Here is a 56,270-nt window from a genome sequence, read left to right on the forward strand (position 1 = left end):
CAGCGTGGCGTACTCGTTCGCGACCAGGATCGCGGTCGTCTCCGGGTGCTCCTGCAGCAGCCGTTCGGCTGTCTCGCGTCCGGCCAGGGTGGTGTCCGAGGACGGTTCGACGACGGTGCGTAGGCCGTACTCCGCCACCACCCGCCGGTACGCCGCCTCTGATCGGACCCATGGCCCGTACTCGTGGAACCGGGGGTCGGCCAGGTCGCCCGAGATCAGCGCGAGCTCGCGGTGGCCGACCTCGTACAGATGGCCGACCGCGGCCTCGACGGTCGCGTCGAAGTCGATGTCCACGTGGGCCAGGCCGTCGAGCTCGGTCGTCCGGCCGATCAGGGCGAACGGCGTACCGGTCTCGCGCAGCACCTCGACGCGCGGATCGGCCAGTTGGACCTCCATCAGGACGACCCCGTCGACCAAACCTTGGCCGAGCAGCTCGCGCAGCTCGACGCCGTCGTTGCCGACCGGCCACAGCACCAGGTGGTACTCCTGTGCGCGGGCTCGCTCGGCGGCCGCGGTGAAGAACTCCGCGGTCGACATCCCGAAGCGGTGCTCGAGCGCGGGGTAGGCCATCGCGATGATGCGCGTCCGCCGGCTGGCGAGCGCCCGGGCGACCACGTTGCGCCGGTAGCCGAGCTCGGCCATCGCCTGCTCGATCCGGGCCCGGGTCGCCGGTGTCACCGGCTTGGTGTCGTTGAGCAGGAACGACACCGTCGCGATCGACACTCCCGCGCGTTCGGCGACGTCGCGCATCGTGACCATCGAGGCTTGCCCCCTTCTGAACTCTTGACACCACTGTGACCCAAGGAACATAGTCCTTGAACCTCGGAGTTAAGCGCTTTACCTGCGACTGTGCAAGGAGTCCGATGTGATCACCAGCAAGCGATCCACCGCTGTCCTGGCGGGGGCGGTGGCCCTGTCCCTCGCCCTGGCGGCCTGTGGCGGGAGCGACGGAAACGGCGGCGGCACGTCGTCCGGTGCGGTCACCAGCCTGACCGTCCTCGACTACTACAACAACGACCCCGACAAGGCGCTGGTCCAGAAGGGGCTGGACACGTGCGGGACCAAGCTCGGCGTCAGCATTCAGCGGGAGACGGTGCCTGGTGACACCTTGATCCAGAAGGTGCTGCAGCAGGCCTCGTCGAAGACCCTGCCCGACGTGCTGATGCTCGACAACCCCGATGTCCAGCAGATCGCCGCCACCGGTGCCCTGACGCCCCTGAACGACCTGGGTCTGAACGCGGACGGAGTCATTCAGGGCATGGTCGACGCGACGTCGTACCAAGGCAAGCTCTACGGACTGGCGCCGGTGACGAACACGATCGCGCTGTTCTACAACAAGGACATGCTGGCCGAAGCCGGCGTGCAGCCGCCGAAGACGTGGGACGAGCTGAAGGCCGCGGCCAAGAAGCTGACCAAGCCCGGCCGCTACGGCATCGCGTTCAACGCCAATGCGACGTACGAAGGTTCGTGGCAGTTCCTGCCGGCCATGTGGACCAATGGCGGCGACGAGACCGACCTGAAGAGCCCGCAGGTGGCGGAAGCCCTGCAGCTGTGGGTTGATCTCGTCCAGTCCGGCTCGGCGTCGAAGAGCGTGATCAACTGGACCCAGGGTGACGCCAAGGACCAGTTCGTGGCCGGCAAGGCCGCGATGATGGTGAACGGTCCCTGGCAGATTCCGGCGCTGCAGGAGAGCCCGAAGGTGAAGTGGGATGTCGTCACCTTCCCGCTGAACAAGCCGGATCAGACACCGGTCGCGCCGCTCGGTGGCGAGGCCTGGACGGTCCCGCTGAACAAGGACCCGGCCAAGCAGCAGAAGGCCGCCGATTTCGTGAAGTGCCTGAACTCCGACGAGAACGAGCTGGCCTGGGCGAAGGCCCGCTTCACCCTCCCGACCAAGGCCGCGCTGCTCGACCAGTACGCCAAGGAGGTGCCGTCGATGAAGGCGTTCGCCGAGCAGGTCAAGACCGCACGCTCGCGGACCGGCAAGCTCGGCGACAAGTGGCCGGACGCGGCGAAGGTGATCTACCAGGCGATCCAGCTCGCCCTGACCGGCAAGGCCTCGGCGCAGGATGCCTTCAAGCAGGCCTCGGGCGGCTGATATGGCGCAGGCGACACTGACCCGGACAGTCGCCGTACGGCGGGGGCGTGGCCGGCGTGGCGAGAGCCTGACCAAGGTCTTGTTCGTGCTGCCGGCTGTGCTCGCAATGGGCGCGCTGTTCGGGTACCCAGTGGTGAAGAACCTGGTGATGAGCCTGCAGGACTACGGCCTGCGCACGTTCTTCACCGGTCAGGCGCCGTTCGTCGGGCTGAAGAACTACTCGGCGATGGTGAGTGATCAGCTGTTCTCGCAGGCGATGGTGAACACCGCGCTGTTCACCATCGGCTCGATCGCCTTCCAGTTCGGCATCGGGCTGGCACTGGCGTTGTTCTTCCGGAGAAAATTTCCCCTCGGCGGTCTGCTGCGGTCGTTGCTGTTGCTGCCCTGGCTGCTGCCGCTGATCGTGTCGAGCGCGACCTGGCGCTCGATCCTCGAGCAGGACAACGGCATTCTCAACCGCACCCTCACCGGCCTGCACCTGATCGAGCAGCCGGTGCCGTGGCTGAACTCGCCGTCGGTCGCCCTGATCGCGGTGATCGGGGTGAACATCTGGATCGGTATCCCGTTCAACGTCACCCTGCTGTACTCCGGTCTGGCCGAGATCCCCGAGGAGTTGTACGAGGCCGGCCAGCTGGACGGGGCGACCGGCTGGCGCGCGTTCACGCACATCACCTGGCCGAACCTGCGCGCGGTGGCCGGCGTACTGCTGATGCTCGGGGTCGTTTACACCATCAAGGTGCTGGACATCATCCTCGGACTGACCGGCGGCGGCCCGGCCAACGCAACCCAGACGCTCGCGACCCAGTCGTACGAACGGTCCTTCGTCGACTTCAAGTTCGGTGAGGGCGCGGCGCTGAGCAATCTGCTGATCGCGCTCTCGTTCGTGTTCGCGATCTTCTACCTGCGCAGCACCCGCCGTGCGGTGGACGAGTGAGGAGGCGGCGATGACGGATTCGGCCACCCGCCGAGCGACGTACACGATGATCGGCATCGTGATCCTGGCCGTGCTGCTGTTCCCGGTCTACTGGATGGTGAACGCGTCGCTGCAACCGTCCGGGAACACCCTGACGGCCGGTTTCCTCCCGCTCGACCCGAGCTTCGCCGGTTACCGGCGGGCGCTCAGTGAGCAGGGCGGCAACCTGGTCACCAGCCTGATCATCGCGACCGGGACAGTCCTGCTGAGCCTGGCGATCGCAGCGCCCTGTGCGTACGCGCTGTCCCAGTTCCGGTCCCGCTGGGTGTCGATCGGCCTGCTGGCGATCCTGATCTCGCAGATGATCCCGGGGATCGTGATCGCGAACGCGCTCTACACGGCGTACGAACGGATCGGGTTGCTGAACTCGATCCCCGGGCTGATCGTGGCGAACTGCAGCAACGCGCTGCCGTTCGCGATCCTGATCCTCCGCTCGTTCATGCTCTCGCTGCCACCCTCGCTGGTGGAGGCCGCGCGGGTCGACGGCGCCGGACTGTTCCGGGCGTTCGTCGCGATCGTGCTGCCGATCAGCCGGAACTCGCTCATCACCGCGGGACTGTTCAGTTTCCTGTTCTCCTGGAGCGACTTCCTGTTCGCGCTGACGCTGACCACCAAGGGCGGCGTCCGGCCGGTGACCCTCGGCATCTACCAGTACCTGGGCACCCAGGTACAGAACTGGAACGCGGTGATGGCCACCGCGGTCCTGTCGGCGATCCCAGCTGTCGTGCTGCTGATCGTCGCCCAGAAGTACATCGCCGCCGGCGCCGTCGGCGGAGCGGTCAAGTAACTCCTGAAAAGGACATCTACAGATGACGATTCGCGTACTCGTCTGGGGCGAGAACCGGCACGAGCAGACCGAGCCGCATGTCGCCGAGATCTACCCCGACGGCATGCACAACACCATCGCCGCCGGTATCCGCGAGAACCTCGAGGCCGACGTTTCCAGCACGACTCTGGATGAGCCCGAGCACGGTCTGACCGAGGAGGTGCTGGCAGCCACCGATGTCCTCGTCTGGTGGGGGCACGCGGCGCATGGTGAGGTCGAGGACAAGGTGGTCGAGCGGGTCTACCAGCACGTGCTGGCCGGTATGGGGCTCATCGTCCTGCACTCCGGTCACTGGTCGAAGATCTTCGGCAAGCTGATGGGTACGTCGTGCACCCTGCGCTGGCGTAGTGAGCGCGACCGTGAGCTGGTCTGGACGGTGAGTCCGACGCACCCGATCGCGCAGGGGGTGCCGCACCCGATCGAGATCGAGCAGCAGGAGATGTACGGCGAGTTCTTCGACATTCCGGTGCCGGACGAGCTGATCTTCATCTCGACGTTCAGTGGTGGAGAGGCCTTCCGGTCCGGCTGCACGTTCCGCCGCGGGCACGGGAAGATCTTCTACTTCTCGCCTGGTGACCAGGACTACCCGGTCTACCACCACAAGGACATCCGCAAGGTGATCGCGAACGGCGTGGCCTGGGCGAAGTCCGATCGCCCGGAGCGCGGCGTACCGACGCTGCTGCGGTACGAAACCGGTGACTTCTTCAACGGTCACGGCTATGGCGGACCGATCGAGGAGGCGGCCGATGCCTGAGCCCCTGCGCATTCTGCAGGTCGGCGCCGGCGGGATGGGGCACGCGTGGCTCCGCACGATCGCTGCGAACCCGGACGTCAGGCTGGTCGGCCTGGTCGATCTCGACACCGGGCTGGCTCGGAGAGCGGCCGACGAGCATGGGTACGGCGACCTGCCCGTGGCCGCGGCGATCGACGAACTGGCGGCTTCGGCCGAGGCGGTCATCGACGTGACGGTTCCGGCGGCCCATCCGATCGTGAGCGCGACTGCACTGCGCTTCGGGTTGCCGGTGTTGTCGGAGAAGCCGCTGGCCGAGACTGTGCGCGAGGGGCTGCAGATGGTCGCCGCGGCTGAGCTCAGCGGCAAGCTGCTGATGGTGTCGCAGTCCCGGCGGTACTTCCGGGCCGGCAACGCCTTCGCTCGCCAGATCGCTCAGCTCGGACCGGTGGGCACGCTGGTGTGTGAGTTCTACAAGGCGCCGCACTTCGGTGGTTTCCGCGAGGTGATGGCTGAGCCTCTGCTGGTCGACATGGCGATCCACCAGTTCGACCTGGCCCGCAAACTGATCGGTTCCGCGCCGGTGTCGGTGTACTGCGACTCCTACAACCCGGCGTGGAGCTGGTTCGAGGGCAATGCAGCGGCCAATGCCGTGTTCACCTTCGCCAACGGGACCAGGTTCGCGTTCAACGGCAGTTGGTGTGCCCCGGGCCTGGAGACCTCGTGGAACGGTCGCTGGCGAGCCAGTGCGGCCGGCGGAACGGCGTACTGGGACGGCGACAACGCACCGGCCGCGGAGCTCACCTCTGGAGAGACCCTGGTCGCGGAGCTGCTGGAGGAGCCCGAGGAGATCGCAGGCTCGTTGGCTGAGTTCGTTGCGGCGGTCCGTTCGGGGACGGTGCCGCAGTCCGAGGTGCACTCCAACGTCATCAGCGTGGCCATGGTGGAGGCCGCCGTACAGTCCGCCGCTACTGGTGCGCCGGTCCGGATTGCCGACGTACTGACTGCTGCGCATGCGGAAGCGATCGCTACTGCGTCAGACACCGCTGTGCGAGCCTGCTTGGAGGGATGGCCGGACGTGCTGAAGACTCTGGAGCCATGACGACGAGCAGCACACCCCGCATGCGGTTGACGCCGATGCGCCCGCGGGACCCGCAGGAGCCCGGGCGCACGGCATCCACACTGGAGCTGTTCTTCGACCTGGTGTTCGTGGTGGCCGTGAGCGTTGCGGCCGCCCAGCTGCACCACGCGCTCAGTGAGGACCACATCGCCCACGGAGTGCTGTCGTTCGTGATCGTGTTCTTCGCGATCTGGTGGGCCTGGATGAACTTCACCTGGTTCGCCACGTCGTTCGCGACCGACGACTGGCTCTACCGGGTGCTGACGATCTTCCAGATGGGCGGCGTGCTGGTGCTCGCGGCCGGTATCGAGCGCGTCTTCGACAACGAGGACTTCCGGGTCGTCGTGGTCGGGTACGTCGTGATGCGGGTCTCGATGATCGCGCAGTGGCTGCGCGCCTCCACGTCGGCCCCGGAGACCCGCCGGCTCGCACTGACCTACGCCGGCGGCATCGCCGTCGTCCAAGTGCTCTGGATCGCGCTGACCTTCCTGCCGCACGAGATGACCCTGATCGGCTGGCTGATCCTCGCCATCGCCGAGATCTCCGTGCCGGTCGTGGCCGAGCGCCGAGGTGATCAGACCACGCCACGGCACCCGCACCACATCACCGAGCGGTACGGCCTGTTCACGCTCATCCTGCTCGGTGAGAGCCTGCTGGCGTCGGCCAACGCGATCATCGAGGCGGTGCACGAGGACGAGGGGCTGCCGCCGCTCATCACGATCTCGGTGCTCACCCTGCTCGTTACTGCTGCCATGTGGTGGATCTATTTCTGGCCACCGCACCACAATGCGATCACGTCGTTCCGCAGCTCACTGCGCTACGGCTATGTGCACTTCTTCGTGTTCGCTGCGGCGGGCGCGTTCTCGGCCGGCGTCGAGGCGCAGATCGATGTCATCACTCATCACAGCAAGCTCAGCGAGTTCGTCGCGTCGTTCACGATGACGGTTCCGATCGCGCTCTTCGTGCTCGGGATCTGGTGGATCGCTCTGCGCGCGAACGCCGATCGGGTGGTCAACATCGTCGTACCGCTGGGGGCTGTCCTGGTGCTTTTCGACCCGATTGTTCCGGTGCCGTTCATCGTTACCACCGTGCTGATGGTGGCGATTGTGGTGACGCTTGTTGTGCGACCTCCAGTAACTGTCGGTGGCGAGCAGTAGTTTGCCCTTGACCCACTGTGGCGGGGCTGTGGTTAACTTTCGCCATCGGGGGCTGCGCCTGTAAGTCACTTACTGTTGGGGGTCCGCCATGCCCGCCTTGCCCATTGTTCGCCGCCTCTGTCTGGCCGGGCTCGCCCTGGCCACCACTGTTGCGGGAGTGTCGATGACGGCCACCGCCAAACCCCCTGAACCCGAGGACCTGAGCCCCGCCGCGCAGGTCGGGCGGACCATCCAGCGGATGTCGCTGGAGGAGAAGGTCGGGCAGCTGTTCGTGCTGTTCGCCTACGGGCCGGACGCGCAGCAGCCGGACGCACGCAACACCAAGCTGTACGGCGTCGCCACGCCCGCCGAGGTGGTCGAGAAGTACAAACCGGGTGGCTGGATCTACTTCGACGGCCGCGGCAACGTGCAGAACCCGAGCCAGGTCGCGACGTTGTCCAACCAGCTCCAGCAGGCTGCGATCGGGACCGGGCTGCACGTCCCGCTGCTGATCGCCACCGACCAGGAGCAAGGGGTGGTGACGCGGATCGGTCCGCCGGCCACGCAGTTCGGCGGCAACATGGCGCTCGGCGCCACCCGCAGTACGGCGGACGCCCGGACAGCCGCCGCGATCACCGGCCGCGAGCTGAAGGCGATCGGGATCCGGCAGGACTACGCACCGGACGCCGACGTGAACGTCAACGCGCTCAACCCGGTGATCGGCACCCGCTCGTACTCCAGTGACCCGAAGCTGGTCTCCGACATGACGGCCGCGCAGGTACACGGCTTCCAGCGCGATGCCGGGATCACCGCGACCGCGAAGCACTTCCCCGGCCACGGTGACACGGTCGAGGACAGTCACAACGACCTGCCGACGATCAACCACACCTTGGAGCAGTGGAACACGATCGACGCGCCACCGTTCAAGGCGGCGATCAAGGCCGGGATCGACTCGATCATGACCGCGCACATCGTCGTACCGGCGCTGGATCCGTCCGGTGACCCGGCGACGCTGAGCAAGCCGATCCTGACCGGCGTGCTGCGGAAACAGCTCGGGTTCCGCGGGGTCATCGTGACCGATGGGCTGGAGATGGCCGCGGTGCGCCTGCAGTACGGCGACGCCGAGGTCGCGGTCCGGGCGATCGAGGCCGGGGTCGACCAGCTGCTGCTGCCGCCGGCGCCGGACGTGCAGTACAACGCGGTCCTCGATGCCGTCCGCTCCGGCCGGATCAGTGAGCGGCGGATCGACGAGAGCCTGCTGCGGATCCTGCTGCTCAAACTGAAGAACGGCGTCTTCTTCCAGCCGTACGTCGACGTTGCGAAGGTGCCCGCGGCGATGGGCCCGGCGGCCAGCCTGGCCACGGCCCAGAAGATCGTCGACAAGAGCATCACGCTGGTCAAGGACAACGCGAAGACGCTCCCGCTGAGCAACACCCCGCGGAAGATTCTCGTCACCGGTTGGGGCGTTTCAACCACGCAGAACCTTGCGAACAGCCTCGCCAAACGCGGGGCGGTCACCACCGTCGCCCAAACCGGCGCCGCGCCGACCGATGCCGCGATCGCGGGCTCGGTGGCGAAGGCCGCGGAGAACGACGTCACCGTCGTCCTGACGCGGAAGGCGTGGGACTCGAAGGTGACCGACCGGCTCGGCAAGCAACGGAAGCTGGTCAACGATCTGCTGGCCACCGGCAAACCGGTGATCGTCGTGGCGGTCCAGGATCCCTACGACATCGCCTACTACGAGGCCGCACCGACGTTCCTGGCCACCTACGGCTATGCCGCAGTGTCGATGGAGTCGCTGGCCAAGGCCCTGTACGGCGAGATCACGCCGACCGGCAAGTTGCCGGTCGACATCCCGGTCGCCGGTAAACCGGAGAAAGTCCTGTACCCCTTCGGCCACGGAATGAGCTGGTGACGATGAAACGACGCACTCTGTTTGCCGGCGCCGGTGTGATCGCCGCCGCGCCGCTGCTCGACGTACCGGCTGCGGTGGCGCATCCCGGAGGCGGCCGGAAGGTGATGACCGGGGCCGAGGTGCTGGCCAAGGACGACTGGAAGGCACTCGCCGGCCAGAAGGTCGGCGTGATCAGCAACCCGACCGGCATCCTGCCCGACTTCAACCACGTGGTCGACGTCATGCACGCCTCCGGGAAGGTCAACGTGGCCGCGGTCTTCGGGCCCGAGCACGGCTTCCGGGGTTCCGCGCAGGCCGGTGGGTCCGAGGGTGACCACGTCGATCCGCGGACCGGGATCATGGTCTACGACGCGTACGGCGCGAACGCGGACAAGCTGGTCAACCTCTACACGAAGTCCGGGGTGGAGACGGTCGTCTTCGACATCCAGGACGTCGGAGCCCGGTTCTACACCTACATCTGGACCATGTACGAGGCGATGCTGGCGGCGGTCCGCACCGGCGCGCGCTTCGTCGTACTGGACCGGCCGAATCCGACCGGTGGGTCGGCGCGTGGTCCGATGCTGAAGCCCGGGTACACGTCCGGCGTCGGCAAGCGCGAGATCATCCAGCAGCACGGCATGACGGTCGGCGAGCTGGCCCGGATCTTCAACGCGGAGTACCTGCCGATCGACACCAACGGTGCTCGGCTGAAGGAGCTGCAGGTCATCCAGGTGCGTGGCTGGACGCGCGACCAGCTGTACGATGACACCGGGCTGCCATGGGTGATGCCCAGCCCGAACATGCCGACACCGGACACCGCGCTGCTCTACCCCGGGACGTGCCTGTTCGAGGCGACCAACATGTCCGAGGGGCGTGGCACGACCAGGCCGTTCGAGCTGATCGGAGCGCCGTACGTCGACTATCGCTGGGCGCAGGCGTTGCAGGCGAAGAAGATTCCGGGGGTGGCGTTCCGGGAGGCCTACTTCACGCCGACGATCAGTAAGAACGCGAACGTGCTGTGCGGCGGGGTGCAGGTGCAGATCACTGATCCTTCGAAGGTGGAGGCGATCACGGCCGCCACCCATATGATCGTCGAGGCACGCAAGCTCTATCCGGGCTTCACCTGGCGGACCGAGAACCCACCCGGCCGCTGGATCGATCTGCTCACCGGATCCGACCGGTTCCGGACCATGCTGCTGGCCGATGCCAGTGCCGAGGAGATCGTGGCAGCCTGGAAGGCCGAGACCGACGCGTGGACCGCGCGCCGGGCCAAGTACCTGCTCTACAAGGGACCGAACCGGTGAAACGCACCCTTGCCCTCACGATAGCCTCTGCGGTGATGCTGACGATGACTTCCCCTGCGGTTGCCCATGGCAACAAGTCTGGCCGGTTCGACCGGCCCTATGACGGGTACGCCCCGAAGACCACCCTGCTCCGTGATTCGACTCCTGCTCGCGCGGGGCTGGATCCGGCCCCGATCGATGCCGCGCTGGCTCAGGTCGAGGCCTGGACCAAGCCGGCCGGTACGACGAAGCCGCTGTTCGCCGGGGCGGTGACGCTGCTCGGTCACGACGGTCGCGTGGTCACCCGGCAGGCGACCGGGCTGGCGCTGAAGTATGCCGATGGCAACGGGACCGAGCTGCCCGCCGACCAGCAGATCCCGATGCGGCCGGACACGATCTTCGACATGGCCTCGGTCTCGAAGCTGTTCACCTCGATCGTGGTGCTGCAGCAGGTCGAGAAGGGCAAGGTCGGGCTCGACGAGCCGATCGCGAAGTACGTGCCCGAGTTCGCCGAGAACGGCAAACAGGCGGTCACGGTGCGGCAGGCGCTCACGCACACCACCGGGCTGCCGTCGTGGCTGCCGCTGTGGAGCTCGAAGCCCACTCCGGCCGAGCGGCTGCAGATGGCACTGACCGCGAAGCCGACAGGCCCAGCTGGGAAGACCTACCTCTACAGCGACCTGAACCTGATCGCGCTCGGCGAGGTCGTGCACCGGGTGAGCGGCAAGTCGCTCGACAAGTTGGTTGCCGACGGCATCACGAAGCCGCTGCAGATGCGCGACACCGGCTACAACCCGGATGCCAAGAAGAAGCCGCGGATCGCCGCGACGGAGTATCAGACGGCACCGGCCCGCGGGATGGTCTGGGGTTCGGTGCACGACGAGAACGCCTGGTCGCTGGACGGCGTGGCCGGCCATGCGGGCGTCTTCAGTACGGCGGACGACATGGCCGTGCTGGCGCAGACCTTCCTGAACGGCGGCAGCTACCGCGGAGCCCGGATCCTCAAGGAATCCTCGGTGACCGCGATGATCACGAACTTCAACCAGGCCTACCCGGGCAACGATCACGGCCTCGGCTTCGAGCTGAACCAGCGCTGGTACATGGCCGGCCTGTCCGGGCCGCGGACCGCCGGGCACACCGGCTACACCGGTACGTCGCTGGTGATCGACTTCGACTCGCGGTCGTTCGCGATCCTGCTCACCAACCGCGTGCATCCGAGCCGCAGTTGGGGTTCGAACAACCCGGCCCGGCGGGCTGTTGCCCAAGGGCTCGCGCTGGCACTCGGGGTCGGTCCGCGCCACGGCAAGGACGCGTGGTTCTCCGGGACGACGGATGCCGCGACGACGACGCTCGCCACCTCGGTCGCCGTACCGGCTGCTGGGGCGAAGCTCGCGTTCGATTTGTTCGTGGACACCGAGGACTCGGATCTGTTGTATCTGGAGACGTCGACCGATGGGCAGACGTGGACCAAGGTGCCGTTCACGGTGCGGGACCGCGGTTCGGTGATCGACACCGACGGGACGATCAGCGGTTCCGGCGACCGGCACTGGCATCAGGTGACGGCCGAGCTGGCCGCTGGTGAGCGGTCGGTGCGCTGGCGGTACACGACCGATCCGCTGTACCAGGGCCGCGGTGTCTACGTGGATGGTGTGAAGATCACGAGCGGACGTGATGTTCTTCTCGACGGGGAACGCACGCCGGAGTCATTTACGGCAACAGGTTGGAGACTTTCGCGTCGGTGATCCCATCTGGTGCATAGTCGCCGTACCGTGGCAGTCATGAGCTCAACAACCTCTCCAGAACCCACGGGGCCGCTGCTGGTCCGAGTCCGCGCGGTGATGCCCGCGCTGGCGCCGGCCGAGCAGCGGGTGGCGAACGCGGTCCTCGCGGACCCGGGCGGAGTGGCTGCGATGACGATCTCCGAACTGGCCGAGGTGGCTTCCACCTCAGAGACCACGGTCATCCGGTTCTGCAAGCAGATCGGCGTCCCCGGCTATCCGCAGCTCCGCCTGCAGCTGGCGGCCCAGTCGGCCACGGAGAACCTCCGGCCCGAGGTCGGTGGCGACATCGAGCCTGGTGACTCGCTCGACGACGTGGTCCGCAAGGTCGCGTTCGCCGACGAGCGCGCCGTTCGCGAGACCGCGCAGCAGGTGGATATCGACGCCCTCGCCAAGGTGGTGACCGCGGTGGTGAACGCACCGCGCGTCGACATCTACGGCTTCGGTGCCAGTGCGTTCGTGGCCCTTGACCTGCAGCAGAAGCTGCACCGGATCCGCAGGGTCTCCTTCGCCTGGTCCGATGTCCACATGGCGCTGCCGTCGGCCGCCCTGCTCGGGGACGGCGATGTCGCGATCGGTATCTCGCACACAGGTGTGACCGTCGAGGTCGTCGAGGCGCTCGAGGAGGCCGCCAAGCACGGCGCCACCACGGTCGCCGTGACCAACTTCCCGCGCTCACCGCTGGCCCGGACCGCCGACCTGATGCTCACCACGGCCGCGCGGGAGACGACGTACCGGTCGGGGGCGATGTCCTCGCGGATCGCGCAGCTGACGGTGATCGACTGCCTGTTCATCGGCGTCGCCCAGCAGGTGCTGCCGGACGCTCGGAAGGCGCTGGAGCAGACGGCGACCTCGGTGCGCGGGCACCGGCTCAAGAGTTCGGAGTGAGACCGGTCGGGTACAGATCGTTACGTCAATCCTTTCTGTCAACGATGAACAGAATTGAAAATCCTTCAGTAGAAAACTAACATCGACACTGTGACGACACCGACGGAGCAGCGCAATCCCCGCACGCTCGCCATCGATGCGGTGGGTACGTCCGAGATCCTGCGCATGGTCAACGCCGAGGACGCCTCGGTCGCCGGTGCGGTCGCAGTTGTTCTCCCGCAGCTGGCCGAGGCCGTCGACCGCGCGGTCGAAGCGGTCCGGCGCGGTGGCCGGGTGCACTACTTCGGCGCCGGTACGTCGGGCCGCCTCGCGGTGCTGGATGCCGCCGAACTGCTTCCGACGTTCCACGTCCCTGACGGTCTGGTGGTCGCCCACCACGCCGGCGGGATGGAAGCACTCCTCCGCGCCGTCGAGAACGTCGAAGACTCCGAACAGGGCGGCGCCGACGATGCCGCCCTCGTCACCGCCCGCGACATCGCCATCGGCCTCGCCGCCTCAGGCAGCACGCCGTACGTCGCCGGTGCTCTGAAGGCCGCCCGCGCCGCCGGAGCCGCCACCGTCCTGATCACGTCGAACCCGGATGCCCCGCTGGCGCCCCTGGCCGACATCGTGATCGCCGCCGACACCGGCCCCGAGGTCATCGCCGGCTCGACCCGGTTGAAGGCCGGCACGGCGCAGAAGATGATCCTCAACGCGTTCTCCACCACGCTGATGATCAAACTCGGCCGCACCTGGTCCAATCTGATGGTCGACCTGGTCGCCACCAACCAGAAGCTCCGCAACCGCATGCTCCGCATCCTCGCCGAAGCCACCGGCGCCGACCCCGACGCCTGCGAATCAGCCCTGGCCGCCGCCGACGGCGAACTGAAACCAGCCCTAGTCCACCTCCTCACCGGCGCCCCCATCCCAGCCGCCCGAGACGCCCTCACCGCCGCCCACGGCCGCGTAGCCACCGCCCTGACCACCCTCAACACCCACGCCTGACCCCACAACCGACGGCCGGACCTGGCGGGCTTGAACAGGAACTGGTGGGGGTGGACAAGGTATTACCTGTTCACGGCCCCAACGGGGTGTGCGTACCCCCGATACTCGGCCGTTGTGCGCCGCGCTGTCGGCACGGTCCCGCCAGTCGAGGTGGACTGCCTGGTGTGGCGCGGCGAGTGAACCCACTGTGCGGATTGCGGTCCCGGTCGGCGGATAGCGGACCGCCAGCACTGTCTAACTGCGCGCGGGTGGCCTGGTTCACGCTCAGTGGGTCCTGTCTGGGCGGCCCAGCAGCGGCTTGCTCAGTGGCACAGGTCCGCCCGCCCCGCCCGGTGTGAGGGGAGGACTGTGACACGGTGGGGGTCTAGGGGTGGGGTGGGTGTGGTGGTGGACGATAGGGCGGGGCGTTTGCTGGCTCGGTCGAATCTTTCGTATCGGCGGCCGGCTTTGTACGACGCGATGATGGGCGATGACGGTGTCGTGCCGGCCGTGGTGCGGTTGGTTGGTGGGTCGCCTGCGGGGATTCTGGATCTTGGGTGTGGGACGGGGCGGCATCTTGCGGCGCTTCGGGACGAGTTCGGGGCTGCGGCGGTCGGGGTTGATCTGCAGAGGCAGATGGTCGATTACGGCCGGCAGCGGCATGGGGTGGATCTGCGGTGCGGTGACCTGCGGTCGGTTCGGCTCGGGCGGCGGTTCGAGCTGGTGACCTGTCTGGGCAACAGCCTGTCGTATCTGCGGACCGACGACGATCTGCGCGCGGCCGCGGAGACTCTGCGGGTGCATGTCGAGGACCGGGGGATCGTCGTGATCTCGACGTTGACGACTCCTCGGACCGAGTCGGTCAAGCAGACGGTTCGGGTCGAGACCGAGCTCGTCGCGGCGAGTGTCGAGGTGATGTCTGCCTGGGATGCGGAGCGACGGCTGCAGCTGACGCATCGGACCTGGCGGCACGACGACGGCACCACGGATGTGGACGTGCTGCGCCGGCGCGTCATCAGTGTCGGTGAGCTCGACCAGGTGTTGCGGCGCGCTGGGTTCACTGGGATTCGGTGGGTGGGGACGGGGATGGTTGTGGCGACCTTAGGCTTCGACGGTGGATGAGGAACTGAGCGGTGGGCGGTTCTCGAAGCCGGTGCGGCGTGGAGAGACCGTCGTACGACGGCGTGGTTCGGCGAACTCGCAGGCCTTGCTGCGGCATTTGGAGCAGGCGGGGTTCGACTTGGCGCCTCGGGTGGTCGAGGTGGGTGACGAGACCGAGACGTTGACGTACGTTGAGGGCGTGGCTGGGTATCCGCCGTTGTCGGAGGAGATTCGCTCTGATGAGGCGTTGGTGAGTGTGGCGCGTGCGGTACGGCGGTTGCATGACGCGACAGCTGGGTTTGTCGCGGTTGACGGGGAGTGGCACGACCTGGAGGTGGCCGCGCCGGTGCAGATCGATTGCATCGGGCATCATGATCTGGCGCCGTGGAACCTGGTGTTCGACGGGTCCGAGGTGGTCGGGATCATCGACTGGGACACGATCCGGCCGTCGAACCGGCGCTGGGATCTCGCGTACGCCGCGCACCAGTTCGTGCCGTTTCATCCGCCGGCGTGGTTGGCGCCGTTCGGCTGGGACGAGGAGCCGGATCGCGCTCGGCGGTTGCGGTTGTTCTGCGATTCGTACGGCCTGGGCGTCGAGCCGGCCGAGCTGGTGGACCTGATCGGCCTGCGGCTACTGGGCCACGCGGCAAACATCGAGCACCAGGTGAAGGCCGGCAACCCGGCATTCGACGTACATCGCGACGAGGACCACGCCGGTGGGTATCGCGCAGCAGTCGCCTACATTCTGGCGAACCGCGCGACGCTCCTCACGGCGTGATGGTGTAGTTGCGTTTGGCTCGGAGGCGGCGGAGCTGGGCTCGGGGGAAGTCGTGGGAGCCGCCGAAGTGGGCGCCGTTCAGGTAGAGGTCGCGGTGGAGTTCCTCGCCGGAGGCGGACTCGTAGACCTTCTCGTAGTAGCGGCCTTCGAGGTAGACGTCGAGTTCCTCGAGGAGGTCGTCGACGGTCTCCAGTTTGGTCTCGTCGTCGTAGGCGGTCTGGTAGCTGGAGTAGCACGTACTCAGTTTCAGGACGAAGACTTCCGTGCTGTCCTGCATGACGACCGCGGCGGGCCGGTGGCCGTCGATGGTGAGCCGGATGTCCCCGTCGTCGAGGCGGGTGACGGCGGCCTGTGGCAGGCGCGCGGCGTAGGCGGCCAGCTTGTTCGCCACGGCGTCCCGGAGGTCGGCAACTTCTCGTTCGCTCACCGCATCAAAGTAGATCAGTGGCGGCTCATCGGTGGCCGGTGCACTCCCGCGGGGTACCGGGCAAAAAAGTTTCGATGTCCTTTGGATGCGATCCGTGGATGCGTGCGGGGAACCCTTCGGCGGCGCGCAAAGGTAGTCCATTTCTAACCCTTCGCGGAATTCTTCCCGGTTTGTTTTTCGGGGGTTGGAACGTTTGTTTTGAGGGGTTGCTTCGCGTGATGGGATCACTACTTCTGGTCCATAGCGCGGCTGTGTGATCGTGTCGTATCGTCCAGTCATCGCCAGGCCTTGGTGGGGGTGCTGGCCTTCGAATCCTTTGTGTGCAACGGCTTTGGAGCTCGGATGGCCATGGACGAGTCTGTCGTCGTGCCCGCAGGCATGCTGGGTGCCGGCTGGGTCGACGACGTACTGCTGGCGGGACCGGCGGCTGACGTCTGTTTACGCCTGCCGGAAGTGATCGACCGCGGGAAACTGCGCACGCTGGTGCAGCAACGGCAAAATGAACTGGCGCAGGCCGGTTTTCGCGCCGGTGGTGCGGTGGCTTTACGGTTACCACCGTCGGTGGCTTTTGTGGCGCATTTGCTGGCGGTTTGGCGCAGTGGTGGGCAGGCGATCCTGCTGGACCACCGGCTGACCGACTACGAGGTGCGGCGGGCGATCGAGCGGCTGGTGCCGCAGGTGGTGGTGTCGGCGGATCAGCCGGTGCCGGCCGGGTTGCGGACGTTCCACGACGTGGGTGCCGATCTGGCCAGCTACTCGGGTCATCCGGCCAATACGGCGCATGCGGTCGTGCAGCTGAGTTCGGGGTCGACCGGGCCGTCCAAGGTGATCGGCCGGACCGCCGAGGATCTGGTCGAGGAAATCAACAGGTACACGCAGATCGACGGCGTACCCACTAAGAACGAACGGCTGATTCTGCTGCCCTCGATGGTGCATGTGCTCGGTCTGGTCGGCGGCCTTTTGTACGGCCTGCACGCCGGAGTCGAGCTCGTACCGCCCGCCCGCCTCACCGGCGATGCCATCGTGCACGCGATCGCGGCCGGGACCACACCGGCCACGGTGCTCGGAGTCCCGTTCCACATCGGCTTGCTGGCCTCGGTTCAGCAGCCACCCTGGTTGCCGCAGTTCAAACGCATGACGACCGGCGGCGAGCTCGTGCCGCAATCCGTGTCGGATGCGTTCGAGCAGAAGTACGGCGTTCCGCTCGGGAACATGTACGGGATGACCGAGGTCGGTGTCATCGGCACCGATCTGTTCGGCCGCCATCGCCCCGCGATCCGGCCCGCGCCCGGGATCGACGTACGGGTGGTCGACGGGGAACTGCAGATCGCCCGCAAGGAGTCGCCGTACCTCGGTCTGTCCGATCCGGCGCGCTGGTCGGACGGCTGGCTGCGGACGCGTGATGCCGGGATCGTCGACCCGGAGAGCGGGCTGGTCAGTATCAAGGGCCGGCTGGACTCGCAGGTCTCGGTCGGTGGGCTGAAGGTCGACCTGACCGAGGTCGAGTACACGCTCGGAACGTTGCGAGGCGTCGAGGCCGCGGTCGTCGTCTTCGACGGCTCGATCACGGCCTACCTGCAACTCCACGAACGCCGCGAGACCGCCCGACTGGAGGCCGAGCTGTCCCAGCGGCTGGCGTCGTACAAGCGGCCGCGGACGCTGCACGTACTCGATCAGTTGCCGCGGACAACGACCGGGAAGCTGGTCCGCGACCTCACCGTGCTGCGCAAGGCGGTGCCGTGATGCTCGGTCAGCACGATCGCAGGAGGCGGTTCGTCGAGCGCCACCGCCAGTACGGCGCTCTCGAGCGGCAGGCGGACGACGTACAGGCCGGGGACCGAGTCGACCGGCCCGTCGCCGAACGGGACGCGTCGCCGCAGGCCCGAGTTCCGCAGGCCGACGCCGAGCGCTTTGCCGACGGCTTCCTTGGCGGTCCACAGCTGCAGGAACGCGTGCAGGTCACCGGCCATCCACTCCAGCTCATCAGGTTCGAACCAGCGTTGGGCGAGTCCGCTCACCGAGCGCGGATACACGTCCTCGAGGTCGATCCCGATCGAGCCGGTACGGCGTGCGGTCACCGCGACGAGCGAGCGGCTGTGGCTGAGGCTCACCGTCAGCCCGGCGATCTCCGGCCGGCCGTTCGCAGCGTGCTGCAGCACCGGGTCGGTGACCAGGGTGCCGGCCAGCGAGAGCAGCAAGGCGTGGGCAGTGGCGCGGGAGTCGTCACCGGCCGGCGCAGTCCACACATCAACAGCATCATCCACAGAGGGAAGGTAACCCGATGAAGGACGAGGTTCGCGATTTCGTCATCGCGCAACTGCAGGACATGAACTACGACGTCGACGGGATCGACGACGACACCACGCTCGGCCCGGCCGGGGTCGACCTCGAGTCGCTCGCGCTGGCCGACCTGTCGGTCCGGGTCGAGGACAAGTACGGCGTCCGCTTCTCCGACGACGAGTCCGAGCAGCTGGCGTTGATGACGGTCGGCGAGTTCACCACCGAGGTGGCCGGCCGGGTCGCACAGCAGGTCTGATGACCACCCAGCCCCCGCCCGGGCGGGTAGAGATCATCGACTGGCTGTCCGGCCTCGGCCAGCGTCCACCAGGTACTGAGCGGATCGACTCGATGGAACTGGCCTGGCTGGTTCATCAGGTCGAGCAGCGGTACGGCGTGGAGCTGCCGGACGAACAGCTCGAGCGGATCACCACGATCGACGCGGCGGTCGCCGTACTGGCTGAGGTGCTGGCCAGTCATGTCTGAACGCCGCCCGGTCGCCGTGACCGGACTCTCCATCCTGACTGCCCTCGGACGTGGTCCCGAGGCGCAGCTCTCCGGTGTGCCCGCGTTTGCCGAGGTACAGCGGTTCGACACCAGCGCACTGCGGGTCCGGTACGCCGCCTTGGCCGCGGAGACCGGGCCTCTGGACGAGGAGCTGGACCTGGCGATCGCCACGGCGTGCGCGCAGGCCGGTGTGGATCGCAGTACGACGCCGTTGTTGCTGGCGATGCATGCGCCGCCGGTGTGTGAGTTCGGTGCGGCCCGGATCTATACGAGCGCTTGTGTGTCCGGCAGTACGGCGTTGGCCGACGCGGCAGCGTTGATCAGGAGTGGGCGGGCGGAGCGGATCGTCGTGGCGGGTGCGTATCTGGTGGAGCCGTATCAGTTCGCACTGTTCGATGCGGGACGTGCGCTGGCCTCGGACAACGTCGTGCGGCCGTTCAGCGCGGAGCGTCGTGGGACTCTGCTCGGTGACGGGGTTGCAGCCGTGGTGCTCGAGGCTGGCGTCGGACTGGCCCGGCTGGCCGGCTGGGGTCGTGCGGGAGACGCTCACCATCCCTGTCAGCCCGCACCGGACGGACGTGGGCTCATTGCTGCGCTGCGACGGGCGCTGCAGCGTGCCGGGGTGTCGCCGGAGCAGGTGGGTTATGTGAACGCCAATGCGACCGGCACGGTCTTCAGCGACCGGGCCGAGGCGGCGGCGCTCGGTGCGGTGTTCCGGAGCAGCCCGCCAGTGAGCTCTACCAAGGGACTGCACGGGCATGCGCTGGAGGCGTCCGGGGTCGTCGAGTTCGTGGTGATGGTGCAGGCGTTGCTGGAAGGGAAGCTGCCGGTCAACGCGGGGTACCTCGGGAGCGATCCGCTGTGTCCGGTCGACGTGATCCTGGATGCGCCGCGGAGTGTGCAGACGCAGGTCGGGGTTTCGGTGAACTCGGCGTTCGGGGGCGCCAACACGGCTTTGGTGGTGACGGTGTGATCGAGGTCCATGACTTGGTCGTACTGGCCGAGGCCCGGTGGCCGGAGCCGGGGGATGGTGCGCCGCCGGGGATCCCGGGGTTTGTCGAGTCGGCCTTCAATCCGTTGGCCGCGGCCGCGGCTGAGCGGTGTCTGGAGCGCGCGGGCCGGCGGAAGGCGGTGGACGGGGAGTTCGGAGCGGCCGGGCCGACCGGACCTGCGGGGGTGACGGGGGTTGTGGTGGTGACGGCGGGCGATCGCGTGAGCGCGATGGCTGTGCAGGAGTTGGTTGCTGCGGGCAAGCGAGTGGGGCCGTTGTTCTTCTTCCAGTCGGTGCCGAACAGCATCGCGGGCTGGATCGCGGCGAAGTGGGACCTGCGGGGGCCGGTGGTGTGTGTGACCGACGGCGGGTTCGACGAGGCCGCGTTGCTGATCGGGGACGGCGACGCCGATCAGGTGCTGATCGTGCAGGTGGCTGCGGATGAGGCGTCCGCGCAGATGGTGAGTGGGGGAGAGTCATGAAGCAGGTAGCAGGGTGGCGGGCGCGGCTGGCGGCGGATCCGGCGATCGGCACGGGGAACGTGCTGGCGACGGTGATTGCCCAGGGCGCCGATCTGGACGGTCCGGGGCTGACCTTCGACACGGCTGTCGATCAGTTCGAGGCCGAGTATCCGTTGACGTTGGGTGAGCTCGACGAGCGGGTTCAGGCCCGTACGGCGTGGTTGCACGAGCACGGGATCGGGCGGCGGGACGTGGTCGCGGTCTGGGCGACCGAGGCGCAGGACGTCGTACTGAGCTTCCTGGCGCTGGCGCGGGTCGGTGCGATTCCGGCGCTGCTGAACGGGAAGATGGCGCCGGCGATCGCGGACGAGTACATCCGGCGGTTGCGAGCGACCGCCGTACTGGCTGACTCCGGGCATCGACCGTTGCTGCAGGCCGAGGTGCTGGCTGAGCCGCGAGAACTCGGGACAGGGGATCCGGCCAAGGCTCCGGACGCGTATCGGCATCATCGGGACGATCCGGTGGTGATCACGCACACGAGCGGGACGACCGGCGTACCGAAGGCTGTTCTGCATACGCACACGACGTTGTACGCCGCGCTGAAGCACCTGCTCACGATGCCGCAGGCGCAGGGGACGGATCGGATTCTGAACGCGCTGCCGATTCCGCATACGGCGACGATCCTGATGGTCAATCAGGTGCTCGGGAACCGCGCGGAGATGCTGCTGCTGTCGAGTCAGGATGCGGGCGGGGTACTGCGGCAGATCGAGCGGTGGAAGCCGCATGCGGTGTACGGGTTCGCGGTGACGTGGGCTGGGCTGGCTCGGGAGGACTTGGCTGGGCGGGACCTGGAGTCGGTGCGGATGTGGTTCAACACCGGGGACTGCGCGCATGAGCCGCATATCCGGAAGCTGGTGGCTGTTGGCAGCCGGGAGGCCGTGACGCGGGACGGTCGGGTGACGGTGCCGGGGTCGCATTTCATTGATGGGCTGGGCTCCAGCGAGATGGGGCACAACGGGTTCCACATCACGCATACGGTCACGTCTGAGCATTACGGGCGGTGTATCGGGAAGCCGTACGAGTTCGCTGAGGCGAGTGTGCTGAGCTCGGCGGGGGAGGAGCTGCCGCCGGGGAAGGCGGGGATCCTCGGGTTCCGGTCGCCGACTGTGTCGCCGGGGTATTGGAACGACTCGATCAACACGTACCGCTTCCGACTAAACGGTTGGTTTGTCACCGGTGATCTCGTCTATCGGGACGAGGCCGGGCACTACTTCCACCTGGACCGCATCCCTGACGCGGTTGCTGGGTTCGACGGCCCGCAGCTCTACACGTCGCTGTCCGAGGAGCGCATCCTCGCGGCGATGCCCGATGTCGCCGACTGCACGGTCGTGATCGTTGCCGAAGGCGGTCAGTACTCCGCCGACGTACTGCTCGAGCTCACCCCGGATGCCCCCGAGGTGGATCGGACCGCCGCCGTTCGCACAGCCGTCGGCGAGGAGGTCGCCGCCATCCTCCGCCGCGTGACGGTGGTGGGTGTCGACGAGGTACCCGTCACCGTCACCGGCAAAGTCCGCAAGGTAGCCCTCCGCGAGGCCCACTCATGAGTACGGCGGACTCTGCGGCTGGCGCCGGCCCGAATGCGGCCGGGCAGGTCGCGGGGGCTGAGGCGGCTGCGGCCGGAGAAGAGCAGAGAGGTGCGCAGGCCCCGAGTTCTGGTGCGGGCGTGCCTGCGGCGGGTGTGCCCGGGGTGGGTGCGGACGGCAGCGCGGATGCGGCCGGGCAGGTCGCTGGGGCTCAGACCGCTGCGGCCGAGGAAAAGCAGGAGGGTACGCAAGCCCGAGCGGAGGGGGCTGGGGTTGGCTCGGAGGGTGTGGGGGCTGGGGTTGGCTCGGAGGGTGTGCGGGCTGGGGCTGGTTCGGAGGGTGTGGGGGCTGGGGTTGGTTCGGGGGGTGTGCGGGTTGGGGTGACGATCACGGGGATGGGGATGCTGACGCCCGTTGGGCGCGGCGGCTGGGATGTGTATGACGCTCTGTTGCATGGGCGATCCGGGATCAGCCGGCCGCCGGAAGGGCATCCGGTGGGGGAGTCGGTCGAGCTCGGTGGGTTCTTGCCGGAGTTCGATGCAGGGAAGATCGCGGCGGGGCCGGACGGGAAGGTGATGGATCGGACGGTGATTCTTGCGCAGCTGGTGGCTGAGGAGGCGTTGGCTGATGCGGGGTTGATCGTGGGGGAGAACGTTGATCCGGAGCGGATTGGCGTGATTGTGGGTGGGGTTGGGGGGATGGCGACGCTGGAGCGGCAGGTGCTGGCGCGGGCGGAGCGCGGGAAGGTTGCTGTTAGCCCCTATTTGCTGACGGGGATCTTGCCGAACATGCCGGCCGCTCGGGTCGCGATCCGGTTCGGGATGCGGGGGTACACGTCGGCCGTCGGGACGGCTTGTGCTTCTGGGGCTCAGGCTATTGCGGATGCTGTGCGCATCATCCGGGCCGGCGAGGCGGACGTCGTGCTGTGTGGGGCCAGTGAGGCGCCGTTGTTTCCGACGTTTGCGGAGACGTTTGCCAATGCGCGGGCGCTCGCCAGGGGGTGGGACGACCCGGCGGAGGCCAGTCGGCCGTTTGACCTTAGGCGTAACGGGTTTGTGCTGAGTGAGGGCGCCGCGCTGCTGGTGCTTGAGAGTACGGCGCATGCGGCCGCGCGAGGTGCTAGCGGGTACGCCGATGTTGCCGGGTACGGCGTCAACTCGGACGCGCATCACCCGACAGCCCCGCGACCGGACGGAACCGGGGCCGCGGCGTGCATGCGGATGGCGATGAAAGACATCCGTCCGGAGCAGGTCGGTTACGTCAATGCGCACGGGACCAGCACCAAGCTCGGTGACGTCGCCGAGTCGGTGGCGATCGGCCTTGCCTTTGGCAACCATCTTCCAGCGGTCAGTTCCACGAAAGCGTTGACCGGGCACATGCTCGGCACTTCCGGAGTGGTCGAGGCGGCAGCGGCCGCGTTGGCGATCAGCACCGGCCTCGCACCACCGACGTACCACCTGGACGACCCTGATCCGGCCTGCCCGCTGGATCACATCCGCAAGGAACCACGGGCGATCCCGCTCGAGTACGCCGTCTCGAACTCGTTCGGGTTCGGCGGCCAGAACGTCAGCCTGCTCCTCGGCAGAACCAGCACGCCGAAGCAGCGACAGATCAACAGCAGTGAGGAGAAGGCGTAGATGGAGATTTACGGGATCGACCACGTGGAGATGTACGTGGGCGACGCTCGGCAGGCGGCGTTCTACCTGGGGCATGCGTTCGGGCTGCAGATCCATGGTCAGGGCGGGCCGGAGACGGGGCTGCCGGATCAGCGGTCGTTGCTGCTGCGCGAGGACGCCGTTCAGATCGTGCTGACGTCGGGGCTGGCCGCGGATCATCCGGCCGCCGAGTATGTGCGGCGGCACGGGGACGGCGTGGCGATCGTGGCGATGGAGGTCGACGACGCGACGGCGGCGTACGGCGAACTGACCGCGCGCGGCGCCGTGGGGCTACGGGAGCCGGAGCGGTTCGAGGCCGGGGAAGCGGTTGTGGTGATCGCGGAGGTGGCCGGGTTCGGTGACGTGATCCACCGGCTGGTCGAGCGGCACGGGCCGCGGCGGGAGTTTCTGCCGGGGCGGATCCAGCTGACCGCGCCGAGCGGCGTACCGGACGAGAAGCTGTTCAGCGAGATCGACCACCTGGCGATCTGCGTACCGTCCGGCGAGCTCGAGCCGACCGCGAAGTTCTACGAGGATGTGTTCGGCTTCCCGCGGATCTTCGAGGAGTACATCGAGGTTGCGGGCCAGGGGATGGACTCGAAGGTGGTGCAGAGCCCGTCGAAGCACGTCACGTTCACGCTGATCGAGCCGGACCTGACCCGCCGGCCCGGTCAGATCAACGACTTCCTCACCTGGCACGCGGGTGCCGGTGTCCAGCACATCGCCTTGCGCACCAGCAACATCGTCGAAGCGGTCAGCACTCTCTCCGACCGCGGGGTCAACTTCCTCGGCACACCTTCGACGTACTACGACGCCCTGGCCGAGCGGGTCGGTGAGGTCGAGACGCCGATCGAGGAACTGCAGCAGCGCGGCATCCTGGTCGACCGCGACCACTGGGGGCAGTTGCTGCAGATCTTCACCGAGTCGATGCACGTCCGGCGCACGCTGTTCCTGGAGATCATCGAGCGGCGCGGTGCGATGACGTTCGGGAGCGGCAACATCAAGGCCCTGTATGAAGCCAAAGAGCGGGAGCTGGCCCATGAGTCTTGAGTTCAAGCTGTCGGATGAGGAGATCGAGCTCCTCCCGACCGACGAAGACGTTGCCTTCTACAACGAGCACGGCTGGTACCTGTCCAAGAAGCTGCTCACCGACGACGAGACCGACGAACTCGTCAACGCGAGCGAGCGGTACTACGCTGGTGAGCGGGACCGGACCCTCCCGACGGCCCCGCCCAAGCTGGCGTACTGGGATCCGTCCAAGGGCAACGTCCAGCGGCACAACGACTACGTGCACTACGAGCACGACGGGCTGGCGAAGATCCTGCGCAAGCCGCTGATCGGTGCGGTCGCGGCCCGGCTCGCGCAGACGCACGAGATCCGGATCTTCCAGTCCACGCTGATCTACAAGCCACCGATCGAGGGTGAGCCCTCCAACATCGTGCCCTGGCACTTCGACAAGCACTACTGGTCGTCCTCGTCGTCGGACCGGATGCTGACCGCGTTCATCCCGTTCCACGACTGCCCGCCGGAGATGGGCACGATCACGATGGTCGACGGCAGTCACCGCTGGAAGGAGATCGGCTCCGACGACACGGTCGTCCGGCACTTCGCCGAGCGGGACCGCTCGCAACTCGACCAGATGCTGGCCGAGAACGCGGCGTACAACGGGGCCGAGGTGGTCAAACTGCCGATCACGATCCCGCGCGGCCACATGAACTTCCACCACTGCCGCACGTATCACGGCAGCGGTGCGAACATCAGCGACCGCCCGCGCCGGGCGATCTCGCTGCACCTGCAGGACGGGGACAACCGCTACCGCGAGTTCCCGCTGTCCGACGGCACCACGGCGGCGTACAACCACGACGTCCTGGTACGGCGGACCTCCGACGGGCGGCCGGATTACGCCGATCCCGAGTACTGCCCGACGCTCTGGGCCGATCGCTGAGAGGAACACGCACATGTCACGTTACGACTGGGGTCAGACGCACCCCGGGATCGAGCAGCTGGAGAAGGCCGTTTCGGAGGCCCGCGACAAGGTCGTCCAGCACCCGCTCTACGCCATCCTCGACACCCACGAGGCGCTGGTCACCTTCATGGAGCACCACGTGTTCGCGGTCTGGGATTTCATGTCCCTGCTGAAATCGCTGCAGCGCGAACTCACCTGTGTGACGGTGCCGTGGATCCCGACCGAACACCGCAGCAGCCGCCGGCTGATCAACGACATCGTCATGGTCGAAGAGAGTGACGAGCTGGGCGGCACCGACGGCAAGCCGGCATTCATCAGTCACTTCGAGCTGTACGTCGCCGGTATGCACGAGGCCGGTGCGGACACCAGCGCGATCGACAAGCTGATCGAGCTGCTCCGCGGGGGCGCTCCGGTGGTCGAGTCGCTGGCAGCGGCCGGCGTACCGCAGGCTTCGATCGACTTCGCCGGCACCACTTGGGGCATCATCGAGAACGCACCCGTGCACTGCCAGGCGGCGGCATTCGCGTTCGGGCGGGAGGACCTGATCCCGGACATGTTCACCCAGGTGGTCGCGGTGAACGAGCGCTCCAACAAGCTCAACACGTTCGTCGACTACCTCGAGCGGCACATCGAGGTGGACGGCGAGTTCCACACTCCGATGGCGATGCAGATGGTCGCCGACCTGTGCGGTGACGACCAGGCCAAGTGGGACGCCTGTGCGGACACCATCAACACCGCCCTCGCGGCCCGCGCCCGGCTCTGGGACGCGATCACCGCCGCGATCGTGACGACCCCGGCGACGGTCTGACCCATGACCACAGATCTCTACCGGACCGTCCGGCTGATCCGCAGATTCGAGGAACGGGCGATCGAGTTCGTGCGGTCCGGGGAGATCGTCGGAGGTATCCACCCGTACATCGGTCAAGAGGGCATCGCGGCCGGTGTCTGTGCCGCTCTTGGCCCGGACGATGTGATCACCAGTACGCACCGCGGTCACGGGCACGTGCTCGCCCGCGGCGCGAATCCGGCCCGGCTGATGGCCGAGCTGATGGGGCGGGAATCCGGTCTGAACAAGGGCCGGGGTGGTTCGATGCATGCGGCCGACTTCAGCCTCGGCATCCTCGGTGCGAACGCGATCGTCGGCGCGGCCGGCTCGATCGCGACCGGAGCCGCGTGGGCCTTGCGGCAGCAGGGCCGGGACTCGGTCGCCGCGACCTTCTTCGGGGACGGCGCGATGAACGAAGGCATGCTGCTGGAGGCGTTCAACCTGGCCGCGCTCTGGCAGGTGCCGGTGGTGTTCGTCTGCGAGAACAACGGTTACGCGACCACGATGCCGGTCGCCTCCGCGGTCGCCGGCAGTATCACCGGCCGGGCCCGGGCCTTCGGGATCCCGGCCTTCACGGTCGACGGCCAGGACCCGGAGAAGGTGCTGGAGGCAACCAGTACGGCGGTCGCCCGGGCCCGGGCCGGGAAGGGGCCGACGTTCCTGGAGTGCATCACCTACCGGTTCGACGCACACCACACGTTCGAGCACCGGGCCCGGCTCACCTATCGCTCGACCGAAGAGATCACGACTGGGCGTTCGCGGTGTCCAGTGGAGATCCAGGGCGCACGGCTGACGGCCGCGGATCGGGCGGCCGTCGATGCCGAGGTCGAGTCCCTCCTGGAGGCGGCGGCGGGGATCGCTTTGGGCAGCGCCCACCCAGACCCTGCCGCCGCACTCTCGTACCTGTACGCCGGGGAGATCTGAATGCCGAAGCTGTCCTACCTGAAGGCGCTGAACCGGGCTCTGGCCGACGAACTGGAACGCGATCCGGCCGTCTTCGTGCTCGGAGAGGACATCCGTGCGGCCGCATCGAACGTGACGGCCGGTCTGCATGCGCGGTTCGGCTCCGACCGCGTCCTCGATACTCCGCTGTCCGAGCAGGCGTTCACGAACTTCGCCACCGGTGCGGCGCTGGCCGGGATGCGGCCGGTGATCGAGTTCCAGATCCCGTCACTGCTCTTCCTGGTCTTCGAGCAGATCGCCAACCAGGCGCACAAGTTCTCGCTGATGACCGGTGGACAGTGCAAGGTCCCGGTCACGTACGTCGTCCCTGGGTCAGGCTCGCGGACCGGATGGGCCGGCCAGCATTCGGACCACCCGTATTCGTTGTTCGCCCATGTCGGAGTGAAAACGGTGGTCCCGGCAACTCCGGCTGATGCCTACGGACTGCTGGTCACGGCGATCCGCGATGACGATCCGGTCGTCTTCTTCGCACCGTCCGCAGCGCTGGGCGTCCGCGACGATCTGGACTTTGCTGCGCTTGCGCCGGTCCCGCTGGGTGTCGGCCGCGTCGCTCGGGCTGGTGACGACGTCACGGTGGTCGCCCTCGGCCACTTGGTGCACGACGCGCTCGCGGTCGCTGATGAGCTTGCCGGGCAGGGGATCTCGGTCGAGGTCTTCGATCCACGGACTGTCTATCCGCTGGACGTCGCCGGTCTGATCGCGTCCGTACAGAAGACGAGGCGTCTCCTGGTCATCGACGACTCGAACCGGACCAGTGGGTTCGCGGCCGAGGTCCTTGCGGTCGTCGCCGAGAACTGCACCCTGACCGCACCGCCACGCCGGATCACACGCCCGGACGGCGCCGTACTCCCGTTCGCACTCGCCCTCGACCGCGCGGTCCAGCCCGGCCGGGAGCAGCTCCTCACCACCCTCCTGGAGATGTCGTGACAGACCTGTGGAACACCTTGCCCGAGGCAACCCGTACGGCGCTGCTTGCCCGTGGCACCGATGCGTGGCGGACCGTCTACGAGGGGGTTGCGACGCACAACAAGGAGTGGCGTCCGCTGCGGCCGCCGATCATGAAGGCCTCGGCGTACGACGAGTTCACTGCCATCTCGGCGACAGTGGCCCGGCTGATCCTGACCGCGTGTCAGCAGCGGGCGACGACGGCGGGTGAGCTGCGGGACGCGCTCGGGGTGCCGGTCGGCGCGGTCGACCTGCTGGACGAGGATGCGCCGCTGACCGAGGAGCTGTTGGGCGGTGTCCGGGCGGACATCCTGCTCGCGGACGGAACGCCGTACATCGTCGAGGCGAATATCGACAGCGCGCTCGGTGGTGCCCACGACTCCGACGGAATCGCGGCTCGCTTCCTGGCGGCGTACGCCGGAGATCCGCTGCTGGCGGAGTTGACGGCACCGCCGTCGGCGGTCGATGCGCGGTACGTGGCGATGCGATCGGCGCTGGCGCTGACCGCGACTGATCGGGTGGCGATGGTGTTCACGACCGTCGGGACCTACCCGGGGTCGCGCGACGGGCACGCGACGATCAAGCTGCTTCAGGGTTTCAGTGATCGCGGCCGGCAGTTCGGGTTGGACATGCGGGTCTATCCGCTCGAGTGGCTGACGCTGGACGATGACGGCCGGGTGTGCGTCGACGATGGCCCGATCGACGCCGTACTGCGGATGTTCGTGCCGCAGGGGACCACGCCGAGCGCCGGTCTGGACGCCCTGAGCGCGGCCGTGCGGTCGGGCACGGTGCGGATGTTCGTCCCGGCCGCTAGTTGGCTACTGGCCAGCAAGACGGTCTTCGCCTGGCTCTGGGATGACCTGGACATCCTCGACCCGGCCGACGCCGAGGTCGTACGGCGGCATGTTCCGCGCACGCAGGTGCTGACGGCGGAGCTGCGGGCGGAGGCGATGGCGAATCAGCAGGAGCTGGTGCTGAAACCGTCCGGTTCCTATGGCGGTGTCGGCGTCGTGGTCGGGCCGGAGGTGTCGTCGGCGGAGTGGCAGCACGCGGTGGATGAGGCGCTGGTCGAGCACGGGTACATCCTGCAGAAGTACGTGCCGGTGGATCACCTGACCATGCAGTTCGTCGAGATGGAGACGGGTGCGGTCAAGGAGGCAGACGTCCCCTTCTGCCTGGCTCCCTACCTCTTCGGCGGCACCCCTGCCGGCGCCTACCTCCGCTTCGCCGTCCCCGGCGCCGGCCCCGTCGTCAACGTAGCCCAAGGCGCGCTGACCAGCGGCCTTCTCCTACTCCCTTAGGTCGGTAAGGACATGAGGTAGTCGCCGGATCTGGGCTGTTTCGGGTCGGCGCAGGCGGGGAGACGGGTATACGTAGATGGGTACTACCTGTTCTTCGCGACGGCTGCTCGGGTTGCGGGGACTATGCCGACCGCGACGACGGCTGCGGTGAGGGCGAAGGCTAGGGGGTAGCCGGTGCCGGCTACTACGGCGCCGAAGGCGATGGCGCCTAGGCCCCAGCCGCCGTCGTAGGCGAGGTTCCAGAGGGCGCTGACCTGGCCGTAGCGGGAGGTGGGGGCTCGGTCGTACATGAGGTGAGCGTGAGGTTCTGGGCGGCGCCGAAGCCGATGCCGAAGAGGGTTGAGCCGGCGAGGACGGCGACGGGGTTGTTGATCAGCACCAGGCCGGCGGCGCCTAGGGCAGACAGAGCCAGAGCTGCGGGGAGTAGGCGGGCTGGGCCGAGGCGGTCGCCCAAGCGGCCGGCCAGCCAGCGGGCGCCAGGGGCGGCGACCGCTTGGAGCAGGAGGGCGGTGGCGACCAGGGAATGGTTGCCGGCGGCAAGGGGGAGGAATGTGATGCTGATACCTGCGGCCAGGGTGACCGCGGCGAAGACGAAGGACGGCATCAGCAGGCCGCTGCCGCGCAGGCCGCCGAGGACCTTGACGTGGGTCTCTTCGGTGCTCGTCCGGCTGGGGATACCCGCCGCCATCCCGAGTACGGCGAGGGTGACCACCGCCGCGATCACGAACAGCGCGTTGAAGCCGATCACGCCCGTCAGGTAGACCCCGAGCGGCAGGCCGACCACCGCCGGTACGCCGACGACCACGCCGTACACGCCGAGCGCTTCACCGCGGCGATGGGCCGGCGCGAGCTCGGCGATCAGGGCTACCGAGGCGACCACGTTGATGGCCAGTCCGGCGCCGCGGATCACGCAGACCAGTACGACGATCGGCAGCGAGGATGTGGTGAGCAGTACCAACGCGGGCGCACCCATCAGGACCAGGCCGAGGCCGAGTACGACGCGATAGCCCCAGCGGGCCAGCATCCTCGGGACCAGGAGTTCGACGGCGACCGCGGCGAACATCATCGCGCCGGTGGCGAGGCCGGGGCCGATGCCGGCAGAACCATTGGCCGCGAGGTAGAGCGGGACCACCGAGGTCAGCAGGTACATGCTGAGCCCGGACCCGAGAACCATCACCAGCAGCCGGGTGAACCGCGCATCGATCAGCGGCTGAACGGGGACATCGCAGGTCGTCATACCGCTCACGCTAGAACCAGATCGGTCTCCGCTACAGATCCAGTTCTGACTGCGTAGAGAGAACCAATTGATCGGTGATGAAGGTGGTCAGGCGGTCGAGTGCTACCTGCAGCTGAGCGGGAGTGACGGCGCTGCAGGAGAGCCGAAGGGCGTTGACCGGCGCGTCCGTGTCGTAGAAGTGACTCATCGGGGTCCAGAGCACGCCGTACTCCTGGGCGGATCTGGTGAGCAGGGCGTCGTCGACAGCGAACGGCACCGTGATGACGACGAAGAAGCCGCCGGACGGGACGGTCCAGCTGAGTTCGCCGTTCGGGAAGTGGGTGCTGAGGTGGGTGGTGATGGTCTGCAGGTTGGTGGCGTAGATCGCGCGCTCGCGCTGGTTGGCGGCGGTCAGGCTGAAGTCACAGTCCAGGAGCTTGCCGCCGATGACCGCCTGCGCGATCGGTGACGTGTTGACGGTGACCATGCTCTTCAGCTTCGACAGTTCGTCGGCGAACAGGCCTCCGGTGCTGACGGTTTGGTCTGCGACGACGTATCCGACGCGGGCACCGGGGAGACCGGTCTTGGCGAAGGAACCCAGGTAGACAACGCGGCGTTCGGTGTCGAGTGCCTTCAGCGTCGGCAACCGATCGACGCCCTCAGCCGGGAACAGCCCGTACGGATTGTCCTCCAGCAACAGCAGGTCCTCGGCCACGGCGAGCTCCAGCAAACGGTGCCGGGTGGGCAGATCCATGCTGAGGCCCGATGGATTGGCGAAGTCAGGCATGACGTAGAAGCCACGGGGGCGCAGGCCGTCCGCGCGAGCGGCCTTGACCAGGGCCTGCAGGTCGTCGAGGTCGGGGATCGGCAGCACCGGCAGATCAACCACGCGCGCCGCGCCGGTGATTCCGACGTACGCCGGGGAGATCGCGAGCACCACGTCTGCTGCGTCGGCCCGGAGCGCGCGCAGCGTGAGCAGCATCGCCTCCTGGCATCCGGCGGTGACGACGATCGCTTCGGGGTCGACGTGAATGTCCTCGTCGACCGCAAGGTTGCGGGCGACCAACTCGTGCACGATGCCCTTGGTCCGCCCGTACTGCAGGATCGTCCGGCGCACCGCCGTCTCGTCGAGACCCCGCTCGCGCAGGTGTGCCGCAAAGCGCGATAGGTAGCGCGGTACGTCGTCGAGGTCGAAGAACTCCTCGGTCGGACGGCCCGCGGCCAGCGAGATCGCATCCGGGTAGTGGTGCGAGATCTCGTTGAGGAAGTTCATCGAGTTCAGCGCACGATCGGTGAGCGAGGCATGCAGTGTGGTCACGTCGAGGTCGGCCATCAGGCCCTCCCTGTCACCAGGTCAGCGACCGCCGCCAGGTCTGCACAGCCGGCCAGCAGCATCGCATCCCGCAGTTCGCGGCCGAGCAGCGTGAGCGCTTCGTCAGCCGCTCCGGCAGCGAGCGCCCACAGCAACGGCCTGCCGACCAGTACGGCGTCCGCGCCGATCGCGAGCGCCTTCAGTACGTCGGTGCCCCCGCGGATCCCGCTGTCCAGCAGCACCGGGAAGTCGTTGCCGACTGCATCGATGACGGAGCCGAGGGCATCGATCGAGGCCGGAGCTCCGTCGAACTGGCGGCCGCCGTGGTTCGAAACCACGACGCTGTCGGCACCGGCGTCGATCGCGGCGAGCGCGTCCCGCGGATCGAGAATCCCCTTCACCAGCAAGGGAATCTCGGTCACCGACCGCACCCACTCGAGGTCGCGCCAGGAGAACGTCGGGTCGAACGCAGCGGCAGTATGGGCAGCCACCGCGGAGGCGCCGTTCCGCCCACTATGTGCCTCTGTGTATTTGTCGACAAGATTGGCCGCGGTGACCTCGGCGGGCAGCACGAAGGAGTTGCGGACGTCACGCAACCGGCGACCCATCACGGGCACATCGACCGTGACCATCAGCGCGCGGCACCCGGACGCGGTCGCCCGATCGATCAGCGCGCGGACGGTGTGGCGGTCGCGCAACCAGTACAGCTGGAACCACGACGGCGCGATCGCAGCGATCTTCTCCAGCGGCACGCTGCTGAGAGTGCTGATGACGTACGGGATTCCGGCATTGGCAGCAGCTTTGGCCAGGAAGAGCTCACCCGACGGATGGAACAGTCGCTGGTAGGCCATTGGTGCAACAGCCACCGGCAGGGCGGCCGCCGTACCGAGAATCGTCGTGGTGGTGTCGGGTGCTTCGACACCGCCGAGGACTCGCGGGGTGACGGTGATCGCGTCGAATGCGGAGCGGTTGCGGCGCAGGGTCAGCTCCGCGCCGCTGCCGCCGGCAACGAAGTCGTGGACGGCGGCGGGTAGTGCGGCGAGCTTCTCGTAATCGGCCAACGCCTCAGCCATGGGAGAAGGTCCGGCTGAGCCAGGCGGCGGCCTCGGCGGTCGCTCGCCGCCCTCCGTCGAGGATGCCCGCCATGGCGAAGAACCCGTGCACCATCCCGTCGTACCGGCTGAGCGTGGTCGGCACTCCGGCAGCGTGCAGCTTCTCGGCGTAGAACTCACCTTCGTCACGCAACGGGTCGTATTCCGCCGTGATCACCAGGGCCGGCGGGAGGTCTTCGTGTGACGAGGCGAGCAGTGGTGAGGCGAGCGGATCGAGGCCGTCGAGAGCGTCGGTCAGGTAGTGATTCCAGTACCAGCCGACCGAGGTCTTGTTGAACAGGTGCGGATCGACACCGGTGACCATCGACGGGGTGTTCGCGCCGTACCGGGTGTTCGGGTAGACCAGCAGCTGCCCGGCGAGCGCCGGTCCCTTGTCCCGGGCAAGCAATGTGGTTGCCGCGGCCAAGTTTCCGCCCGCACTGTCACCACCGACAACCAATCGCGTCGGGTCCACCTGCAGCTTGTCTGCGTTCGCGGCGATCCATTGCGTCGCGTCGTGACAGTCGTGAACCGCGGTCGGGAACGGATGCTCCGGCGCGAGCCGATACCCGACGGTGATGACCTGACACGGTACGGCGTTCGCCAGCCGGCGGGTGATGCCGTCAGCGGTGTCGATGCTGCCGAGCGTCCAGCCGCCGCCGAAGAAGTAGACCAGCGTCGGCAACGGCCCGGCCAGATCCGGCCGGTAGAGCCGGAGCGGCAGTCCGGCGTCCGTGCAGAGATCCTCGACGTAGTGGACAGGCTCGGCCTGACCGCCCGCCTCCTGGATGGAGGCCAGGTCGGCGGCGCGGGCTTCGGCCAACGTCTGGGTGTAGAGCTGCGGTACGGCGCGCGCCTGGCGCTCGGCGCGCATCGCCTCCACCTGCGGGTCCAGCGGCATGAGCTCACCCCAAATCGGATCGGCGGATAAAGGCCTAGCGAACCAGCTTCAAGGGTACGGAGGCGGCCATGGCCTGATAGCCGGCGTCGTTCGGGTGGATGTGGTCGCCGGAGTCGTACAGCGGGTTCAGCTTGCTGGGCGCGGCCGGGTCGCGCAGCACCTTGTCGAAGTCGAGGACGCCGTCGAACTCGCGGCTCGATCGCAGATAGCTGTTGACCGCCTGGCGGGTGGCTTCCTTGGCCGGCGTCCAGCTGTCGGTGCCGCCCATTCCCTCGAACGGCGTGATCGTGCTGACGATGCTGCGCAGTCCACGCTGCTTGACCTGGGTGTTGAGCTGCCGCAGCGCACCGATGATCTCGGCCGCGGAGTCGTCGGACATCCAGATGTCGTTGACGCCGAGCTCAGTGATGACGGTCCGTACGCCGGTCTGCGGGAACACGTCCTCGTTCAGACGCGCCAGCGAGTTCACGCCGACCTCGTTGAAGCCGGGGAACGCGCCGTTGTCGGACGGCTCGGTGCCGTCGTGGTTGAGCCGGCTGCCGGCCAGACCCGCGTTCAGTACACCCGGGAACGGCTTGCCGGTGGCGGCCAGTCGCTCAGCGAGCTGATCCGGCCAGCGGTTGTTCGCGTTGAAGGTGCTGGCGGTGCCGTCGGTGATGGAGTCGCCGAGGACGACGATCGAGCCCCTGGAATCCTCGGTCTGGACGTCGACGCCGGACAGGAAGAAGAAGCAGCAGCGCCGGGTCAGCGTGTACGCCGCTCCGCCGGGCTGGTCGACCAGGTTGGACGGGCCGACGAAGTTCTCCTGCAGCGACGAGCCGTGGAAGGTCGTCGGACCGGTGTTCACCGGGAAGTAGAGGCTGACCACGAGGTCGTCGAGGTTGCCGAGCTCGAAGTTCAGCGGGTCGCTGAGCAGCTCGCTACCCTTCACCATCGACGCCGTACCGGAGCCGTTGAACGTCAGCGTGCGCAGGGTGTTCGGGTCGATGTCGGACTGCTCCGGCGTCGCCTTGTTGGGTTTGGCAACAGTCGCCGCACCGACGGTGACGGTCTTCTCGCCGTAGATGTTCGACAGCCGGATCCGGATCTTGTCACCGCCGACGCTCGGGCGCACCACCAGCCGGACGCTCTGATCGGTCAGACCGAGGTTGGTCGACCCGGCCGCGTTGCCGTGCGTGACGGCAGTGGCCCAGGTACCGACCCAGGTGTTGTCGTGACGACCGCTGCCGCCGTAACTCGCGCCGGCCAGGGTGGACCCGGCCAGAGTCAGTGCGGCAGTCAGTGCGACTGCGCGCCATTGCTTCGGAACCTGCATGGACGGACCTCCCGGCGGAATGGAATCGGACGGAACGTATTACGCATTCTTCGAGCCGGTCAATGCATCGGCAATTTGCCGGTTCCGAATGCGCCGGGTGGCGGTTAGCGAGGGGTTCGTACCCCCGGTTCGCAGGGGTATACCTTCGCCGGGGAGGCGCGGTGATCGGACGGCTCCGGAGAGCGACGAAACCGTGTACAGCAGGGCGTTTCCGGCCCTGTTCAGCTGGTGGGTGGTCCAGTAGAGTCGCCGCACGGCTGGGGTTCGCCGTTCGGGGTGAGGGGAAACTGCTTAATGCCACCTGAATTCGTGCTGCCCGAAAATTCCGGCAATTACGTGCACCGCGTCCTGGAGTTGTTCGCGCAATTCGCCGAGCGGCCGGCGCTGGTGCGCGGGACCCGGCGGGCGACGTACGGCGAGCTGTCCGCGGACGTACGGCGGATCGCCGCCGCACTGCGGGACGCCGGGATCCGGCCGGGCGGCAAGGTGCTGGTGATGGCGGCGAACTGCTTCGACGCCCCGGCGCTGCAACTCGCCCTGCATCTGCATGGCTGTCGCGTGTTGTGGTGCGCGCCGATCACGTCCCGCCGGGAGATCGATCGGTTCGCGGTGCTCGCCGATGCGGACGCCCTGGTGTACGACGAGGCCGCGGAGCTCGGGAGTGAGCTCGCGACCGCGCTCGCGCCGATGCCGTCGTACGGGCTGGACGAACTCGTCGCCCGCACTGTGATGACGCCGTACGACGTGGAGGTGGTCCCGGCACCGGATTCGGTGTTGCAGACGAGTGGGACGACCGGGGATCCGAAGCTGGTTCACCACACGCAGGCGTTCTACGAGCAGATCCTCGAGCTGGCGTCAGCCTTTGTGGCCAACGGGTCTCCGTTGCTGCGGCACTACTCCGGGTCGCCGCTGTGGCTGGCCAGTGGGCAGATCACCAGCTTCTTCAACCTGTTCACCGGTGGGGTGCTGTTCCTGACCGACACGTGGTCGCCGGACGAGTTCTATCGGACGGTGTCGACCGAGCGGATCACGTCGACGTACGTGACACCGCCGATGCTGTACGAGCTGCTGGATCATCCAGGGGGCGCGGACTTCGACTGCAGCAGTTTGTTCATGCTGAACGTTGGTGCCGGGCCGGCGACTCCGGCGCGGCTGCGGCAGGGGATCGCGCGGTTCGGGCCGGTGCTGCGGATCGTCTACGGGCTCAGCGAGGCGGTGGTGGTTACCGCGCAGCCCGGGTTGACCGAGGACCCGGCACATCCGGAACGGCTCGCTTCCGCGGGGACGCCGTACGGCGATGTCCAGGTGGAGATCCGCAATGACGACGGAACCGTGCTCGGGCCGGGGCAGGACGGCGAGGTTTGGGTGCGGAGCCGACTCACGTTCGCCGGGTACCTCGGGAAGCCCGAGCTGACGGCGGAGACGCTGGTCGACGGCTGGCTGCGGACGCGGGATCTCGGTCATCTGGATGCGGACGGGTATCTGTTCCTGGTCGACCGGGTACACGACATGATCGTCACGACCCGCCGCAACTGGGCGATCTTCTGCCGCCCGATCGAGGACGTGCTCGGCAGTCACCCGGCGGTGCGGACGGCGGCGGTGATCGGCGTACCGGATCCGGTGGTGGGGGAGGCCGTGCATGCCTTCGTGGTCACGCGATCGCCAGTCTCCGTTGATGAATTGCAGGAGTGGGTGGCCGCTGAGCTGAATGAGATGTGGGCGCCGGCTGCTGTCGACTTCGTCTCCGACCTGCCGCTCACTCGCATTGCCAAGGTCGACAAGGTTGCCCTGCGCAAGCTCTACGCCGAACTGCATCCGTCATGACGGCACGTCGTGGGTTGGTGATCCTGTTCGTCGCGGACGTGCTGTCCGCGGTGGGCAGCCGGATCACGATGGTGGCGATTCCGTGGCTGGTGCTGGTGACGACCGGCAGCGCGGCGCGGATGGGGTTGGTGGCGGCGGTCGAGCTGGTGCCGTACATCGTGGTGAGCATCATGGCCGGTCCGGTGATCGACCGGCTGGGCCCTCGTCGTACGGCGATCCTGGCGAATGTGACGAGTGCTGTCGCGGTGGCCGCGATCGCGGGGACGGCGACGATCGGGTTCGCCGTACTGCTGGTACTCGTTGCGGTCGCCGGTGCTCTGCGCGGTGCTGCCGATCGGTCGAAGGAGCTGCTGGTCCGGCCGATGGCGGAGGCGGCTGGGGTTCAGCTGATCCGGATCACGTCGTTGCACGAGGCGTTCTCCCGTGGTGCGACATTGCTCGGCGCGCCGCTCGGTGGATTGCTGATCTACTGGACGGATGCGTCGTCGGTGTTGTGGATCGACGCGATCACGTTTCTCGTGTGTGGGCTGCTGATTGCGGGGTTCGTGCACCCGCCGGAGGTAGTGTCGGCGTCTCGCCCGGACAAGTACTTCCGTTCGCTGGCAGTCGGATTCTCGTACGTGCGGCGTGATGCGTTGCTGGCGACGATGCTGATCACCACGTTCACTGTGAACATCTTCGCCAGTGCGAGTACGGCGGTGTTCATCCCGGTCTGGGTTGCGGATGAACTCGGCTCCCCGGCCGGCCTCGGTCTGACGCTCGGTGCATTCGCTGCCGGCGCTTTGCTCGGCAGTATCGCCTTCACGGTGTGGGCGACCAGGCTGCCGCGGTACCTGACGTTCGCGCTCGGGGCGTTCATCGGCGGTAGTCCGCGGCTGTTGGTGCTCGGGCTGAGCGACAGCCTGGTGCTGGTGGCCGCTGTGACGTTCTTGTCGGGGATCGGGATCGCGGCGATCAACCCGGTCTTCGGTGCGGTCCTGTACGAACATGTGCCGAAGGATCTGCAGGCGCGAGTGATCGGGCTGGTCGCGGCCGCGTCGTTCGCCGGTCTGCCGCTCGGTGCGTTGCTGGCCGGGGAACTGGTGCATGGGTTCGGCCTGTTCCCGGCGCTGATCGGATCCGGGATCGTCTGCCTGATCGTCAGCGCCTACCCGTTGCTCCGGCGTGGACCGGGCAAGGTCCTCGATACCCCAGCCCCGGTGGAGGCCAGATGACCGAGGAGACCGACCCCTATTGCCTGCGCCCCGGAGAGAGCGCGGAACTGCTCGCCGGTCACCCGTGGCGGCGCTTCGTCGTACTGGGGGACAGCGTGGCCGAGGGGCTGTGCGAGCCGGTCGAGGGATACAGCGACCTGCAATGGGCAGACCGGATCGCGCATGAACTCGGGCCGATCGCGTACCTCAACCTCGGCGTGAGCGGGTTGCGAACCCGCGAGATCCTCGCCACCCAGCTCGTACCAGCCGTTGCCTTCGGCCCCGATCTCGCACTGGTGGTTGGCGGCGGCAACGACGCGTTCCCGGCGACGTACGACCCGGACCGGGTAGACCGTGAGCTGACCGAAATGATCATCACCCTGCAGGACGCCGGTGCGGACGTGATGACGCTCGGAATGTTCGACGTCTCCTACAGCCCCGCTGTCGTCGAATGGTTACGTCCGGGCCTGAGGCAACGAATGCGAACCCTCTCGGAGCGAACCGCCGCCCTCGCCGCCAAGCTCGGCACCATCCACATCAACCTCACCGACCACCCCCTGTCCACCGACCCCGGCCTCTACAGCTCCGACGGCCGCCACGGCAACGCCCGCAGCGACGCCGTCGCCACCGCCGAAACCCTCCGAACCCTGGCCCGCCATCTCAGGTCCATTTGATGGGTGCACCCACCAAATGAGAGGTTCCCCGCCGATATTCCGGGGTGGGAACCTCCGACTTGGTGGGGTCACCCACCAAATGCGCGGGGTCAGAGTTTGCGGAGGCGGACCCAGCGGACGGCGTGGTCCTGGCCTTTGCGGAGGACGAGGGTGGCGCGGGAGCGGGTCGGGAGGATGTTCTCGCGCAGGTTCGGGCCGTTGATGCCGTCCCAGAGGGACTCGGCCTTCTTGACGGCTTCCTCGCGGCTGAGTTCGCCGTACCGGACGAAGTAGGACTCGGGGTTGCGGAAGGCGGTCTCCCACAGTTTGAGGAAGCGGTGTACGTACCAGGAGCGGATGTCGGCGGCGGCGGCATCGACGTACACGGAGAAGTCGAAGAAGTCGCTGACTGCGAGTCCGCTCTTGCCGTCCGCGTGCCGGGGTGCGGGTTGCAGGACGTTCAGGCCTTCGAGGAGCAGGATGTCGGGCTGCTCGACGGTGGTGCGGACGCCGTTCATCCGGTCGTAGTGGAGGTGGGAGTAGACCGGCGCCTCGACCGCGTCCCGCCCGGACTTCACCTCGACCACGAAGCGCAGTAGGGACTTGCGGTCGTACGACTCCGGGAAGCCTTTGCGCAGCATCAGGCCGCGCTTCTCCAGCTCGGCGTTCGGCCAGAGGAACCCGTCGGTGGTGACGAGCGCGACCCGCGGGTGCTCGGGCCAGCGTGCCAGCAGCTCGCGCAGCAACCGGGCGGTGGTCGACTTGCCGACGGCAACCGATCCGCCGATCCCGATCACGAACGGCGTCCGGGTCGCGGCCGGTTTGCCGAGGAAGCTCTCGGTGTCCTCGTGCAGTGCCCGCGCGTGGCGCACGTACAGGGACAGGATCCGGGACAGCGGGAGGTAGACCTCGCGGACCTCGTCCAGGTCGATCTCGTCGCCGAGACCCCGCAACCGCTCGATCTCTTCGGCCGTCAGCGGCGAGATGGTGGTCTCCGCCAGTTCCGCCCAGGCGGCCCGATCCAGCTCGGTGTAGGGAGTCACCTCCCGGGACGGCTGCAGCATGGCCCCCATTCTTCCCATCCGCGGGGAGTGCACCACACCACACCGGCGTGGGCTTCGTCTCAACCAGGCGTCGATGGGTCCGAAAGTTTCGGTTCTCCGGGCGATAGGCTGAGGTCGTGACGGTGCAGCGGGTGACGATCGCGGAGATCGCGGGCATGGCCGGGGTGTCGGTGCCGACGGTCTCCAAGGTGCTGAACGGGCGGTCCGACGTGGCCGAGGCGACCCGGGCCCGGGTCGAGCAGCTGATCCAGGAGCACGGATACCGGCGGCGCACGGCCGGTACGACGAGTAGTCCGATGATCGACCTGGTGTTCAGCCAGTTCGAGAGCGAGTGGGCGATCCAGCTGATCGGTGGGGTCAAGGACGTGGCCCGCGCCGAAGGCGTCGAGCTCGTGCTGTCGGAGTGCGGCGGCGGATGGCGACCGCGGCAGGAGTGGATCGAGTCGGTGCTCAACCGCCGACCGCTCGGCGCGATCCTGGTCTTCTCGGATCTGGATGCCGATCAGCGCGCGCAGCTGGAGGCGCGGCGGATCCCGTTCGTGGTCGTGGATCCGGTGGGTGACGTCGCGGCCGACGTACCGGCGATCGGTTCGGCGAACTGGAACGGCGGCCGGATGGCGACTCAGCACCTGACAGGGCTCGGTCACCGCCGGATCGCGGTGATCGGCGGCCCGGTCGACGTCCTGTGCTCCCGGCAACGAGTAGACGGTTACACCGACGCCCTGCGATCAGCCGGTCTCACGGTCGACCCGGAGCTGATCAGAGTGGGCGACTTCGGGGTGACCGGCGGCTACCGCGAAGCCCTGGTGCTCCTGCGCCTCCCGGATCGGCCGACCGCGATCTTCGCCGGCAACGACATGCAAGCCCTCGGCATCTACCAGGCAGCCCGCGAACTCGGCCTCGAAATCCCCCGCGACCTCTCGGTCGTCGGCTACGACGACCTCCCAGTAGCCCAATGGGTAGGCCCAACCCTCACCACCGTCCACCAACCCCTCCGCCAAATGGCCGAACTGGCCACCCGCCTCCTCCTGGACCTGGCCCGAGGCAACACCCCCGCCGCCCTCCGCCTGGACCTGGCCGTGGACATGCGCGTCCGTGCCTCGACCGCCGGCGTCGCGAAGGACAGGTAGTAGGTATCTACGTATACCCGTCGCCCCGCCTGGGGCGACCCGATCCGGTGCCGATCCGGCGAACACCTCCTGTCGTTGGCGTCGCCGGGGCGAGTTAGTGTGGCGGCATGATCGTCGGCGTGGGGATTGATGTGGTCGACGTGGAGCGGTTCATGAAGACGTTGGAGCGGACGCCGGGGTTGCGGGATCGGGTGTTCACGGCGGTGGAGGCGGTGAAGCCGCCGGCTTCGTTGGCGGCTCGGTTCGCGGCCAAGGAGGCGTTGGCGAAGGCGTTGGGGGCGCCGGCGGGGATGCATTGGCATGATGCCGAGGTGCAGACCGACGAGACCGGGCGGCCGTGGCTGGAGATCACGGGGACGGTGGCTGCGCAGGCTGCGCGGCTGGGGGTGCAGAGTATGCATCTGTCCCTGAGTCACGATGCCGGGATCGCTTCCGCTGTGGTTGTGCTGGAGGGCTGAGCATGCGTCGCGCGTACACCGTCGAACAGGTCCGGACCGCCGAGGCCGAGCTGATGGCGAGGTTGCCGGAAGGCACCCTGATGCAGCGCGCGGCCAGCGGGCTCGCCGTTGCTATCGGCAACTTCATCGGCCGCACGTACGGCGCTCGCGTGGTGCTGCTGATCGGGTCCGGTGACAACGGCGGTGACGCCCTGTACGCCGGTGCTCGCCTCGCCCGGCGTGGTGCCCAGGTGATCGCGGTGCTGCTCTCCGATCACGCCCACGCCGAGGGACTGGCCGCGCTGCGAGCAGCCGGTGGACGGGTCGGCTCGGCCGACGACATCCCGGCTGCCGACGTGGTTGTCGACGGCATTGTCGGGATCGGCGGCCGACCGGGTCTCCGCCCGGACGCTCTGGATGCGGTCACCCGAGCTGCCGACCACCACATCCCGATCGTCGCCGTCGACACCCCGTCCGGCGTCGACGTGGACACCGGTGAAACCCCGGAACCACACGTCCACGCCGCGCTGACGGTCACCTTCGGCACCCACAAGATCTGCCACCTGGTCGACCCAGCCGCATCCGCCTGCGGTCCCGTGCACCTGGTCGACATCGGCCTCGACCCGCCGGAAGCGCCAGTCCAGTCCCTGCAGCCGCACGACGTCCGCGCGCTCTACCCGGTCCCAGACACACACTCCGACAAGTACTCGCGAGGTGTGCTCGGACTGATCGCCGGCTCCACGCAGTACCCGGGTGCCGCGGTCATCGCCACCACCGGTGCGCTGGCCGGCCCCCTCGGGATGCTGCGCTACGTCGGGCCCGACGCAGTGGCCAACGCCGTGCTCGCCGTGCACCCCGAGGTTGTTGTCGGCGAGGGGCGTGTGCAGGCCTGGGCCATCGGGTCCGGACTGAGCGACGAGACGCTGGACCGTGAGCTGTTCGACCGGGTGACCCAGCAGCAGGACCTCCCAGTGGTCGTCGACGCAGGTGGCATCGGTGCCCTGGACACCGACCGGGCCGGCTACGTCGTGATCACCCCGCACGCAGGTGAGCTCAGCCAGCTCATCGGCGTACCGCGCGAAGAGATCGAGGCACGGCGGCTGCACTACGCCCGAGAGGTCGCCGCAGACCGCCAACTCGTCGTACTGCTCAAAGGCGCGACCACCGTCGTAGCTGCCCCAGACGGCTCGGCCTACGTCAATCCGATCGCCACACCCTGGCTGGCAACGGCAGGGTCGGGCGACGTGCTCGCCGGACTACTCGGCTCCCTCCTGGCCGGCGGCGTACCGGAGTTCGAGGCCGCAGCAGTGGCGGCCTACCTGCACGCAGCAGCCGGTCAGCTGGCTGCAGCCGATGGGCCGATCACCGCAATGAAGGTCGCGGCCGCACTCCCCGAGGTGACTCGACAGATTCTGCTTTGAGCCGCAGGGTTGTGGGTAGGAATGCACCCACCGCCCGGAGGTGCTCGGATGAAACGTTTCGCACTGCTGGTTGCCGCACTACTGATCGCCGCTCCGCTACCGGCCTCGGCGGCGCCAAAGCCCTATGTGGCCGATGCGCAGACGAAGATCCATGTGATGGGCGAGTGGGCCCATCCGGATGACGACACCAGCATCATCGGGCCGTGCGGGGTGTGGCATCAGCGGTACGGCGTCAAGTGCGGCGTGATCATGGTGACTCGGGGTGAGGGCGGCGGGAACGCGGTCGGGACCGAGCTGGGGCCGGACCTCGGGCTACGGCGGGAGAACGAGGACCGGGTTGCGCACTACCGGTCTGGGACCGTCGACATCTTCAACCTGGACCGGATCGACTTCTTCTACAACCAGAGTGCGCCACTGACGCAGTACTTCTGGGATGAGGAAGAGACTCTGCGCCGGGTGACTCGAGTGATCCGGCAGACGCAGCCGGAGATCTACATCGGGTTCACTCCGACGCTGGCTGCGGGCCACGGCAACCACCAGCAGGCCGGGCGGCTGATCTGGGAGGGCGTGCTGGCTGCGGCTGACCCGACGCGGTTCCCTGAGCAGCTGCGTGGACCGCATGCGCTCAGCACGTGGCAGGTGAAGAAGGTGTTCTCCGGCGGCAGCACAGCGGGCACAGGCGGTACGACGTCCGCCGCGAACTGCACCACCGGCTTCACCCCGAGTGGCCTGGACACGGTGGCCGGCGTGTGGACCGGCTACCCGTCGCCGTACACGTGGCCGGCTGGGAACCTGCAAGGCCAACCACCTGGTACGGCGAAGATCTGGCAGCAGGTAGCCGACGAGGGGCGGGCGGCGTATCCGACCCAGAGCCGGGTGATGTTCAAGGGGACGTCGGCACCAGCGTGCCCGCGGTTCGCGATGACGCAGTCGTTCGTGCCGTTCCAGCCGAACAGCAGTCCGGCGGCCGGCCTGGACGACGCCATCCTGTTCGGGGCGACGAAGCCGGACCCAGGCGGGCTGCCACTCGGGACCTTGCAGTACTTGACGTTCTCGCGGTTCTACAACGTGGCGGGCGAGCCGTTCCAGGCGACTGTGCACCTGCGCGGAAAGCTCGCCAAAGGCAAGGTCGAGCTCATAGTGCCCGCGGGGTGGGCGACCGATGGGCCGAAGCAGGTCCGGTCCGGCTCACGCGCCGATGTGACCTTCACAGTCACCCCGTCGGCCACTGCGACGGTCGACCAGAACGCCCGGATCGCTGCGCACTACACGACAGCGAAGGCGTCCGGCTACACGGACAACATCGTACGGATCGTCGCTGCGGCCGAGGGGCGCTTCCAGCGGTGGGGGAACTGGCAGGAGTACGACCAGTGGCTGGAAACCGTTGCACCGCAGGCGAATCGGCTCGGCCGGTCGCAGGCGATCCAGTCGATGGGTATCGGGCAGAGCATCGACGTACCGGTCGTAGTACACAACTGGTCGGCTCAGCCGCAGAGTGGTGCGGTGTCGCTGGAGGTGCCGTCCAACTTCACTCTGGATGCCGCCTCCAAGCCGTACACGTTGCAGCCCGGTTCCGACACCACCGTGACCTTCAGACTGACCAACACCGACACTGCACTCCCAGGGCAGCAGAACGTGTCGATACCGATCCGAACGGCGTCCGGTAGCGAGACCCTGACGCTAAGCCTCGTCCCAACGACAGTGATCCCGCAGGCAGCAGTAGCGGTCGACGGAAAGGCCGCACCGGGTGAGTACCCGGGCCCGACGCTCGACGTGAACCGCATCTGGCAAGGCGCCTCCGGCTGCACCGGTCCGGCCGACTGTGGCAGCACAGCGAAGGTCAGCTGGTCGGACGATGCGATGTACTTCTTCATCCACGTCAACGACGACTACCAGTCGTACGCCGTCACACCGGCGGAGTGTGTTGGCCACTGGCAGGCGGACTCCGTGGAGATCCTCCTGGACCCCCGCGGTACGGCGTCACAGTCGCTGATGGACACCGCCAACACGTTCAAGCTCGGCATCTTCCCGTTCAGCCAGACCGGTAAGCCCTGCTGGTCGCGCGACGCCGACAACAAACAGGGTCCCGCACCAGGTGTCGAGGTGGCCTCGACTGCGCAGTGGGTGGGCAGCAACGAGACCACCGTCCCGCATGCGTACGCCGGTGGTGGTTACGACCTCGAGGTGAAGATCCCGCTCGCGCTACTGCCGGCTGCGGTCGACCCGGCCCGGCTCGGGCTCAACATCACGCCGTACGACAACGACGACACCTCAGCGCCTGGTACGACGACGCTGCGGCACATCGACCAGAGCACTCGGCTCGGATGGTCCGCACTCGGTTCCGTGCAGTCGGATCCGTACCGCTGGGGTCTGGCGACACTCCCCGGGTACACCCCACCCGCCGACCGGCCAACCGTCCCCGGGCCGCCGGATGTCTCCAGTCCGAACCTCAACGGCGCCCTGTCCCCGCAGACCATCGCCCAGTCCGCAGAGAACGGCGTACCGATCTCAGGACGCGTCCCCAGCACAGACCTGCAGATCCGGTACGCCGCTCTGCGGGGTAACGCCGTGGACATCGTCACCACGTCTCGTGGGAAGGGGACTGCCCGCGCCTTCCTGACGACTGGTGAGCTCGGGGCGATCCCGGTCTGGACTACCAGTTGCACCGGCGACCCGTTCACGCCCTGTGCGGTGACGGATGGTGGAATCCCGCCCTGGGCTCCGGACATGAGTGGGCGCCTGGTGAAGCAGGCCGAGCAGCAGATCACTCGCGGCGCACAGGTGTGGTCGATCCCGCTCACGGCGGCGCAGCGGCAGAAGCTGGCACAGGACGGCCGGCTGCTGATCTCCTACGAGACCGCAGCCGACCAGGTCCAAGCGTTCGCCATCACATTGAACGCGCGTCGGCTCAGCGGGCCGCGATGAAGGTCAGACCGGCGTTAGCTGTCGAGAGGGTGAGATTGCCGGCGTCGATCTTGTAGGTCATCTTGCCCTTGAGCCCGTTGACCAGCGCCTTTTGCATCGCGCCCTCAGCCTCGGCGCACGCTCGGTCGGTGACGGCCAGTTCGCCGAAGGTGATGGTGTTGCCGGCCCGCGCGACCTTGCCGTTCAGGTCGTTGCAGCCGGTGAAGCCGGTGACCCGGTCGCCGTTGAAAGTGATCCAGGCCTTCTCCGCGCCCTGCTGGTGTCCGACCGAGTCGTAGTCGATCACGCCGTTCAACGTCCACTTGGTGCCGTCGATGGCGGCGTCCGGTTCGACGATCTCGCGGTCGGTGAACGCAATCGTCGTACCGCCGGAGACGACGGTGAGGGTGTTCCCGGAGAGCTGCCAGGTCGGCTTGCTCTGCAGCAGGTTGCTCAACCAGCTGTCCAGCTGCTCGCGGCCCGGGCAACCCATGGCGGTCATGGCCGGCGGGTCCTTCAGCGTGATCTTGCCGTTGGCGGTCGACACCGGGGCCTGCATCGTGTTGCAGCCGGCGTCGGCGATCAACCGGCCGTCGTCGGTGAAGTTCAGTCGCACGCGAGTGTCCGGCGACGGTGGCGGGCCGTCACCCTCCTGGGTGATGGAGGTCGACAGGTAGGTCTTGCCGGTCAGTGTTCCTCCGGCGGCCGACTCGTTCCCGCAGGCGGCGAGTCCGAGCAGGAGGAGGCCGGCTCCGGCGAGGGCAGTCATCCGCATCTTCACACTGTAGGGACGCGGAAGGTGAGCGCCGCGTTGCAGGCTGTCGAAGCGTCAAGGGCGCGTAAAGTCGGTGGAACCCCTCGGTTGGGGGTAGCGCATCAGGTCACGGTTGGATAACGTCGGCGCGCTGACAGACCACGGCCGGCAGCGCCGGTCCCACTGGGGATCCAACCGCAACAGGTAGGGCCGATGCTGTAAGTGCTGGGGCAACACAGTGCCGGCTCGTCGACAGACGAAGGATCGTTACGCATGCCCCCCACCCGAACTGCCCGGCGCCGACTGGTCGTCCCGGCGGTCTTCCTTGCTCTGGTCGCGCTGGTCGCTGTCCCGATCGCCGTTCAGGCAGCCAAGGAGAACCCCGTCGTCGCGAGCACCACCAGCGCCACGGACAGCACGGTCACCACCCTCCCGAGCGTCGGACGCGTCGAGAGCTGTGTCCTCGACAAGTACTCCGGCTGCACCGTCCTGCACGGCTTCGGCAAGAAGCCGGTCGCGATCACCGCGATCGCCTCCGGACCCGCGCAGCTGTCGATCGACCCCGCGAAAACCACCGACAAGAGCTACCGGCTGCACGCCGTGCGGCGCGACGGCAAGAGCTATCGCGACGGGACACGGCTGCGCTACACCGCGCACTACGACTTCGTCGCCGCGCCGGCGCAGCCCCCGACGCCCAAGCCGCCGACCACTGCACCGACGCCTACCAAGCCGCCGACCGTCACACCGAAGCCAACAGTGACCCCGAAGCCCACGGTCACACCGAAGCCGACCACCACCCCCACGAGTACGCAGCCGACCAGCAACCCGGGCCAGACCTGCACCAAGCCGACGTGGACCACCACGGCGACCGGCAACCAGGGTGAGGGCCGGACTTACGGCCAGTACTACGTCCACAACAACATGTGGAACAACCACAACGGCACGTACACGATGGCCGTCTGCAACTACAACAGGTGGTACGAGGACGTCACCCAGTCGCGGCCGGGCGACAACGGCGTACAGGCGTATCCGAATGTGCACAAGGATTACGACGACTTCCCGCTGGCCAGGATCCAGTCCGCCAAGTTCGCCGCGACCGCGCCGGACTGTGCCGGCTGCATCTACAACATCGCCTTCGACGTCTGGATCAACGAGGGCTTCGAGAACGAGCTGATGATCTGGACGCAGAACCACGGCCAGACCCCGGCCGGTTCCAAGATCGGTACGACGACGATCGGCGGCCACGCGTACGAGGTCTGGAAGGCCGGCGGTAACACCAAGCCCGGCGGCATCTTCACCTACAAGTCCGTCAACACCCAGACCTCCGGAACCATGCCGCTGCAGGCCTTCTTCAAGGACCTCGAGGCGCGCAAGTGGATCCCCGCCAACTCCACGACCTGGCAGGTGGATTACGGCGTCGAGGTCGTCTCCACCAACAACACCAAGCAGCGCTTCACGTTCAACGCTTTCGAGATCCAGGAGAGCTGAGGACCTAGGCCGTCAGACCGGTTGCGTAGGGTCTCCTGCGTGACCGGTTTGGTGATTTTCGACAACGACGGCGTACTGGTGGACTCGGAGCGGCTGGCCAACACGATCCTGGCCGAGCTGCTGACCGAGGCGGGACTGCCGTACACGTTCGACGAAGCAGTACGGGACTTCATGGGCGGGAGCATGAAGTCGATGCGGGCGAAGGCCGAGGCCCGGCTCGGGCGGGCGTTACCGGCCGAGCTCGAGGATCGGTACCACCAGCGGCTGTTCGACGGGTTCGCGAACCTGCAGGCGATCGAGGGGGTCGAGGACGTCCTCGACGAGCTCGACGCGACCGGTACGCCGTACTGTCTCGCGTCCTCGGGGACCCACCAGCGGATCCGGCTGGCGCTGACCACGGTCGGTTTCCTGGACCGGTTCGCGGGCAGAATCTTCAGTGCCGAGGACGTCGCGCACGGCAAACCCGCGCCCGATCTGTTCCTGCACGCGGCCGCCACCCTGGGCGTGCAACCGGCTGACTGCGTCGTGGTCGAGGACAGCCCACTCGGCGTCGCCGCCGCCAACGCGGCCGGTATGACGGTCTTCGGCTACGCGGGGATGACGGACCCCGCGAAGCTCGCCGACGCGCGTCAAGTTTTCCACAAGATGACATCCCTGCCGGGATTGATCGCGGCGGCCTGAGACACTGGGAGGGCTATGCCTACTCACCAGTCACCCGGTAGCCACCCGCCTCGCGAGCGTCCGACGCGCGCGGAGGCGATCGTCGACCTGGCCGCGATCCGGCACAATGTGGCCACGCTGCGTGACCGTGCCGAGGGTGCGCAGCTGATGACGGTGGTCAAGGCCGACGGGTACGGGCACGGCATCGTGCCGGTCGCCCAGGCCGCTCGCGCCGCCGGTGCGGACTGGATCGGTGCGGCCGTTCTGGAGGAAGCGCTCGCGCTGCGGGACGCCGGTGACACCGGTCCGATCTTCTGCTGGCTGACTACTCCGGGTGAGCCGCTGGCCGAGGCGATCGAAACCGGGATCGACCTGTCCGCGGGTGCGCCCTGGGAGATCGACGAGCTGGCTGCCGCGGTCGACGACCGCCCGGCCCGGGTGCACCTGAAGATCGACACGGGCATGAGCCGGGGCGGCGCCGTACCGGAGGAGTGGCCGGCGTTGATCCGCGCGGCGCTGCGGGAGCAGGCCGCCGGGCGGATCGAGATCAAGGGCATCTGGTCGCACCTGGCGCAGTCGGACGAGCCGAAGAGCGCGATCAACGAGGCGCAGCTGGCGACGTTCCTCGAGGCGATCGAGGTGGCCGAGTCTTTCGGGGTAGAGGCCGAGTTCAAGCACTTGGCGAATTCCGGTGCCACGCTGAAGCTCCCCGAGACCCATTTCAACCTCGTTCGGCCGGGCGTCGCGACGTACGGGCTCTCGCCGTTCGGGCACGCACTGAGCGCGAGCGAGCTTGGCCTGCGGCCCGCGATGACGCTGAAGGCGCGGCTCGCGATGGTGAAGCGGGTGCCGTCCGGTGTGGGAGTTTCGTACGGACTGACCTGGACGGCGCCGCGGCCGTCGACGCTCGGGCTGATCCCGCTCGGGTACGGCGACGGTCTGCCGCGGCACGCGTCGAACGGTGCCCCCGTGCAGTCGGCCGGTGGGCGCCGCAGTGTGGTCGGCCGGATCTGCATGGACCAGTGCGTGGTGAACCTCGAGGACGACGACGTCGCGGCCGGGGACGAGGTCGTGCTGTTCGGGCCAGGGACGGCGGGGGAGCCGACCGTCGACGACTGGGCCGACGCCGCGCACACGATCAACTACGAGATCGTCACCCGGCTCGGGCCGCGGATCCCGCGGCGCTACATCGACAGTGCTGCGGTCGAGGAGTAGGAGATGTCGAAGGCAGGACGGACCGCTGGCCTCATCGGAGCCGCGGTCGGAGTGCTGGCCGCCGGTGCGGCCGCCGGAGTTGCGGTCGAGCGCACGGTCATCGGACGCCGGTCCGGTCAGCGTGCGCAGTTGGAGGCGGAGCCGTTCGGTTCCCTGCGTGGCACTCCGCATGTTTTCACCGCTGACGACGGTGTCGAGTTGTACGTCGAGGTCGACGAGCTGAAGCGGTCCCGGCGACCGGCGCCGCCGCCGAAGAAACGTTTTGGGCGGAAGTTGCCGTTGCCGCCGGAGGATCTGACGGTGGTGTTCGCGCACGGGTACGGGCTGAACATGGACCTCTGGCACTTCGAGCGCCGCGATCTCGCCGGAATCGGCAAGATGGTGTTCTACGACCAGCGGTCGCACGGGCGGTCGGGGCGATCGCCCAAGGAGAACATCAGCATCGACCAGCTCGGGCGCGATCTGCACGGGATCATCTCGGAGTACGCACCGACGGGTCCGGTGATTCTGGTCGGGCACTCGATGGGCGGGATGACGATCATGGCGCTCGCCGACCAGTACCCGGAGCTCTTCGGGGACCGGATCATCGGCGTCGGACTGTGCTCGACGAGTGCGGGGCAGCTGGACGACGTGCCGATCATCCTGCCGGGACTGCCCGGCCGGTGGTTGCGGAAACTCGCGCTCCCGACGGTGTCCGCGCTGGCCCGGGTCCCGGATGCGGTCGAGCGGGGGCGGAAGGCGGGGACGGACATCAGCTATCTGCTGACCCGGCAGTACGCGTTCGGCTCCGAGGTGCCACCGGCGTTCACCGAATTCGTGAACGAGATGATCGCGGCGACCCCGATCTCGGTGATCGCGGACTTCTACCCGATCTTCGCGCTGCACGACAAGTACGCCTCCCTCGAGCCGCTGCAGAAGGTCGAGTGCGTGGTGATCGGCGGCGACAAGGACGCACTCACCCCGTTCGCGCACGCCGAGGAGATCGTCCGCCGGGTCCCCGGCGCCGAGCTCGTCGAGGTTCGCAACTGCGGTCACCTCGGCCTGGTCGAGCACCACCGTGAGTTCACCGCCGCCCTTCTTGGGATGATCGAGCGAGCCGAACTCTCCCTGGAATGATGTGAAGCATGACCGACCTGCATGTCGTTGACGCGACGTCCGAGCACGTGGACGAGATCGTCACGGTGATTCACCACGCTTTTTCCTCCCGCCGGGTGCTCGATCCGCCGTCCACGGCGTTGAGCGAGAACGCGACCACGGTGGCGGCGGCGATCGCGCAGTACGGCGGTCTGCTGGTTCGCATCGACGGGGCGCCGGCGGGGGCGGTGCTGTTCGAGGTGTCGGGTGATGTGCTGGTGCTGCGCCGGGTCTCGGTCGACCCGCGGCATCAGGGTCGTGGGGTCGCGTCGGCGATGGTCGGGTGCGCCGAAGAAGTCGCGGTACGGCGTGGGCTCGCGCGGGTGCGGTTGGTTGCGCGGGTCGAGTTGCCGGACACCGTGGAGTTCTGGCGCCGGCGTGGGTATTCGGTGGTCGAGCAGCAGGGGCAGAACCTGATCTACGCCAAGGCGATGCCGGTGGAGCGGACCGTGCCGACGGCTGAGGAGATGCGGGCGATCGGTGAGGAGCTGGCCGGGCAGTTGCGGGCGGGCGACGTACTGGTGCTGTCCGGTGATCTCGGGGCCGGGAAGACGACGTTCACGCAGGGGCTGGGTGCTGGGTTGAAGGTGCGGGGTGACATCACGTCGCCGACCTTCGTGATCTCGCGGGTGCATCCGTCGCTGAGTGGTGGACCGGCGTTGGTGCACGTGGACGCTTATCGGCTCGGTGGGTTTGCTGAGCTGGACGACCTCGACCTGGATGCGAGTCTGGACGACGCCGTCACGGTGGTCGAATGGGGTCACGGGCTTGCCGAGGCGCTGGCACCGGACCGGCTCGACATCGTCGTGACCCGCGGCGACGACGACACCGACGAGACCCGTGAGCTGCGGATCATCCCGGTGGGACCGCGCTGGGCGGCGTCCGGCGTACGGATCTCGGTACTGGAGAAGAACTGACATGCTGCTTGCCTTCGACACCTCAAGTGCCGCCGTCACCGTCGCCATCGCCGACCCGGTCACCGGCGCGGTCGTCGCCTCGTCGACCACAGTCGACGCCCTCCGTCACGGCGAACTCCTCGCCCCCGCCATCGCCGCCGCCCTAGCCGAGGCAGGCTGCACCGCCCGAGACCTGACCCGCATCGCAGTAGGCGTAGGCCCTGGCCCGTTCACCGGACTACGCGTAGGACTAGTCACCGCCCGCACCATGGCCGACGTGCTGGGCATCGAGGTAGCAGGAGTCTGCAGCCTCGACATCCTCGCCCACCAGTCCGAGTTGGCATCCCCGGTAGCCGTAGCCACCGACGCCCGCCGCAAAGAGATCTACTGGGCGCTCTACGACGGCCCCGCCCCCAACGGCACCCGCCGCCGCCTGGAAGGCCCAGCCGTAGACAAACCAGCCAACGTAGCCCACGTCCTCTCAGGCCTCCCAGTCATCGGCCGAGGAGCAGTCCTGTACGCCGACGCACTGGGCATCCCCGCCTCCGCTGGAGCACCCCCAGCCAATGCGCAAGCGCCCAACCCCACCACCCCAGCCACCGGCGAGGGGCTCGGCGCGTCGTCCCCCTCAGCACAGTCCGGGGCGGCGGCCTCAGCCACGGGGGATGGGCTTGCGGGGGACTCCTCATCCCCCTCAGCGCAGTTCGTTGTGGAATATCCTTCGGCGGAAGTGCTTGCTCGTGGGGTTGCGCTCGGGACTCTGGAGATTGTTGCTCCTGACCCGCTTTATCTGCGGCGGCCTGATGTCACCATGTCGGGTGGGCCCAAGAGTGTGTTGACCAAGTGAGACCGGCTATTCGGCCGGCTGTGGTTGGCGACTTGCCGGGGATTGTGGAGCTGGATGAGGTGTGCTTCGGGCTGGAGGCCTGGAGTCGCGTCGCTTGGGAAGGTGAGTTCGAGCGGCTGGCTGAGGATCGGGTGATTCTCGTCGCGGACGAAGGTGCCCTGGCTGGGTATCTCGTGTTGCTGGTGCCGGCGGTTGAGGTGGATGTGGTGGAGTTGTTGCGGATCGCGGTGGCGCCGGGCGAACGGCGTACCGGGATCGGGCGGCAGTTGATGACGGCCGCGCTCGCGCGGTGCGCCGGGCGGACGGTTCTGCTGGAGGTTGCCGCGGGCAACGAGTCGGCGATCGGTCTGTACGGCGGGTTCGGGTTCGACGAGATCAGCCGGCGGCGCGGGTACTACGCCGGTGGCGAAGATGCGGTGATCATGCGGTGGCGGGAGACAGCGTGAGCAAGACAGAACCTCTGATCCTCGGGATCGAGACGTCGTGTGACGAGACCGGGGTCGGCATCGTGCGCGGGCAGACGTTGCTCGCCGACGCGATCGCGTCCAGTGTCGAGGAGCATGCGCGGTTCGGCGGCGTCGTACCGGAGGTGGCCAGCCGGGCGCATCTCGAGGCGATGGTGCCGACCATCCGGCGCGCCTGCGAGACCGCCGGGATCAAGCCGACCGACGTCGACGCGGTCGCCGTCACCAGCGGACCCGGCCTGGCCGGTGCACTGCTCGTCGGTGTCGCGGCCGCGAAGGGCCTGGCGCTGTCGCTGGACAAACCCTTGTACGGCGTCAATCACCTGGCCGCGCATGTTGCCGTCGACACCCTCGAGCACGGCGATCTGCCGAAGGGTGCGATCGCGATGCTGGTATCCGGCGGGCACTCGTCGCTGCTCGCGGTCGAGGACATCACCGAGGGCGTGCAGCCGATGGGCAGCACCATCGATGACGCCGCGGGTGAGGCGTTCGACAAGGTGGCGCGCGTGCTGGGGCTGCCGTTCCCCGGTGGTCCGTATATCGACAAAGCGGCTCGTGACGGCGGCGACCGGCTGTATGTGCGGTTCCCGCGCGGACTCACCTCGCAGCGCGATCTCGAGCGGCACCGGTTCGACTTCTCCTTCTCCGGTTTGAAGACCGCCGTCGCGCGCTGGGTCGAATCGCGCCGGCGTGACGGCGAGGACGTCCCGGTGAACCACATCGCGGCCGCGTTCCAGGAGGCGGTCTGCGATGTGCTGACCCGCAAGGCGATCGACGCCTGCAAGGACCGCGGTTACGAGCACCTGCTGATCGGTGGCGGTGTCGCAGCGAACTCCCGGCTCCGCCAGATGGCCGAAGAACGGTGCGCCGCGGCCGGAATCGCCGTACGGGTCCCGCGTCCTGGCCTGTGTACCGACAACGGTGCGATGGTCGCGGCACTGGGATCCGAATTGGTGCGGGCCGGCAAAACGCCGTCGCCGCTGGGTCTGCCGGCCGACTCGTCGATGCCGATCACGGAGGTGCTGAACAAGTGAAGTGGTCCCACCGGGATGGTTTCGAGGCCGACGACGATCCGGCGCGCATCGATGTGGACGTCGTGCACGGCTTCCTCAGTACGGCGTACTGGTCGCCCGGCGTACCGCGTGACGTGGTGGCGCGGGCGATCGAGGGGTCGCTGAATGTCGGCGTGTACACGTCGGACGGGGAGCTGGTCGCGTTCGCGCGGGCGGCGACGGATCGGGCGACGTTCGCGTGGATCGCGGATGTGTTCGTGCTGCCGGAGTACCGCGGGCATGGGCTCGGGAAGTTCGTGGTGACGTCGCTGCTCGAGCATCCGGAGCTGAAGGGCATGCGGCGCGTGATGCTGGCGACGAGGGACGCACACGAGCTCTACCGTCAGTACGGCTTCAAGGAGCTGCCCGACCTGACCACCATGATGGTCATCCGCCGGGACCCGGCCGAGCTGTACGGCGAACAGTGAGACGACCCGGCGTCGACCTCCTCTGGAATCCGCCGGGTGCAACGGATCTGGTCCTGCTGGCCCACGGCGGCTACGAAAACTCGCGCAAGAACCCGCACCTGTGGCGAGGCCCCATCCTTCGCATGTGGCCCTTCGCCGCAGCTCTGCGCACGGCAGTCCCATCGGCAGCCGTCGGCCTGATGCGCTACCGCTACCGCGGCTGGAACGACGCAGGCGATCCCGCGGCCGACCTCCGCGCGGTCCTCGACGAACTACCGTCGCTGATCGAGCGCGTCGTACTGATCGGCCACTCGATGGGCGGCCGCACAGTCGTCGCCGCCGGCGCTCACCCGCGCGTGGCCGGCGTCCTCGGCCTAGCCCCCTGGCTGCCCGCAAACGAACCGCTCACCACCCTGCGTCCGCCCGTGATGTTTGCCCACGGCAACGACGACACCGTCACCTCCCCAGCCGAAACCCGCGCCTACGCCAACCGCCTCCGCACCGCCGGCACCCCAGTCACCGTCGTCCTCCTCCCCGGTGAAACCCACGCCATGCTCCACCGCCCCACCGACTGGACCACCCTGGTCACCACCTTCACCCACCAAGCGCTGACCGCCCCCGGCTCCCCCGAACCCGCCACCACCCCGTGGGCAACCGACGCCCCGGAGTATCACGCGCCGGAGAGTGGTACACGCGGCGGAGACTGGGAGTGGCCCGAGACCGCGCCGCAAACCTCCACTGCGAAAGCCGTCCTCCATCTAGCCCGAATCCGCCTAGGCACGCCAGTCCGCCAACGCTTCCGCACCAACCACCCCACCCCCAACAACACCACCACCCCCTAACCCACCCCCCAGCCGCGAGCCCCCCACCAACCACATCCCCCACGCACGACCGACCGCATCCGGTGCACACGAGCAACCGCATCCCGCACCCACGACCGACCGCATCCCGTGCGCACGACCGACCGCATCCCGCGCACGAGCGCTCACCCCGCGCCCGGCGTAAGCGCGGCGCCTTGTGCGCCCCTCAACCACGTCCTGCGTGCACGGGTGGTCGAGACGGCTTGAGGTGGGTGTGGTGGGCTGCTTTGTGCGTGCTTCGACCGCGTGCTGGGTGGGTGGTTGGGTGCGCGGGGCGGACCGCCACGCCATCACAATTTCGGGCGCGACGACGGCCGGAGCGGGGGTGGAGGGGCCGACGGGCAGTTGTGATGGGCCTGGGGTCCGGTCACTTGAGGCGCGGGGCCCAGAGGTCGGGCCGCTCGAAGACGGGTGTCCGGGCAGGGGCTGAGAGCTGCCCCGAGTGGTGTGGCCGCAGCGCGGGGGAGGGGGTGGCGCGGGGAAGGCGCGCGCGGAGGAGGGCGCCGGGGTGGAGAGGTGAAGACCTGGGGCGGTGTTGCCGCTTGGGCCCCAGGTAAGCGGT

General features: G+C 67.8%; 54 protein-coding genes (1 of these 54 only partly in view). 43 read left to right on the forward strand and 11 right to left on the reverse strand.

All coding sequences use genetic code 11. The features are described 5' to 3' along the window. Positions 1-759, reverse strand: partial view of a LacI family DNA-binding transcriptional regulator gene (locus ACFCV3_RS17080; protein ID WP_376030933.1) — the 5' portion only. Its footprint begins 255 nt before the window's first position; 759 of the gene's 1,014 nt are visible here — the first part of the coding sequence; its start codon is at positions 757-759; the stop codon falls past the left edge of the window. Between the two features lie 106 nt (positions 760-865). On the opposite strand from ACFCV3_RS17080, the gene ACFCV3_RS17085 reads away from it, so the two are divergent. The 13 genes from ACFCV3_RS17085 (at position 866) to ACFCV3_RS17145 (ending at position 15,568) form a co-directional block, all read left to right on the forward strand. Further along, the gene (locus tag ACFCV3_RS17085; protein WP_376030934.1) at positions 866-2,098 is read left to right on the forward strand and encodes an ABC transporter substrate-binding protein; all 1,233 of its coding nucleotides are present in this window, start codon (positions 866-868) and stop codon (positions 2,096-2,098) included. A gap of 1 nt (position 2,099) precedes the next feature. Further along, positions 2,100-3,032 (forward strand): carbohydrate ABC transporter permease, encoded by a 933-nt coding sequence (locus ACFCV3_RS17090; protein WP_376030935.1) that lies wholly within the window; start codon positions 2,100-2,102, stop codon positions 3,030-3,032. A 10-nt stretch (positions 3,033-3,042) separates the two neighbouring features. Then, positions 3,043-3,858, forward strand: a complete 816-nt coding sequence (locus ACFCV3_RS17095) for a carbohydrate ABC transporter permease (protein ID WP_376030936.1) — start codon at positions 3,043-3,045, stop codon at positions 3,856-3,858. Between the two features lie 22 nt (positions 3,859-3,880). Next, positions 3,881-4,651 (forward strand): ThuA domain-containing protein, encoded by a 771-nt coding sequence (locus tag ACFCV3_RS17100; protein ID WP_376030937.1) that lies wholly within the window; start codon positions 3,881-3,883, stop codon positions 4,649-4,651. Beyond that, positions 4,644-5,729 carry a Gfo/Idh/MocA family protein gene (locus ACFCV3_RS17105; protein ID WP_376030938.1) on the forward strand — a complete coding sequence of 362 codons (1,086 nt, stop codon included), beginning with the start codon at positions 4,644-4,646 and terminating at the stop codon, positions 5,727-5,729. The genes ACFCV3_RS17100 and ACFCV3_RS17105 overlap by 8 nt, the downstream gene beginning before the upstream one ends. Further along, on the forward strand, positions 5,726-6,904 hold the full coding sequence (locus ACFCV3_RS17110; RefSeq protein ID WP_376030939.1) for a low temperature requirement protein A: 1,179 nt from the start codon (positions 5,726-5,728) through the stop codon (positions 6,902-6,904). Before ACFCV3_RS17105 ends, ACFCV3_RS17110 begins: the two co-directional genes overlap by 4 nt. Before the next feature lie 88 nt (positions 6,905-6,992). Next, positions 6,993-8,798 carry a glycoside hydrolase family 3 protein gene (locus tag ACFCV3_RS17115; protein ID WP_376030940.1) on the forward strand — a complete coding sequence of 602 codons (1,806 nt, stop codon included), beginning with the start codon at positions 6,993-6,995 and terminating at the stop codon, positions 8,796-8,798. 2 nt (positions 8,799-8,800) lie between these two features. Continuing rightward, a complete protein-coding gene (locus ACFCV3_RS17120) occupies positions 8,801-10,081 on the forward strand; it encodes an exo-beta-N-acetylmuramidase NamZ domain-containing protein (protein WP_376030941.1) in 1,281 nt (426 codons plus the stop codon). Between the two features lie 35 nt (positions 10,082-10,116). Beyond that, positions 10,117-11,802 carry a serine hydrolase gene (locus ACFCV3_RS17125; protein WP_376030942.1) on the forward strand — a complete coding sequence of 562 codons (1,686 nt, stop codon included), beginning with the start codon at positions 10,117-10,119 and terminating at the stop codon, positions 11,800-11,802. A gap of 36 nt (positions 11,803-11,838) precedes the next feature. After that, entirely contained in the window at positions 11,839-12,726 is an 888-nt protein-coding gene (locus tag ACFCV3_RS17130) for a MurR/RpiR family transcriptional regulator (protein WP_376030943.1), read from the forward strand. A 90-nt stretch (positions 12,727-12,816) separates the two neighbouring features. Continuing rightward, entirely contained in the window at positions 12,817-13,710 is an 894-nt protein-coding gene (murQ, locus tag ACFCV3_RS17135) for an N-acetylmuramic acid 6-phosphate etherase (RefSeq protein WP_376030944.1), read from the forward strand. Positions 13,711-14,097: 387 nt separating this feature from the next. Beyond that, on the forward strand, positions 14,098-14,811 hold the full coding sequence (locus ACFCV3_RS17140; protein WP_376030945.1) for a class I SAM-dependent methyltransferase: 714 nt from the start codon (positions 14,098-14,100) through the stop codon (positions 14,809-14,811). Beyond that, complete coding sequence (locus tag ACFCV3_RS17145) at positions 14,804-15,568, forward strand: phosphotransferase (RefSeq protein ID WP_376030946.1); 765 nt, start codon at positions 14,804-14,806, stop codon at positions 15,566-15,568. The genes ACFCV3_RS17140 and ACFCV3_RS17145 overlap by 8 nt, the downstream gene beginning before the upstream one ends. Here the strand turns inward: ACFCV3_RS17145 and ACFCV3_RS17150 are convergent. Further along, entirely contained in the window at positions 15,558-15,995 is a 438-nt protein-coding gene (locus tag ACFCV3_RS17150; protein WP_376030947.1) for a hypothetical protein, read from the reverse strand. The genes ACFCV3_RS17145 and ACFCV3_RS17150 overlap by 11 nt on opposite strands. Positions 15,996-16,343: 348 nt before the next feature. Here ACFCV3_RS17150 and ACFCV3_RS17155 point away from each other — a divergent pair, with 348 nt between their 5' ends. Next, positions 16,344-17,738 carry a class I adenylate-forming enzyme family protein gene (locus tag ACFCV3_RS17155; protein WP_376030948.1) on the forward strand — a complete coding sequence of 465 codons (1,395 nt, stop codon included), beginning with the start codon at positions 16,344-16,346 and terminating at the stop codon, positions 17,736-17,738. Here the strand turns inward: ACFCV3_RS17155 and ACFCV3_RS17160 are convergent. Continuing rightward, on the reverse strand, positions 17,669-18,259 hold the full coding sequence (locus ACFCV3_RS17160; RefSeq protein WP_376030949.1) for a 4'-phosphopantetheinyl transferase family protein: 591 nt from the start codon (positions 18,257-18,259) through the stop codon (positions 17,669-17,671). The genes ACFCV3_RS17155 and ACFCV3_RS17160 overlap by 70 nt on opposite strands. A 17-nt stretch (positions 18,260-18,276) precedes the next feature. On the opposite strand from ACFCV3_RS17160, the gene ACFCV3_RS17165 reads away from it, so the two are divergent. The 12 genes from ACFCV3_RS17165 to ACFCV3_RS17220 all read left to right on the forward strand — a co-directional run bounded on the left by ACFCV3_RS17165 (position 18,277) and on the right by ACFCV3_RS17220 (position 29,470). Beyond that, positions 18,277-18,531, forward strand: a complete 255-nt coding sequence (locus tag ACFCV3_RS17165) for an acyl carrier protein (protein WP_376030950.1) — start codon at positions 18,277-18,279, stop codon at positions 18,529-18,531. Further along, positions 18,531-18,758 carry an acyl carrier protein gene (locus ACFCV3_RS17170; protein ID WP_376030951.1) on the forward strand — a complete coding sequence of 76 codons (228 nt, stop codon included), beginning with the start codon at positions 18,531-18,533 and terminating at the stop codon, positions 18,756-18,758. Before ACFCV3_RS17165 ends, ACFCV3_RS17170 begins: the two co-directional genes overlap by 1 nt. Next, positions 18,751-19,752, forward strand: a complete 1,002-nt coding sequence (locus tag ACFCV3_RS17175) for a beta-ketoacyl-[acyl-carrier-protein] synthase family protein (protein WP_376030952.1) — start codon at positions 18,751-18,753, stop codon at positions 19,750-19,752. The genes ACFCV3_RS17170 and ACFCV3_RS17175 overlap by 8 nt, the downstream gene beginning before the upstream one ends. Further along, a complete protein-coding gene (locus tag ACFCV3_RS17180) occupies positions 19,749-20,252 on the forward strand; it encodes a hypothetical protein (protein ID WP_376030953.1) in 504 nt (167 codons plus the stop codon). Before ACFCV3_RS17175 ends, ACFCV3_RS17180 begins: the two co-directional genes overlap by 4 nt. Continuing rightward, positions 20,249-21,835 (forward strand): class I adenylate-forming enzyme family protein, encoded by a 1,587-nt coding sequence (locus ACFCV3_RS17185; RefSeq protein WP_376030954.1) that lies wholly within the window; start codon positions 20,249-20,251, stop codon positions 21,833-21,835. Before ACFCV3_RS17180 ends, ACFCV3_RS17185 begins: the two co-directional genes overlap by 4 nt. A 359-nt stretch (positions 21,836-22,194) precedes the next feature. Continuing rightward, a complete protein-coding gene (locus tag ACFCV3_RS17190) occupies positions 22,195-23,451 on the forward strand; it encodes a beta-ketoacyl-[acyl-carrier-protein] synthase family protein (RefSeq protein ID WP_376030955.1) in 1,257 nt (418 codons plus the stop codon). Then, complete coding sequence (hppD, locus tag ACFCV3_RS17195) at positions 23,452-24,519, forward strand: 4-hydroxyphenylpyruvate dioxygenase (protein ID WP_376030956.1); 1,068 nt, start codon at positions 23,452-23,454, stop codon at positions 24,517-24,519. Continuing rightward, positions 24,509-25,414 carry a phytanoyl-CoA dioxygenase family protein gene (locus tag ACFCV3_RS17200; RefSeq protein WP_376030957.1) on the forward strand — a complete coding sequence of 302 codons (906 nt, stop codon included), beginning with the start codon at positions 24,509-24,511 and terminating at the stop codon, positions 25,412-25,414. Before hppD ends, ACFCV3_RS17200 begins: the two co-directional genes overlap by 11 nt. 13 nt (positions 25,415-25,427) lie before the next feature. After that, positions 25,428-26,243 (forward strand): DUF3050 domain-containing protein, encoded by an 816-nt coding sequence (locus ACFCV3_RS17205; RefSeq protein WP_376030958.1) that lies wholly within the window; start codon positions 25,428-25,430, stop codon positions 26,241-26,243. A gap of 3 nt (positions 26,244-26,246) precedes the next feature. After that, positions 26,247-27,185: a thiamine pyrophosphate-dependent dehydrogenase E1 component subunit alpha gene (locus tag ACFCV3_RS17210; protein WP_376030959.1), complete on the forward strand. Its 939-nt coding sequence runs from the start codon at positions 26,247-26,249 to the stop codon at positions 27,183-27,185. After that, positions 27,186-28,151 (forward strand): alpha-ketoacid dehydrogenase subunit beta, encoded by a 966-nt coding sequence (locus ACFCV3_RS17215; protein ID WP_376030960.1) that lies wholly within the window; start codon positions 27,186-27,188, stop codon positions 28,149-28,151. Continuing rightward, complete coding sequence (locus tag ACFCV3_RS17220) at positions 28,148-29,470, forward strand: hypothetical protein (RefSeq protein ID WP_376030961.1); 1,323 nt, start codon at positions 28,148-28,150, stop codon at positions 29,468-29,470. Before ACFCV3_RS17215 ends, ACFCV3_RS17220 begins: the two co-directional genes overlap by 4 nt. Before the next feature lie 83 nt (positions 29,471-29,553). On the opposite strand, the gene ACFCV3_RS17225 is transcribed toward ACFCV3_RS17220, so the two are convergent. From ACFCV3_RS17225 to ACFCV3_RS17250, 6 genes are read right to left on the reverse strand one after another with little or no spacing between them, the layout of a single operon-like run. Continuing rightward, the gene (locus ACFCV3_RS17225; protein WP_376030962.1) at positions 29,554-29,760 is read right to left on the reverse strand and encodes a hypothetical protein; all 207 of its coding nucleotides are present in this window, start codon (positions 29,758-29,760) and stop codon (positions 29,554-29,556) included. Continuing rightward, entirely contained in the window at positions 29,679-30,707 is a 1,029-nt protein-coding gene (locus ACFCV3_RS17230) for an MFS transporter (RefSeq protein ID WP_376030963.1), read from the reverse strand. Before ACFCV3_RS17230 ends, ACFCV3_RS17225 begins: the two co-directional genes overlap by 82 nt. Positions 30,708-30,738: 31 nt before the next feature. Continuing rightward, positions 30,739-32,019, reverse strand: coding sequence for a PLP-dependent aminotransferase family protein (locus ACFCV3_RS17235; protein ID WP_376030964.1), 1,281 nt, complete (start codon positions 32,017-32,019; stop codon positions 30,739-30,741). Then, the gene (locus tag ACFCV3_RS17240; protein ID WP_376030965.1) at positions 32,019-33,071 is read right to left on the reverse strand and encodes an alpha-hydroxy acid oxidase; all 1,053 of its coding nucleotides are present in this window, start codon (positions 33,069-33,071) and stop codon (positions 32,019-32,021) included. The genes ACFCV3_RS17235 and ACFCV3_RS17240 overlap by 1 nt, the downstream gene beginning before the upstream one ends. Further along, complete coding sequence (locus tag ACFCV3_RS17245; protein WP_376030966.1) at positions 33,064-33,990, reverse strand: alpha/beta hydrolase; 927 nt, start codon at positions 33,988-33,990, stop codon at positions 33,064-33,066. Before ACFCV3_RS17245 ends, ACFCV3_RS17240 begins: the two co-directional genes overlap by 8 nt. Positions 33,991-34,024: 34 nt before the next feature. Then, positions 34,025-35,305 carry an SGNH/GDSL hydrolase family protein gene (locus ACFCV3_RS17250; protein WP_376030967.1) on the reverse strand — a complete coding sequence of 427 codons (1,281 nt, stop codon included), beginning with the start codon at positions 35,303-35,305 and terminating at the stop codon, positions 34,025-34,027. A 294-nt stretch (positions 35,306-35,599) separates the two neighbouring features. On the opposite strand from ACFCV3_RS17250, the gene ACFCV3_RS17255 reads away from it, so the two are divergent. Genes ACFCV3_RS17255 through ACFCV3_RS17265 form a run of 3 tightly spaced genes read left to right on the forward strand, consistent with a single transcriptional unit; the run spans position 35,600 to position 38,996 of the window. Next, positions 35,600-37,129, forward strand: a complete 1,530-nt coding sequence (locus tag ACFCV3_RS17255) for a class I adenylate-forming enzyme family protein (protein WP_376030968.1) — start codon at positions 35,600-35,602, stop codon at positions 37,127-37,129. Continuing rightward, positions 37,126-38,343 carry an MFS transporter gene (locus ACFCV3_RS17260; RefSeq protein WP_376030969.1) on the forward strand — a complete coding sequence of 406 codons (1,218 nt, stop codon included), beginning with the start codon at positions 37,126-37,128 and terminating at the stop codon, positions 38,341-38,343. The genes ACFCV3_RS17255 and ACFCV3_RS17260 overlap by 4 nt, the downstream gene beginning before the upstream one ends. Then, the gene (locus ACFCV3_RS17265; protein WP_376030970.1) at positions 38,340-38,996 is read left to right on the forward strand and encodes an SGNH/GDSL hydrolase family protein; all 657 of its coding nucleotides are present in this window, start codon (positions 38,340-38,342) and stop codon (positions 38,994-38,996) included. Before ACFCV3_RS17260 ends, ACFCV3_RS17265 begins: the two co-directional genes overlap by 4 nt. 89 nt (positions 38,997-39,085) lie before the next feature. Here the strand turns inward: ACFCV3_RS17265 and coaA are convergent, their stop codons facing one another. Next, on the reverse strand, positions 39,086-40,039 hold the full coding sequence (coaA, locus tag ACFCV3_RS17270; protein WP_132414591.1) for a type I pantothenate kinase: 954 nt from the start codon (positions 40,037-40,039) through the stop codon (positions 39,086-39,088). A gap of 116 nt (positions 40,040-40,155) precedes the next feature. Here coaA and ACFCV3_RS17275 point away from each other — a divergent pair, with 116 nt between their 5' ends. From ACFCV3_RS17275 to ACFCV3_RS17290, 4 genes are all read left to right on the forward strand, one after another. Next, positions 40,156-41,169, forward strand: coding sequence for a LacI family DNA-binding transcriptional regulator (locus tag ACFCV3_RS17275; RefSeq protein ID WP_376030971.1), 1,014 nt, complete (start codon positions 40,156-40,158; stop codon positions 41,167-41,169). Between the two features lie 107 nt (positions 41,170-41,276). Further along, entirely contained in the window at positions 41,277-41,627 is a 351-nt protein-coding gene (locus tag ACFCV3_RS17280) for a holo-ACP synthase (RefSeq protein WP_376030972.1), read from the forward strand. Positions 41,628-41,629: 2 nt separating this feature from the next. Then, complete coding sequence (locus ACFCV3_RS17285) at positions 41,630-43,027, forward strand: NAD(P)H-hydrate dehydratase (protein WP_376030973.1); 1,398 nt, start codon at positions 41,630-41,632, stop codon at positions 43,025-43,027. A gap of 48 nt (positions 43,028-43,075) precedes the next feature. Beyond that, positions 43,076-45,952 (forward strand): sugar-binding protein, encoded by a 2,877-nt coding sequence (locus tag ACFCV3_RS17290; protein WP_376030974.1) that lies wholly within the window; start codon positions 43,076-43,078, stop codon positions 45,950-45,952. Here ACFCV3_RS17290 and ACFCV3_RS17295 read toward each other — a convergent pair. Next, the gene (locus ACFCV3_RS17295; protein ID WP_376030975.1) at positions 45,936-46,706 is read right to left on the reverse strand and encodes an META domain-containing protein; all 771 of its coding nucleotides are present in this window, start codon (positions 46,704-46,706) and stop codon (positions 45,936-45,938) included. The genes ACFCV3_RS17290 and ACFCV3_RS17295 overlap by 17 nt on opposite strands. Positions 46,707-46,958: 252 nt before the next feature. Between ACFCV3_RS17295 and ACFCV3_RS17300 the strand changes: the two genes are divergently transcribed. Genes ACFCV3_RS17300 through ACFCV3_RS17345 form a run of 10 tightly spaced genes read left to right on the forward strand, consistent with a single transcriptional unit; the run spans position 46,959 to position 55,690 of the window. Further along, positions 46,959-48,173: a hypothetical protein gene (locus ACFCV3_RS17300; RefSeq protein ID WP_376030976.1), complete on the forward strand. Its 1,215-nt coding sequence runs from the start codon at positions 46,959-46,961 to the stop codon at positions 48,171-48,173. A 39-nt stretch (positions 48,174-48,212) separates the two neighbouring features. After that, entirely contained in the window at positions 48,213-48,854 is a 642-nt protein-coding gene (locus ACFCV3_RS17305; protein WP_376030977.1) for an HAD family hydrolase, read from the forward strand. 15 nt (positions 48,855-48,869) lie between these two features. Then, entirely contained in the window at positions 48,870-50,048 is a 1,179-nt protein-coding gene (alr, locus tag ACFCV3_RS17310; RefSeq protein WP_376030978.1) for an alanine racemase, read from the forward strand. 3 nt (positions 50,049-50,051) lie between these two features. Next, positions 50,052-51,164 carry an alpha/beta fold hydrolase gene (locus ACFCV3_RS17315; protein ID WP_376030979.1) on the forward strand — a complete coding sequence of 371 codons (1,113 nt, stop codon included), beginning with the start codon at positions 50,052-50,054 and terminating at the stop codon, positions 51,162-51,164. An 8-nt stretch (positions 51,165-51,172) separates the two neighbouring features. Then, positions 51,173-52,099, forward strand: a complete 927-nt coding sequence (gene tsaE / locus ACFCV3_RS17320) for a tRNA (adenosine(37)-N6)-threonylcarbamoyltransferase complex ATPase subunit type 1 TsaE (RefSeq protein ID WP_376030980.1) — start codon at positions 51,173-51,175, stop codon at positions 52,097-52,099. A gap of 1 nt (position 52,100) precedes the next feature. Beyond that, complete coding sequence (gene tsaB, locus ACFCV3_RS17325) at positions 52,101-52,925, forward strand: tRNA (adenosine(37)-N6)-threonylcarbamoyltransferase complex dimerization subunit type 1 TsaB (protein ID WP_376030981.1); 825 nt, start codon at positions 52,101-52,103, stop codon at positions 52,923-52,925. Between the two features lie 20 nt (positions 52,926-52,945). Continuing rightward, positions 52,946-53,371 (forward strand): GNAT family N-acetyltransferase, encoded by a 426-nt coding sequence (locus ACFCV3_RS17330; RefSeq protein ID WP_376030982.1) that lies wholly within the window; start codon positions 52,946-52,948, stop codon positions 53,369-53,371. Continuing rightward, on the forward strand, positions 53,368-54,423 hold the full coding sequence (gene tsaD / locus ACFCV3_RS17335) for a tRNA (adenosine(37)-N6)-threonylcarbamoyltransferase complex transferase subunit TsaD (protein ID WP_376030983.1): 1,056 nt from the start codon (positions 53,368-53,370) through the stop codon (positions 54,421-54,423). The genes ACFCV3_RS17330 and tsaD overlap by 4 nt, the downstream gene beginning before the upstream one ends. Next, positions 54,420-54,869, forward strand: a complete 450-nt coding sequence (locus ACFCV3_RS17340) for a GNAT family N-acetyltransferase (RefSeq protein ID WP_376030984.1) — start codon at positions 54,420-54,422, stop codon at positions 54,867-54,869. The genes tsaD and ACFCV3_RS17340 overlap by 4 nt, the downstream gene beginning before the upstream one ends. Further along, positions 54,866-55,690, forward strand: coding sequence for an alpha/beta hydrolase (locus ACFCV3_RS17345; protein WP_376030985.1), 825 nt, complete (start codon positions 54,866-54,868; stop codon positions 55,688-55,690). Before ACFCV3_RS17340 ends, ACFCV3_RS17345 begins: the two co-directional genes overlap by 4 nt. Positions 55,691-56,270: the final 580 nt, after the last annotated feature.

This window comes from Kribbella sp. NPDC056345 (genome assembly GCF_042262745.1).
In the GTDB taxonomy this organism is placed as follows: domain Bacteria; phylum Actinomycetota; class Actinomycetes; order Propionibacteriales; family Kribbellaceae; genus Kribbella.

Coding starts and splice junctions, on each gene's coding strand:
- ACFCV3_RS17280 (WP_376030972.1), top strand. CDS start 41,277: ATGATCGTCGGCGTGGGGATTGATGTGGTCGACGTGGAGCGGTTCATG.
- hppD (WP_376030956.1), top strand. CDS start 23,452: ATGGAGATTTACGGGATCGACCACGTGGAGATGTACGTGGGCGACGCT.
- ACFCV3_RS17210 (WP_376030959.1), top strand. CDS start 26,247: ATGACCACAGATCTCTACCGGACCGTCCGGCTGATCCGCAGATTCGAG.
- ACFCV3_RS17165 (WP_376030950.1), top strand. CDS start 18,277: ATGAAGGACGAGGTTCGCGATTTCGTCATCGCGCAACTGCAGGACATG.
- ACFCV3_RS17215 (WP_376030960.1), top strand. CDS start 27,186: ATGCCGAAGCTGTCCTACCTGAAGGCGCTGAACCGGGCTCTGGCCGAC.
- ACFCV3_RS17265 (WP_376030970.1), top strand. CDS start 38,340: ATGACCGAGGAGACCGACCCCTATTGCCTGCGCCCCGGAGAGAGCGCG.
- ACFCV3_RS17295 (WP_376030975.1), bottom strand. CDS start 46,706: ATGCGGATGACTGCCCTCGCCGGAGCCGGCCTCCTCCTGCTCGGACTC.
- ACFCV3_RS17250 (WP_376030967.1), bottom strand. CDS start 35,305: ATGCAGGTTCCGAAGCAATGGCGCGCAGTCGCACTGACTGCCGCACTG.
- ACFCV3_RS17300 (WP_376030976.1), top strand. CDS start 46,959: ATGCCCCCCACCCGAACTGCCCGGCGCCGACTGGTCGTCCCGGCGGTC.
- tsaE (WP_376030980.1), top strand. CDS start 51,173: ATGACCGACCTGCATGTCGTTGACGCGACGTCCGAGCACGTGGACGAG.
- ACFCV3_RS17125 (WP_376030942.1), top strand. CDS start 10,117: ATGCTGACGATGACTTCCCCTGCGGTTGCCCATGGCAACAAGTCTGGC.
- ACFCV3_RS17170 (WP_376030951.1), top strand. CDS start 18,531: ATGACCACCCAGCCCCCGCCCGGGCGGGTAGAGATCATCGACTGGCTG.
- ACFCV3_RS17235 (WP_376030964.1), bottom strand. CDS start 32,019: ATGGCCGACCTCGACGTGACCACACTGCATGCCTCGCTCACCGATCGT.
- ACFCV3_RS17090 (WP_376030935.1), top strand. CDS start 2,100: ATGGCGCAGGCGACACTGACCCGGACAGTCGCCGTACGGCGGGGGCGT.
- ACFCV3_RS17315 (WP_376030979.1), top strand. CDS start 50,052: ATGTCGAAGGCAGGACGGACCGCTGGCCTCATCGGAGCCGCGGTCGGA.
- ACFCV3_RS17285 (WP_376030973.1), top strand. CDS start 41,630: ATGCGTCGCGCGTACACCGTCGAACAGGTCCGGACCGCCGAGGCCGAG.
- ACFCV3_RS17095 (WP_376030936.1), top strand. CDS start 3,043: ATGACGGATTCGGCCACCCGCCGAGCGACGTACACGATGATCGGCATC.
- ACFCV3_RS17185 (WP_376030954.1), top strand. CDS start 20,249: ATGAAGCAGGTAGCAGGGTGGCGGGCGCGGCTGGCGGCGGATCCGGCG.
- ACFCV3_RS17155 (WP_376030948.1), top strand. CDS start 16,344: ATGGACGAGTCTGTCGTCGTGCCCGCAGGCATGCTGGGTGCCGGCTGG.
- ACFCV3_RS17200 (WP_376030957.1), top strand. CDS start 24,509: ATGAGTCTTGAGTTCAAGCTGTCGGATGAGGAGATCGAGCTCCTCCCG.
- ACFCV3_RS17230 (WP_376030963.1), bottom strand. CDS start 30,707: ATGACGACCTGCGATGTCCCCGTTCAGCCGCTGATCGATGCGCGGTTC.
- ACFCV3_RS17175 (WP_376030952.1), top strand. CDS start 18,751: ATGTCTGAACGCCGCCCGGTCGCCGTGACCGGACTCTCCATCCTGACT.
- ACFCV3_RS17260 (WP_376030969.1), top strand. CDS start 37,126: ATGACGGCACGTCGTGGGTTGGTGATCCTGTTCGTCGCGGACGTGCTG.
- coaA (WP_132414591.1), bottom strand. CDS start 40,039: ATGCTGCAGCCGTCCCGGGAGGTGACTCCCTACACCGAGCTGGATCGG.
- ACFCV3_RS17105 (WP_376030938.1), top strand. CDS start 4,644: ATGCCTGAGCCCCTGCGCATTCTGCAGGTCGGCGCCGGCGGGATGGGG.
- ACFCV3_RS17255 (WP_376030968.1), top strand. CDS start 35,600: ATGCCACCTGAATTCGTGCTGCCCGAAAATTCCGGCAATTACGTGCAC.
- ACFCV3_RS17240 (WP_376030965.1), bottom strand. CDS start 33,071: ATGGCTGAGGCGTTGGCCGATTACGAGAAGCTCGCCGCACTACCCGCC.
- ACFCV3_RS17225 (WP_376030962.1), bottom strand. CDS start 29,760: ATGTACGACCGAGCCCCCACCTCCCGCTACGGCCAGGTCAGCGCCCTC.
- ACFCV3_RS17205 (WP_376030958.1), top strand. CDS start 25,428: ATGTCACGTTACGACTGGGGTCAGACGCACCCCGGGATCGAGCAGCTG.
- ACFCV3_RS17100 (WP_376030937.1), top strand. CDS start 3,881: ATGACGATTCGCGTACTCGTCTGGGGCGAGAACCGGCACGAGCAGACC.
- tsaB (WP_376030981.1), top strand. CDS start 52,101: ATGCTGCTTGCCTTCGACACCTCAAGTGCCGCCGTCACCGTCGCCATC.
- ACFCV3_RS17130 (WP_376030943.1), top strand. CDS start 11,839: ATGAGCTCAACAACCTCTCCAGAACCCACGGGGCCGCTGCTGGTCCGA.
- ACFCV3_RS17245 (WP_376030966.1), bottom strand. CDS start 33,990: ATGCCGCTGGACCCGCAGGTGGAGGCGATGCGCGCCGAGCGCCAGGCG.
- ACFCV3_RS17115 (WP_376030940.1), top strand. CDS start 6,993: ATGCCCGCCTTGCCCATTGTTCGCCGCCTCTGTCTGGCCGGGCTCGCC.
- ACFCV3_RS17290 (WP_376030974.1), top strand. CDS start 43,076: ATGAAACGTTTCGCACTGCTGGTTGCCGCACTACTGATCGCCGCTCCG.
- alr (WP_376030978.1), top strand. CDS start 48,870: ATGCCTACTCACCAGTCACCCGGTAGCCACCCGCCTCGCGAGCGTCCG.
- ACFCV3_RS17110 (WP_376030939.1), top strand. CDS start 5,726: ATGACGACGAGCAGCACACCCCGCATGCGGTTGACGCCGATGCGCCCG.
- ACFCV3_RS17120 (WP_376030941.1), top strand. CDS start 8,801: ATGAAACGACGCACTCTGTTTGCCGGCGCCGGTGTGATCGCCGCCGCG.